Origin of the sequence: Thermococcus sp. CX2 (assembly GCF_012027555.1) — an archaeon.
Taxonomy (GTDB): Archaea; Methanobacteriota_B; Thermococci; order Thermococcales; family Thermococcaceae; genus Thermococcus.
Genome location: NZ_SNUQ01000007.1, coordinates 1 through 42,461 on the forward strand (window position 1 = coordinate 1; position 42,461 = coordinate 42,461).

Annotated in this window: 49 protein-coding genes and 2 tRNA genes; 24 read left to right on the forward strand and 27 right to left on the reverse strand. The window is 53.5% G+C overall.

Translation table 11 applies throughout. The features are described from left to right. The 5 genes from E3E23_RS09470 to E3E23_RS09490 all read left to right on the forward strand — a co-directional run. The coding region (locus E3E23_RS09470; RefSeq protein WP_167908039.1) for a biotin/lipoyl-containing protein at nucleotides 1-127 on the forward strand (127 nt) is incomplete at its 5' end. A 6-nt stretch (nucleotides 128-133) separates the two neighbouring features. Next, nucleotides 134-1,261: a sodium ion-translocating decarboxylase subunit beta gene (locus E3E23_RS09475; protein ID WP_167908287.1), complete on the forward strand. Its 1,128-nt coding sequence runs from the start codon at nucleotides 134-136 to the stop codon at nucleotides 1,259-1,261. A gap of 82 nt (nucleotides 1,262-1,343) precedes the next feature. After that, a complete protein-coding gene (locus tag E3E23_RS09480; RefSeq protein ID WP_167908289.1) occupies nucleotides 1,344-2,189 on the forward strand; it encodes a CBS domain-containing protein in 846 nt (281 codons plus the stop codon). 37 nt (nucleotides 2,190-2,226) lie between these two features. Further along, nucleotides 2,227-3,225, forward strand: a complete 999-nt coding sequence (locus E3E23_RS09485; RefSeq protein WP_167908291.1) for a homoserine dehydrogenase — start codon at nucleotides 2,227-2,229, stop codon at nucleotides 3,223-3,225. 78 nt (nucleotides 3,226-3,303) lie between these two features. Beyond that, nucleotides 3,304-3,828 carry an ASCH domain-containing protein gene (locus E3E23_RS09490; protein ID WP_167908293.1) on the forward strand — a complete coding sequence of 175 codons (525 nt, stop codon included), beginning with the start codon at nucleotides 3,304-3,306 and terminating at the stop codon, nucleotides 3,826-3,828. Between the two features lie 9 nt (nucleotides 3,829-3,837). On the opposite strand, the gene E3E23_RS09495 is transcribed toward E3E23_RS09490, so the two are convergent. From E3E23_RS09495 to E3E23_RS09535, 9 genes are all read right to left on the reverse strand, one after another. Beyond that, the gene (locus E3E23_RS09495) at nucleotides 3,838-4,473 is read right to left on the reverse strand and encodes a ZPR1 zinc finger domain-containing protein (protein ID WP_167908295.1); all 636 of its coding nucleotides are present in this window, start codon (nucleotides 4,471-4,473) and stop codon (nucleotides 3,838-3,840) included. A 69-nt stretch (nucleotides 4,474-4,542) separates the two neighbouring features. Continuing rightward, entirely contained in the window at nucleotides 4,543-4,941 is a 399-nt protein-coding gene (locus E3E23_RS09500; protein ID WP_167908297.1) for a cell division protein SepF, read from the reverse strand. Nucleotides 4,942-5,088: 147 nt separating this feature from the next. Beyond that, nucleotides 5,089-5,289 (reverse strand): hypothetical protein, encoded by a 201-nt coding sequence (locus tag E3E23_RS09505; RefSeq protein WP_167908299.1) that lies wholly within the window; start codon nucleotides 5,287-5,289, stop codon nucleotides 5,089-5,091. Nucleotides 5,290-5,527: 238 nt separating this feature from the next. Further along, complete coding sequence (gene rrp42, locus E3E23_RS09510; RefSeq protein ID WP_167908301.1) at nucleotides 5,528-6,337, reverse strand: exosome complex protein Rrp42; 810 nt, start codon at nucleotides 6,335-6,337, stop codon at nucleotides 5,528-5,530. 1 nt (nucleotide 6,338) lies between these two features. After that, nucleotides 6,339-7,088 carry an exosome complex exonuclease Rrp41 gene (rrp41, locus tag E3E23_RS09515; protein ID WP_167908302.1) on the reverse strand — a complete coding sequence of 250 codons (750 nt, stop codon included), beginning with the start codon at nucleotides 7,086-7,088 and terminating at the stop codon, nucleotides 6,339-6,341. After that, a complete protein-coding gene (gene rrp4, locus E3E23_RS09520; RefSeq protein WP_167908304.1) occupies nucleotides 7,085-7,855 on the reverse strand; it encodes an exosome complex RNA-binding protein Rrp4 in 771 nt (256 codons plus the stop codon). The genes rrp41 and rrp4 overlap by 4 nt, the downstream gene beginning before the upstream one ends. Continuing rightward, nucleotides 7,852-8,562, reverse strand: a complete 711-nt coding sequence (locus tag E3E23_RS09525) for a ribosome assembly factor SBDS (RefSeq protein ID WP_167908305.1) — start codon at nucleotides 8,560-8,562, stop codon at nucleotides 7,852-7,854. Before E3E23_RS09525 ends, rrp4 begins: the two co-directional genes overlap by 4 nt. 10 nt (nucleotides 8,563-8,572) lie before the next feature. Beyond that, entirely contained in the window at nucleotides 8,573-9,355 is a 783-nt protein-coding gene (gene psmA / locus E3E23_RS09530; protein ID WP_167908306.1) for an archaeal proteasome endopeptidase complex subunit alpha, read from the reverse strand. A 77-nt stretch (nucleotides 9,356-9,432) separates the two neighbouring features. Next, entirely contained in the window at nucleotides 9,433-9,654 is a 222-nt protein-coding gene (locus tag E3E23_RS09535; protein ID WP_167908350.1) for a hypothetical protein, read from the reverse strand. 55 nt (nucleotides 9,655-9,709) lie between these two features. Here E3E23_RS09535 and E3E23_RS09540 point away from each other — a divergent pair, with 55 nt between their 5' ends. Beyond that, complete coding sequence (locus E3E23_RS09540) at nucleotides 9,710-10,162, forward strand: HIT family protein (protein ID WP_167908352.1); 453 nt, start codon at nucleotides 9,710-9,712, stop codon at nucleotides 10,160-10,162. Here E3E23_RS09540 and E3E23_RS09545 read toward each other — a convergent pair. Both E3E23_RS09545 and E3E23_RS09550 read right to left on the reverse strand, forming a co-directional pair. Further along, the gene (locus E3E23_RS09545) at nucleotides 10,149-10,469 is read right to left on the reverse strand and encodes a nucleotide pyrophosphohydrolase (protein ID WP_167908307.1); all 321 of its coding nucleotides are present in this window, start codon (nucleotides 10,467-10,469) and stop codon (nucleotides 10,149-10,151) included. The genes E3E23_RS09540 and E3E23_RS09545 overlap by 14 nt on opposite strands. 16 nt (nucleotides 10,470-10,485) lie before the next feature. Then, the gene (locus tag E3E23_RS09550; protein ID WP_167908308.1) at nucleotides 10,486-10,773 is read right to left on the reverse strand and encodes a hypothetical protein; all 288 of its coding nucleotides are present in this window, start codon (nucleotides 10,771-10,773) and stop codon (nucleotides 10,486-10,488) included. Between the two features lie 95 nt (nucleotides 10,774-10,868). Here E3E23_RS09550 and E3E23_RS09555 point away from each other — a divergent pair, with 95 nt between their 5' ends. Both E3E23_RS09555 and iorA read left to right on the forward strand, forming a co-directional pair. Continuing rightward, nucleotides 10,869-11,120 carry a hypothetical protein gene (locus tag E3E23_RS09555; protein WP_167908353.1) on the forward strand — a complete coding sequence of 84 codons (252 nt, stop codon included), beginning with the start codon at nucleotides 10,869-10,871 and terminating at the stop codon, nucleotides 11,118-11,120. A 155-nt stretch (nucleotides 11,121-11,275) separates the two neighbouring features. After that, nucleotides 11,276-13,183, forward strand: a complete 1,908-nt coding sequence (gene iorA / locus E3E23_RS09560; protein ID WP_167908309.1) for an indolepyruvate ferredoxin oxidoreductase subunit alpha — start codon at nucleotides 11,276-11,278, stop codon at nucleotides 13,181-13,183. 28 nt (nucleotides 13,184-13,211) lie between these two features. Here iorA and E3E23_RS09565 read toward each other — a convergent pair whose 3' ends face one another. Next, nucleotides 13,212-13,895, reverse strand: coding sequence for a DUF4152 family protein (locus E3E23_RS09565; protein WP_167908310.1), 684 nt, complete (start codon nucleotides 13,893-13,895; stop codon nucleotides 13,212-13,214). Nucleotides 13,896-13,961: 66 nt separating this feature from the next. Here E3E23_RS09565 and E3E23_RS09570 point away from each other — a divergent pair, with 66 nt between their 5' ends. Then, on the forward strand, nucleotides 13,962-14,411 hold the full coding sequence (locus tag E3E23_RS09570; protein WP_206205710.1) for a hypothetical protein: 450 nt from the start codon (nucleotides 13,962-13,964) through the stop codon (nucleotides 14,409-14,411). A gap of 6 nt (nucleotides 14,412-14,417) precedes the next feature. Here the strand turns inward: E3E23_RS09570 and E3E23_RS10160 are convergent, their stop codons facing one another. Then, nucleotides 14,418-14,741 carry a hypothetical protein gene (locus tag E3E23_RS10160; protein WP_167908311.1) on the reverse strand — a complete coding sequence of 108 codons (324 nt, stop codon included), beginning with the start codon at nucleotides 14,739-14,741 and terminating at the stop codon, nucleotides 14,418-14,420. Between the two features lie 55 nt (nucleotides 14,742-14,796). Here E3E23_RS10160 and E3E23_RS09580 point away from each other — a divergent pair, with 55 nt between their 5' ends. After that, entirely contained in the window at nucleotides 14,797-15,843 is a 1,047-nt protein-coding gene (locus E3E23_RS09580) for an AI-2E family transporter (protein ID WP_167908313.1), read from the forward strand. Here the strand turns inward: E3E23_RS09580 and E3E23_RS09585 are convergent. Both E3E23_RS09585 and E3E23_RS09590 read right to left on the reverse strand, forming a co-directional pair. After that, nucleotides 15,770-16,315 (reverse strand): nicotinamidase, encoded by a 546-nt coding sequence (locus E3E23_RS09585; protein ID WP_167908315.1) that lies wholly within the window; start codon nucleotides 16,313-16,315, stop codon nucleotides 15,770-15,772. The two genes, E3E23_RS09580 and E3E23_RS09585, sit on opposite strands and share 74 nt — an antisense overlap. Nucleotides 16,316-16,379: 64 nt before the next feature. Further along, nucleotides 16,380-16,778: a DUF2240 family protein gene (locus E3E23_RS09590; protein WP_167908316.1), complete on the reverse strand. Its 399-nt coding sequence runs from the start codon at nucleotides 16,776-16,778 to the stop codon at nucleotides 16,380-16,382. 107 nt (nucleotides 16,779-16,885) lie between these two features. Here E3E23_RS09590 and E3E23_RS09595 point away from each other — a divergent pair, with 107 nt between their 5' ends. From E3E23_RS09595 to E3E23_RS09605, 3 genes are read left to right on the forward strand one after another with little or no spacing between them, the layout of a single operon-like run. Next, nucleotides 16,886-17,272: a PaaI family thioesterase gene (locus tag E3E23_RS09595; RefSeq protein WP_167908317.1), complete on the forward strand. Its 387-nt coding sequence runs from the start codon at nucleotides 16,886-16,888 to the stop codon at nucleotides 17,270-17,272. 48 nt (nucleotides 17,273-17,320) lie between these two features. Further along, nucleotides 17,321-17,611, forward strand: a complete 291-nt coding sequence (locus E3E23_RS09600; RefSeq protein WP_167908354.1) for a PadR family transcriptional regulator — start codon at nucleotides 17,321-17,323, stop codon at nucleotides 17,609-17,611. Between the two features lie 3 nt (nucleotides 17,612-17,614). Further along, nucleotides 17,615-18,793 carry an MFS transporter gene (locus E3E23_RS09605; RefSeq protein ID WP_167908319.1) on the forward strand — a complete coding sequence of 393 codons (1,179 nt, stop codon included), beginning with the start codon at nucleotides 17,615-17,617 and terminating at the stop codon, nucleotides 18,791-18,793. Nucleotides 18,794-18,842: 49 nt separating this feature from the next. Here E3E23_RS09605 and E3E23_RS09610 read toward each other — a convergent pair whose 3' ends face one another. From E3E23_RS09610 to E3E23_RS09630, 5 genes are all read right to left on the reverse strand, one after another. Then, complete coding sequence (locus E3E23_RS09610) at nucleotides 18,843-19,058, reverse strand: hypothetical protein (RefSeq protein WP_167731026.1); 216 nt, start codon at nucleotides 19,056-19,058, stop codon at nucleotides 18,843-18,845. 46 nt (nucleotides 19,059-19,104) lie between these two features. Continuing rightward, a complete protein-coding gene (locus E3E23_RS09615; RefSeq protein ID WP_167908321.1) occupies nucleotides 19,105-19,359 on the reverse strand; it encodes a hypothetical protein in 255 nt (84 codons plus the stop codon). Nucleotides 19,360-19,428: 69 nt separating this feature from the next. After that, nucleotides 19,429-21,654 (reverse strand): DHH family phosphoesterase, encoded by a 2,226-nt coding sequence (locus tag E3E23_RS09620; RefSeq protein ID WP_167908322.1) that lies wholly within the window; start codon nucleotides 21,652-21,654, stop codon nucleotides 19,429-19,431. A 38-nt stretch (nucleotides 21,655-21,692) separates the two neighbouring features. Beyond that, nucleotides 21,693-22,871 (reverse strand): MFS transporter, encoded by a 1,179-nt coding sequence (locus E3E23_RS09625; protein WP_167908324.1) that lies wholly within the window; start codon nucleotides 22,869-22,871, stop codon nucleotides 21,693-21,695. 162 nt (nucleotides 22,872-23,033) lie between these two features. After that, on the reverse strand, nucleotides 23,034-24,503 hold the full coding sequence (locus E3E23_RS09630; protein WP_167908326.1) for an S-layer protein: 1,470 nt from the start codon (nucleotides 24,501-24,503) through the stop codon (nucleotides 23,034-23,036). Between the two features lie 143 nt (nucleotides 24,504-24,646). Here E3E23_RS09630 and E3E23_RS09635 point away from each other — a divergent pair, with 143 nt between their 5' ends. The 3 genes from E3E23_RS09635 to E3E23_RS09645 are packed head-to-tail and all read left to right on the forward strand — an operon-like array spanning nucleotide 24,647 to nucleotide 26,861. Beyond that, nucleotides 24,647-25,108 (forward strand): DUF2391 family protein, encoded by a 462-nt coding sequence (locus tag E3E23_RS09635; RefSeq protein WP_240920793.1) that lies wholly within the window; start codon nucleotides 24,647-24,649, stop codon nucleotides 25,106-25,108. Beyond that, a complete protein-coding gene (locus E3E23_RS09640) occupies nucleotides 25,109-26,125 on the forward strand; it encodes a DUF3226 domain-containing protein (protein ID WP_167908330.1) in 1,017 nt (338 codons plus the stop codon). Between the two features lie 40 nt (nucleotides 26,126-26,165). Next, nucleotides 26,166-26,861: an HAD family hydrolase gene (locus tag E3E23_RS09645; protein WP_167908332.1), complete on the forward strand. Its 696-nt coding sequence runs from the start codon at nucleotides 26,166-26,168 to the stop codon at nucleotides 26,859-26,861. Between the two features lie 150 nt (nucleotides 26,862-27,011). Here E3E23_RS09645 and E3E23_RS09650 read toward each other — a convergent pair whose 3' ends face one another. Then, on the reverse strand, nucleotides 27,012-29,333 hold the full coding sequence (locus tag E3E23_RS09650) for a DNA polymerase (protein WP_167908355.1): 2,322 nt from the start codon (nucleotides 29,331-29,333) through the stop codon (nucleotides 27,012-27,014). 88 nt (nucleotides 29,334-29,421) lie between these two features. On the opposite strand from E3E23_RS09650, the gene E3E23_RS09655 reads away from it, so the two are divergent. After that, nucleotides 29,422-30,783 (forward strand): RsmB/NOP family class I SAM-dependent RNA methyltransferase, encoded by a 1,362-nt coding sequence (locus E3E23_RS09655; protein ID WP_167908334.1) that lies wholly within the window; start codon nucleotides 29,422-29,424, stop codon nucleotides 30,781-30,783. On the opposite strand, the gene E3E23_RS09660 is transcribed toward E3E23_RS09655, so the two are convergent. Continuing rightward, nucleotides 30,780-31,865, reverse strand: coding sequence for a hypothetical protein (locus tag E3E23_RS09660; RefSeq protein WP_167908336.1), 1,086 nt, complete (start codon nucleotides 31,863-31,865; stop codon nucleotides 30,780-30,782). The two genes, E3E23_RS09655 and E3E23_RS09660, sit on opposite strands and share 4 nt — an antisense overlap. Nucleotides 31,866-31,965: 100 nt before the next feature. Beyond that, nucleotides 31,966-32,580, reverse strand: coding sequence for a TIGR00296 family protein (locus E3E23_RS09665; protein ID WP_167908338.1), 615 nt, complete (start codon nucleotides 32,578-32,580; stop codon nucleotides 31,966-31,968). Between the two features lie 94 nt (nucleotides 32,581-32,674). On the opposite strand from E3E23_RS09665, the gene E3E23_RS09670 reads away from it, so the two are divergent. From E3E23_RS09670 to E3E23_RS09685, 4 genes are read left to right on the forward strand one after another with little or no spacing between them, the layout of a single operon-like run. Further along, a complete protein-coding gene (locus tag E3E23_RS09670; protein ID WP_167908357.1) occupies nucleotides 32,675-32,977 on the forward strand; it encodes an MTH1187 family thiamine-binding protein in 303 nt (100 codons plus the stop codon). Beyond that, a complete protein-coding gene (locus E3E23_RS09675) occupies nucleotides 32,970-34,103 on the forward strand; it encodes a DUF373 family protein (protein WP_371807541.1) in 1,134 nt (377 codons plus the stop codon). The genes E3E23_RS09670 and E3E23_RS09675 overlap by 8 nt, the downstream gene beginning before the upstream one ends. Continuing rightward, nucleotides 34,081-35,142 (forward strand): hypothetical protein, encoded by a 1,062-nt coding sequence (locus tag E3E23_RS09680; RefSeq protein WP_167908340.1) that lies wholly within the window; start codon nucleotides 34,081-34,083, stop codon nucleotides 35,140-35,142. Before E3E23_RS09675 ends, E3E23_RS09680 begins: the two co-directional genes overlap by 23 nt. Before the next feature lie 42 nt (nucleotides 35,143-35,184). Continuing rightward, nucleotides 35,185-36,030 carry a deoxyribonuclease IV gene (locus tag E3E23_RS09685; RefSeq protein ID WP_167908361.1) on the forward strand — a complete coding sequence of 282 codons (846 nt, stop codon included), beginning with the start codon at nucleotides 35,185-35,187 and terminating at the stop codon, nucleotides 36,028-36,030. Here E3E23_RS09685 and E3E23_RS09690 read toward each other — a convergent pair. After that, nucleotides 36,020-37,072 (reverse strand): P1 family peptidase, encoded by a 1,053-nt coding sequence (locus E3E23_RS09690; RefSeq protein ID WP_167908342.1) that lies wholly within the window; start codon nucleotides 37,070-37,072, stop codon nucleotides 36,020-36,022. The genes E3E23_RS09685 and E3E23_RS09690 overlap by 11 nt on opposite strands. Nucleotides 37,073-37,157: 85 nt before the next feature. Between E3E23_RS09690 and E3E23_RS09695 the strand changes: the two genes are divergently transcribed. From E3E23_RS09695 to E3E23_RS09705, 3 genes are all read left to right on the forward strand, one after another. Next, nucleotides 37,158-38,777, forward strand: a complete 1,620-nt coding sequence (locus E3E23_RS09695) for an iron ABC transporter permease (RefSeq protein WP_167908344.1) — start codon at nucleotides 37,158-37,160, stop codon at nucleotides 38,775-38,777. Continuing rightward, nucleotides 38,771-39,775: an ABC transporter ATP-binding protein gene (locus E3E23_RS09700; protein ID WP_167908346.1), complete on the forward strand. Its 1,005-nt coding sequence runs from the start codon at nucleotides 38,771-38,773 to the stop codon at nucleotides 39,773-39,775. Before E3E23_RS09695 ends, E3E23_RS09700 begins: the two co-directional genes overlap by 7 nt. A 131-nt stretch (nucleotides 39,776-39,906) precedes the next feature. Next, nucleotides 39,907-41,241: an NCS2 family permease gene (locus E3E23_RS09705; protein WP_167908348.1), complete on the forward strand. Its 1,335-nt coding sequence runs from the start codon at nucleotides 39,907-39,909 to the stop codon at nucleotides 41,239-41,241. Between the two features lie 37 nt (nucleotides 41,242-41,278). Here E3E23_RS09705 and E3E23_RS09710 read toward each other — a convergent pair whose 3' ends face one another. From E3E23_RS09710 to E3E23_RS09720, 3 genes are all read right to left on the reverse strand, one after another. Next, nucleotides 41,279-41,716 carry a metal-dependent transcriptional regulator gene (locus tag E3E23_RS09710; RefSeq protein WP_068665734.1) on the reverse strand — a complete coding sequence of 146 codons (438 nt, stop codon included), beginning with the start codon at nucleotides 41,714-41,716 and terminating at the stop codon, nucleotides 41,279-41,281. A gap of 386 nt (nucleotides 41,717-42,102) precedes the next feature. Then, nucleotides 42,103-42,180, reverse strand: a tRNA-Lys gene (locus tag E3E23_RS09715). A 106-nt stretch (nucleotides 42,181-42,286) separates the two neighbouring features. Continuing rightward, a tRNA-Asp gene (locus E3E23_RS09720) sits at nucleotides 42,287-42,364 on the reverse strand. Nucleotides 42,365-42,461 lie beyond the last annotated feature (97 nt).

Sequence of the window (42,461 nt, forward strand, 5' to 3'; positions counted from 1 at the left end):
ACTCGTCCTCGAGGCCATGAAAATGGAAAATGAAATCCCCGCGCCAAAGGACGGCGTAGTAAAGAAAATCCTCGTCAAAGAAGGCCAAACCGTCGACACAGGACAAGCACTCATAGAAATAGGGTGATGTGCAATGAGTGGACTGGAGCAGGCGATAATCGAGTTCATAGAGAGCATGGGGCTCTTCCACCTGACAATCGGGAACGTGATAATGATACTCGTCGGTCTCACCCTCGTGTATCTTGCCATACGCTACGAGATGGAGCCGCTGCTTCTCCTGCCGATAGGCATAAGCGCAGTCATTGTCAACCTGCCGCTCACTGGAATAGCTGAGGAACCTCACGGGCTGTTATATCTCATTCACCATTACCTCATAAGCACCGAGATAGTCCCGCTCCTGATATTCTTCGGGCTGGGAGCGATGACCGACTTCGGACCGATGATAGCAGACCCCAAGACGGCTCTGCTCGGTGCTGCTGCTCAGATAGGTGTGTTCATAGCGATGCTCAGTGCAGTTCTCCTCGGGTTCACCCTCCCTGAGGCGGCATCGATAGGAATCATCGGCGGTGCCGACGGGCCCACGACCATATACCTCACCACAAAGCTCGCACCACACCTCCTCGGTGCCACAGCTGTGGCTGCCTACTCCTACATGAGCCTGGTTCCGCTCATCCAGCCGCCGATAATCAAGGCCCTGACGAATAAGGAGGAAAGAAGAATCAGAATGGAGCAGCTCAGGCCGGTTTCAAAGAGAGAGAAGATAATGTTCCCCATTATCACAGCCATCGTCATCAGCCTCCTCGTCCCGAGCGCCGGGCCGCTGATAGGCATGCTCATGATAGGCAACCTCTTCAGGGAGAGCGGTGTCGTAGAGAGGCTCAGCAAAGCCGCCCAGGAGGAGCTGATGAACATAGTCACCATATTCCTCGGACTCGGCGTCGGTTCCACCATGAAGGCTGAGAGCTTCCTGACGATGCAGACCCTCATGATACTCGGCCTCGGTGTGGTTGCCTTCGCCTCAGCAACCGCAGGGGGAGTGCTCCTCGGAAAGCTCATGATGAAGCTCTCCGGCGGAAAGATAAACCCGATGATTGGAGCGGCTGGGGTTTCAGCAGTTCCGATGAGCGCAAGGGTCGTTCAGCGCTTGGCGAGCGAAGAGGACCCCGGTAACTTCATCCTCATGCATGCCATGGGTCCGAACGTTGCCGGAGTCATAGGCACGGCCGTTGCCGCAGGAGTTCTGCTCTCTGTCCTCGGATGACCTTTTCTTCAAATTTTTGACCGTCCTAATGAAAACCTTAAATAGTAGAAGGGTGCTTTAACTTAAAGCGGTGGTGAAGAAAATGCGCGTAAAAACTTTGATGACTCCTGACCCGGTGGTGATAGAACTTCCCGCAACGAGGGAATACGCTATTGATCTGTTTAGAAAGCATAAGGTCAGATCTTTTCCAGTCATTAACAAAAACACAAAGGCTCTTGTTGGAATAATAAGCATAAAGAGGGTTCTCCTCCACCCTGACGAGGAACAGTTAGCGATGCTCGTTAAGAGGGACGTGCCTACTGTCAAGCCAAACGACGACCTAAAGAAAGCAGTTCGCCTAATGGTCGAGTATGACTACAGGCGTGTCATAGTGGTCGACGAGGAGAACCATGTCCTCGGAATACTCACCGTTGGCGACATAGTGCGCAGATACCTCTCCAAGAACGAGAAGCTCAAGGAAACCACCATAGAGGACTACTACCAGAAGAACGTCGGCGTTGTCTGGCGTGGAACACCGCTCAAGGCAGCCCTCAAGGCACTCTTGCTATGCAACGCCATGGCTATACCAGTCATAGACGACGATGGCAACCTCGTGGGAATGGTTGACGAGACCGACCTCCTCAAGGACAGCGAGGTTGTAAGGGTCATGAAGAGCACGGCCCTGGCCGCTTCCAGCGAGGAGGACTGGATACTTGAGAGCCACCCCACGCTCCTCTTCGAGAAAGCCGAGCTCCAGCTGCCGAAGAAACCCGTTGAGGACATAATGAACCGCGAGGTGGTCATAGCGACGCCCCACATGAGCGTCTACGAAGTCGCCCAGAAGATGGTCCAGTACCACATCGAGCAGCTGCCCGTCATAAGAGGCGAGGGCGAGCTCGTTGGAATCGTCAGGGACATGGACATAATCAAGGTCATCCTCAACAAGTGAGCTCTTCTCTTTTCCCAACATCTTAGCGGGTGTTTCTATGGAAGTAAAGCTCTCCCTCTTCGGTTTTGGCAACGTTGGAAAGGCCGTCGCGAGGGTTCTTCTTGAGAAGGAAGCCTTCTTCCGCGAGCGCTATGGAGTCGAGTTCAAGGTGGTGAGCATAGCCGACACGAGCGGAACGGTGTGGCTCCCGGAGGGCATCGACCTGAGGGAAGCGCTCACCGTGAAGGAGACCTTCGGAAAGCTCTCGGCATGGACTAACGACTACGAGGTTTACAACTTCACACCGAAGGAGGCGGTTCAGGAGATAGACGCAGACATCGTTATCGACGTGACGAACGACAAGAACGCCCACGAGTGGCATCTAACCGCTTTAAGGGACGGAAAGGCCATCGTTACAAGCAACAAGCCGCCGCTGGCCTTCCACTACGCCGAGCTTAGGGAGGAGGCCGAAAAGAGGAACATCCCCTACCTCTTTGAGGCGACGGTGATGGCAGGAACGCCGATAATAACGCTCCTCCGCGAGGGACTGAGAGGAGACACCATTGAGAGAATTGAAGCCGTCCTCAACGCCATAACAACCTTCATCCTGAGCGAGATGGAGCACGGCCTTGACTTCGAGGATGCGCTCAGAAAGGCCCAGAAGCTGGGCATAGCGGAGCGTGATCCGAGCGGCGATATATTGGGCATCGACGCCGGCTATAAGGCGACCATCCTTCACTGCCTCTCCTTCGAGCCGATAACGTTTGATAGGGCGAGCGTTAAGGGCATCGTGGAGGTAACGCCCGGGGAGATCGAGAGGGCAGTGAAAAAGGGCAAGACTATAAGGCTCGTCGCGACTGTGGAAGAAGGAAAAGTTACCGTAGAGCCGAAGGAGGTGCCGAAGGCCTCGCCACTCGCAGTTGAGAGCCACGAGAACGCTGCGGTGATAAAAACTGATCTCCTCGGCGAGCTGGTGATAAAAGGCGCTGGAGCCGGACTGAAGGAAACCGCCAGCGGCGTGGTGAGCGATATAATCACCGCCGCACTGAGGCTTTAGGGGAGCTTTCAATCTTATGCTCAACCTCCCAACCCAAAGGGTTTTAACTCTTTTCTCCCCCACAATCTCGGTGAGCCCATGGAGCACGTGATAGCGCTCCACCAGGTCTACGCGGAGCTTATATTCAGGGGGCTTAAGACGGTCGAGCTGAGGAAGAGCAGAGCCTTCCAAGAAGGGGACCTGGTTTTCCTCTACGTGGCCAGGGGCAACCCCTATGAGCTTCGCGATACCCTCAGAAGGCTCGGCCTCCACGAGGAGCAGACGCTGACGAAGAGAGGCACTATAGCTGGAGGCTTCGAAGTGGGAGAGGTCATAAAGGCCGACCTCGATACGCTCTGGGAGATGACGAAAGACACAAGCGGCCTAACCCTCGTCCACGGCGAGAACGGGAAGAAGTGGCTCGGTGAATACATCAAGGACTACGGCTACGCCTTCACCATAGAGAGGCCATTCCTCTTCAAGGAGCCGATGAGCAGAGAAGAAATGAAGGAGCGCTACGGCATTCACGTGGAGGGCATAATCCACCTCTCCAGGAAAACGAGAAAGCCATGGGTAAAAGCCCTAATCGAGGACCTCCTGGCGAGGGAGGCGGTTTATCTGTAAAATGGAAAATCACTCGGGGTTTTCCTCGCCCCCTTCCGCCGTGGGATCATAGACAATGTATGGCCCGGTGCTGAGCTTCTTAATTTCCTCCTGGGTCAAAAGCCTGCTCTTGACCTTTTCCCCTATGAGCGCGCTGTTCCCAAAGGGATCCATGATCTTGACGGTGAGAGGCTTTTTACCGTTCTTGACTTCCTCAATGTACTGGAGTATCTCGTCGGCCCTCTTCACCGCCTCCTCGTCACCTTCCTGCTTCCTGAAGTCCCTCGCCATGAGGAGGGTCTCCCTCACCCTCTCAAGGACGCCCTCGACGTTGCTGACAAAGCCTTCCGCGGCCGGGCCGGGCTCTATCTTGACGCCTATCTCGTCGAGCTCTATGGTCCCGCTCTTGCTCCTGACGACGCGCGTGAAGAGGTCCTTCTCGTTCTCCACCTTCACAGTGTAGAGCTTCGGCGGCCTGTCCTCGAGTATCATAACGTCGGCGTTTCTGTAGCCGCAGCGCTCGCAGATTATCGTCGACTCCATGACCTTGCCGAAGTAAGGGATCTCATGAACGTACTGCAGGGCCTTGAGGGTGCCCTTGCCCCCACAGATCGGGCAATCTCCGAGACGAATCTCCTGAATCTCTCCCTCAGGCTTCTCACTCATCTCACACCACCGAAGAATAGAACCCCTAAGCCCTTTATAAAATCATGGTATGGGAAAAAGAAAACCCCGTCACTTGGCTATCTTTATGTCTGCAGGGGTTAAAATGAGCTTTATCTCGTGCTTGCAGATTTTAGCAGCCTGACCGCCGAGGGCACTCACCATGCCCTTTATCTGCTCCGCGACCTTTTCGAGAACCTCCGGCTTGACCTCAAGTGGGGTGAGGTCAACGAGGATTATGTTGCCGTTCTGGAGCTCCTCTGAAATCCTCTCAAGGTCGGCGTAGCTGGTGACGACTATCTTCTTGAGGTACCTTATCTGTGGCTTGACTATCTCCTTAGCAAGAACATCCTCCTCAAGAGGTACGACATCTATGTCACGCCTAACGCCAGCAACCTCCTTCTTGACCGCGACGGGCGGCTTCCTCTTGACCTTTTCGTCCTTCTTTTTAATGCTGTCAAACAAACCCATAACCGTTCCCCCCAGTTAATCATAAGGCTGGATTAATTTGGGACATTGGTGTTTATATCTCTTTCTGAAACTCGCCTGACCCCCCTCTTGCCGCAGGCGATAGAGGCCAAAGCTACGAGGGAAAAACTTTCACAAGAAAAAAGCAATCTAAACTAAGAGAAAATCTTTTCGGATCCTAAAGAGCAGTGAATTCATGAAGCAGGCCACATTTTTCACCCTCCTCTGCGTTGGCAGGTTCTTTTTCCCGCACTCGGAAATAGATGGGGATTTTCCAGCCAGTTTTACCAGTTGCTTACAGCCTATTTCATCATAACACTCGGGATAGTTTTCAGTTATGAGCTCCTCCATGACTTATTCTCATCTAGGAGAGACGAATTTTCGAGGGCGACTCAAAAGGAGAAATGGGAACTGAATATCAGGCTACTTTGCGTTCCTCTTGGCAACCCCTCGGGATGAAAAACTGACGCTCATAATTGCGCGGATACTCGGGATAATGTCTGCATACATATTCACAAAGCTTAGGATGAGGGAATTCCAGTAGGCAAAAGTAAGCACCAACGGGCACCAAAGGACAAAAGAAAAAGGCTCACTCGGCCTTAACGGCCTCGAGAACCTTCTCCCTTATCTCGGCGGCCTTCTTGAGGGCAACATCTACGGCATACATTACCTCCTCGAGCTTAAAGGAACCGCCCTCGCTCTTCTGCACGGAGGAAATCATGCCGTTCTCGTCGGTGGTTATGGTTATCCTGCCATCCATGACGCGCTCCTCGTCGAGGTTCGGGTCAACGAGGATGTTCTGCCCTATCTTGGCGAGGGTTACTGGAATCGGTATCTTGCTGACGGGCAGGGGCTCGTACTCGTCGAGTATCTGCACCTCCCCACTCTCCTCGTCATAGACGACCTTTGGCATCTTGGCGCTGAGCAGGGCGGCGATGGCACCGATGCCGCTCGCGTCCAGCAAGTTGCCGTCGTGGTCGAGCACGTGCACGTCTATGAAGACGACGCGGACGAGCTTGCCAGGAACTATGACGAGCTTTTCGAGTTCAACCGCTCCGCTCTCCCTTATGCCCCTGTCGACAACCCTTGCGAGCTCGATGGCTCTCTCGTCTGGCGGGCCGGGCTCGAAGCTCGGCGAAGCGAGTGGAACGAGCTCGACGTTGGTGGTTATGACTCCCTTTTCAGGGAGGTCAGGGAACGGTTCGCCCATGTCTATCTTGATTCCGACGAGAACCTGGGTGTTGCCCAGCTTTACCCAGGCGGAGCCTTCCGCCTTCTCGATGACGTTTACCTTTATCTCAAGGTCACGGTAGTCCTCCAGCGAGCGGCCGTCGACGCGCTTGCCCTCCTTGAGGAGCGCTAAGATGTGGTCCCTCATTATCGAGGCCATGACTTCCATCTCACTCACCTCCACCGACCTCCTCTGCTATCCTGAGATACTTCTCCTTCAGTGCCTCCCTCTGCTTCTGGTAGACGGCCTTTGCACCCTTTATGGCCAGCCTTACCGCTTCCACAAACTCGTCCTTGGTAAGGTAGCCGTCCATCTGGAGGAGTGTTATGTCGTTCTTGAGGGGCATTATGGCCACTGGCACATCTGCCTCACCGTAGTTGTCCTCCTCCTTGTTGAGGTCGAGCACTATCTCACCCTCTATCTTTCCGGCAGCACAGGCGGCGACGAGGTCCCTCATTGGTATGCCTGCATCGGCGAGGGCAAGAGAAGCGGCGGTAATTCCAGCCACCCTAGTTCCCGCATCCGCCTGGAGAACCTCGATGAATATATCCACCGCAGTCCTCGGGAACATCTCGAGGATTAAAGCCGGCTCAAGGGCTCCGCGTATGACCTTGCTTATCTCGACGCTCCTCCTGTCAGGCCCGGGCTTCTTCCTCTCCTCGACGCTGAAGGGAGCCATGTTGTAGCGGACGCGAAGAATAGCCCTGTCCGGCCTCTGGAGGTGCTTTGGATGAATCTCTCTCGGACCGTACACGGCAGCAAGAATCTTGTTCTTACCCCATTCAACGTAGGCCGAACCGTCGGCGTTCTTAAGCACGCCGACCTCCATCTTAATCGGTCTGAGTTCGTACTTCTTTCTTCCGTCTACCCTTCTGCCGTTTTCATCTATGAGCTTCAAATCCTCAGGCTTGCCCATCATTCTTCTTCACCCTCTCCTGTCTTGAGTTCCTCAATCTGGGGTATCTCCTCAATAACACCCTGCTCCTTTAGCTCCATGAGCCTCGACTGGAGGAACTCCTTGACCCTGTCGGTGAGCCCCTGGGTGTGGCTCTCCCTGTCCACCTTGAGGATGGCCTCTATGGCGAGCTTTTCGAGCTCCTCGTTCCTTCCGCTGACCCACACCCATCCGTTCTGACCGACGATTATCCTCGTACCTGTCAGCTTCTTGATGAGGTTTATCATCGAACCGCCCTTTCCTATAAGCCTCGGAACCTTAGAGGGCGTTATCTCGACTATCTGGCCGCCCCTAAGCGGCCCACCCTTGAAGGGCATTCCCTTTGTGGTTAGGTCTATCTGGTTTATCTCGTTGTAGGCCTTTATTTTGGCGTAGATTATGTCGCCTATATCGAATATCTTCCTGAGATCCGTCTTGAGGATGTCGATTCTCTCCTCCACGGCATCCTGAACGCGGAGGCTCGCCTGATACGGCGCACCAATATCAACCGTCCAGTTGGAGAACTTCACGTCTATTATCTTGCCGATGACGTTGTCGCCGACTTCTGGAATGTAGGGCCCCTCGAGTGGGATTACCCTTATGGAGTCGTTCCTTATCTCAACGAGTCCTACAACAGTCGAGTAAATCCTGTTTCCTTCCCTGAAGGTTCCTCTACCGCTCTTAAACGGCCCCTGTGCCAAGAGCGTTCCTGGAACCACTAATTCCCTATTTTTTACAAAAATCCTCCTCATAGTCCCTTCCTCTCTATAAGTTTAGTTATAGCATTGCCCTTTGTAAGGGCGTTCAGCTTTTCATAAAATTCCTCCTCAACCCCACCGGGAATCTCAATGAGGAACATCCACGAACCGTCGCTGGCCCACTCCTCGCGCTTTATGGTTCCGAACTTCCTGACTTCACCGTAGGCCTTGCCGACGTAGTCCCCTGGTATCTTAACCGCGATGACCTTCATCTCCATCTTGAGCGGCAGAATCGGTCTTATTGCCTTGATGATGTTGGGAACCTGAGCCTCTGCGTCCTTGAAGAGGTCCACGTGGACACCGGCTTCCTCCATCGCACGTAGAATCCTGTCTACGGGATGGGGAAAACCAGTCCTTGGATCAACGGCATGCCTGTGGATTATCGTCGCTATATAGCGCCTCTTCTCTTCGAGCATCTGGCGCCTCTGCTCAGCGGTGAGCTGGACATCCCCTTTACGGAGGATTACCTTGGCTACCTCGTAGGGGTCGCTGGTGCCGAATATCTTCTCCATCTCGTGCTCACTCGCTTTGTCGCCCTTGTGGGCGTCCTTAAAAACGTAGGGTGTGGCAAGGATTTCCTCTATGGGAACGTCCTTGCCTTCCTTGAAGTCCCTCGCTAAGTAGGGGTCGACGAGTATCTCGAAGATCTCGCCGTGGGTCTTCAATCGCGCTATCACTGCCTTGTCAACGCTGATGGGCATCGCCCTCACCTCAGTAGTTGCTGTCGAGCTCCGAGTAATCCTCTTCCTTTTCCTCGACTTCCTCCTCCTTGATCTCCTCAAGGATTTCGTCGAGGTACTTGGAGACTTCGTCCTTGTCGAGCTTCTTCCAGCGCTTGTCTTCCATGGTTATGTAAGCAACCTCTATGCTGTCTGGGGTTGGCTCCTCGAGGGTCTTCGCGAGGGCGAGGATGGCGAGCTTTACCGCTCCTTCCATGTCGAGGTCGTCGCTGTAGTGCTCCTCGAAGATGGCCATTGCCGTGTTCCTGCCGCTGCCTATGGCAACGGCCTTCCACTCGAAGTAGGCACCACTCGGATCGGTTTCAAAAAGCTCGGGCTTTTCATTAACCCCCGCCATAAGGAGGGCGGCACCGAATGGCCTCACACCGCCGTACTGGGTGTGGGCCTGCTTGAGGTCACATATCTTCTTCACCAGAACGGTAAGCGGGACTGGTTCGCCGTACGTCAGTCTGTAGACCTGAGCCTCCACGCGAGCCCTATCAACGAGAACCCTCGCGTCAGCTATTATACCGCTAGGAGCTGCCGCGATGTGGTCGTCTATCTGGAATATCTTCTCGTAGCTGCTCGGCTCTATGAGCTTGCTGGTAATCCTTTTTTCAACGGCCAGAACGACACCATCCTTCCACTTGACACCGACCGCGGTGGCTCCTCTCTTAACTGCCTCCCTCGCATAGTTCACCTGGAAAAGCCTTCCGTCAGGGCTGAAAACGGTAATAGCCCTGTCGTAGCCTGCCTGCGGTGGCACAAACGCCATTTTACATCACCTCTATGGATTATCGCAATACCTTCCACTCTCTTGGGATAATTCTCGAACCGCCTAATTAAGCTTTTCTATTCTCCCCTAAGAGCCATAACCGCCATCTTTCTGGCGATCCTCTTTGCCATCTCCAGCGGGATGAAGGCAAACAGGAAGACAACGACTGCCAAGGCCAACGAAGCCGACCTGCCGAGGGGCTGGAGTATCATGAGCGCGAACGCCACGAGCATCAGCCCGAGTCCCGTGGCGAGGAACTTTTGATATGTCTTCTTTAAAGCATCGAGCCTCTCGTCCATCTCATCCACCGAGGGGTTTTTATTCCAAGGTGGTTTTAAGCCTTTGGTGTTAGGCATGGACTGTCCCTTCTGCAACCCCCAGGAGGAATTGATACTCTACGAAGACGGGCTAATCAGAATCCTGATTGACTCGTATCCAGCAAACAGGGGGCATCTCCTAGTGGTTCCAAGGAGGCACGTCGAGCGCTGGGAAGACCTGACAGAAGAAGAGAAGGCCGCACTGGTCAGGGGCATAGACCTCGCGATGGAGAGGCTGAAGAAGGCACTCAAGCCTGATGCGTTCAACATTGGCATTAACCTTGGGAGGGCAGCGGGGCAGACGGTTCCCCACCTTCACATGCACGTGATTCCAAGATGGGAGGGCGACTGCAACTTCCCGAGGGGCGGAGTGAGAAAAGCAGTCCTGGATCTGAAGGACGAGAATCTCAGCCTGAAGGAACGCTGGGAGAGGAACAGACTGAGCAGGGAAGAATTAGGAAAGCTTAGGGAAGCCTTCAATCACCCCTAACCGGATACTTCTCCTCGTTCTTTCTTAGCTTTCTCTCAACTGCCTCGTCGAGGTCTATCTCAAGCTCGTGGGCAAGAAGGGTAAGGTAGATTATCACATCGGCTATCTCGTCCGCGACGGCTTCCTTTGCCTCCTGGTCTTTCACGTAGTTCATAATATCCTCGTCGGTCTCCCACTGGAAGTGCTCCAAAAGTTCGCCGAGCTCAACCGCTGCCGAGATGGCGAGGTTTTTCGGGGTGTGGTACCTTTTCCAGTCCCTTGCATCTCTGAAAGCCACAACCTTTCTCTCCAGCTCCCTGAAGTCCATAAAACCCACCACGAGGTCAATACAGATGCGCGTCCACCTTCTGCAGGAGCTCAAGCAGCTCGACGAGCCTCTCGATTTCCTCCTTTGAGAAGTGCTCCTCGGCCTCGTCCTCCGGGTCGAATTTGCTCAGATACTCCCTGACCTTCTCAAGGTCCCCCAAATCCTCCTCAAGCTCCAGGGCGCGCTGAGTGAACTCATAGCTCGTGTGCGGGCTCTCAAAGGATCTCTGCTGGTTCGCTACGAGGGCTATCTTGACGTTGGCAATGGTCTCATCAAGCAGTTCGATAAGTTCGCGTATCTTCATGATTCATCCCAAGGTTAATTGGCTTGAGAGTATTTAAACCCCTATCGGCGAAAGATTTTTATCCTTGGACGTAAAAAGTGTTTCTGGTGGTGATAATGGACTTCGACCTCTTCATGGAAAGGTACGGCTACAAAATCCTCTTCGCCCTCTTCGGTCTGGTTCTGCTGGCAATCTTCGGAACCCTCGGCCTCTACGCCTACACAGTCTTTAAACTGTTCGGCTTCTTTGCTGGGGGACTGCTGCTACTCTTAGGGATTGTCTACGCATTCACCGCCGGCAGAAGGATACTTGACGCCCAGGCCAAGGCGCACGCAAAGTACTTCTATGACGACAGGAGGAGGCGCTAAGGAGGGAAATAGATCCCGACCTTTTCATGGAGAAGTACTGATACAAACTTCCGACGGGCAAAACGCCAGAAATTCCGAAAATCCTTCGGTTTTATCCCTTCCTTTTCTGAGCATAGAGTTTTAACCATCTTCACCAATGACCTACGGTGATTACCGTGGAACAAGTTAAAGCTTACCCTTCTGATTCCGCTAAGTTTAACGTTCCAAGGCGCGAGAAAAAGCTTCTCATGGGCAATGAAGCCATAGCATATGGGGCTTTGGAGAGCGGAGTAAGCTTTGCCACCGGTTATCCTGGAACACCCTCTACCGAGGTCATAGAGACCATAGCCAGGCTAAAGCCGGAGGTCTTCGCCGAGTGGGCGCCCAACGAGAAGGTCGCCCTGGAGGAGGCCGCCGGGGTTGCGTACACCGGCCTAAGGGCGCTCGTAACTATGAAGTGCGTTGGCCTAAACGTCGCCGCCGACCCGCTGATGAGCCTGGCCTATTCGGGCGTTGAAGGTGGCTTAGTTATTCTCGTCGCGGACGACCCGGGACCGCATACCAGCCAGACGGAGCAGGATGACCGGTATTACGGAAAGCTCTCGCTTCTCCCGGTTCTTGAGCCTGCCGATCCTCAAGAGGCCCACGATTTAATCATCTACGCCTACGAGCTGAGTGAGCGCTATAAAGTCCCTGTCATCTTCAGAACGACCACGAGGGTGAACCACACGACGGCCAATGTCGAGGTTGGAGAATTTGTGGAGCTGAACAGGGAGCCCAAGTTCAAGAAGGACATAGAACGCTATGTAAGGGCAAGCATGGATGGCAACAGGAGGAGGCACAAGTGGCTCAACGAGACGCTGAGAAAGATTGAGGAGGAATTCAACTCGATGCCCTTCAACTGGGTCGAGGGCGAGGGAAGGATTGGAATAATCGTCGAAGGAGCGCCCTACAACTACGTGAGGGAGGTTCTCCCAAAGCTCGACGGCGACTTCAAGGTTCTAAAGCTCTCCACTCCCCACCCGCTGCCGAGGAAGCTCGTGGTTGATTTCCTCAAGACGGTTGATTTCGCCATAGTCATAGAGGACGGCGCTCCCTTCCTCGAGGAGGGGGTCAAAATAGCGGCCTACGAAGCTGGTCTCAACGTTCCCATCTACGGCAAGAGGACCGGCCACTTACCCCTTGAAGGTGAGCTCAACCCAAGCCTCGTCAGAAACGCTCTGCTAAGGCTCCTGGGCAGGGAAGCTGAGGAATACACCAAGCCCGAGGAAGTGGCCTACGCGGAAAGCCTCGCCCCCAAGAGGCCACCGGTGATGTGCCCTGGCTGTCCTCACAGGGGCTCATACAGGGCAGCTTTAGACGCTCTAAGGGACCTCAAGCTGGGCCGCTACTCGGTTCCAATACATGGTGACATAGGCTGCTACGCCCTCTCGCTCCTCCCGCCGCTCGAGGCCATCTGGACAGAGTTCGTGATGGGTGCGAGCATAAGCTTAGCCAACGGCCAGAGCATAGCCATGAAGAAAAAGATAATCGCCACGATAGGAGACTCGACCTTCTTCCACAACGGAATCCAGCCGCTGGTTGATGCTGTCTACAAGAACCTAGACGTCCTGGTCATGATACTCGACAACAGGACAACGGCAATGACCGGCCACCAGCCGCATCCGGGAACGGGGGGAAGCGAGACTGGGAGGAAGTTCAAAGAGGTAGACATAGAAGCCCTTGTCAAGGCGCTTGGAGTCCAGTACGTTAAGACCGTAGATCCCTACGACCTGAAGGCAACGAGAGAGGCCATAAAGGAGGCCATGCAGGTTAAAGGGCCGGCCGTGATAATAGCCAGGCGGGAGTGCGTCATCCCTGTGATAAGGCGCGGTGAGATAGGCGAAATTCCCGTAGTTGTGGAGGACAAGTGCACTGGCTGCAAGGCATGCATACTCCTGACGGGCTGTCCAGCTCTGGTCTACGACCCAGAGACTAACAAGGTGGAAATCGACGAGCTCCTCTGTACCGGCTGTGGAGTCTGCAACCAGCTCTGTCCGTTCGACGCGATAAAGTTCCCGAGTGAGCTGGAGAGAAAAAGTTGAAACCTCTCTAATCCCTTTGTTTTCTTCTCTACTCCCTCCACACCTCGAGCACCATAAACCTCCTCACAAGAGGGTTCGGGTAGAGCTCCCAGCCGATACCCTCTGTATCCGCCTCAATCTCCCCGTACAGCCCGCCTTCCCTCGGGTCAAGGCTCTCACCGTAGATCTTCCCAGGGCGAATTTCGACCTTCATGTATCTCGGCAGGCCAACGATAGCTTTTCCGTTCTCCCTCGCGTATTCCAGCGCCCACTTGGTTGAGTAGAGGCCCGAGAAGATCTCCGCTATCCTAACCGGAACGCTCTCCTTACCAACCGCGAGTATCTCTATTCCAGTGTCCTCCCAGAAACGCCTTGCTAAAGGCTGGAGGTCCTTCCTGAGCTCGTGCCATATCGCCTTTCCCCTGTCCGAAATCCTGAGGGCATCGATGGTCACATCATCGAGCTTCCTGATCTCGATTCCTCCGAGCGTTGAGTCTAGGTGGACAACGTCGGGCTTGACCTTTCTGGCGAGCTTCACCGCAAGTAAGGCCTCGTCCCTTATCGCCTGCCTCCCGCCGAGGTCGTAGTTGAACGGGTTGGCGTACTTAACGATGCTCAGCGTTGCGGTTCTGTAGGGCTTCTCGACGAGCACAGCGGCGGTTGCTATAAGCCCCACCGGATTGTACTCCTCATCGAGCACTGCTCCGCCAGTGTCGGCAGCCACTATCCTCATACCCATCACCGGTAAGTTCCAATTACCAATATATGGCGAGACTCTAAATAAGATTAGGTGGTTGTGTTGAGTGAATCGATCGACATAGTTTATGAAGCTTTGGGGCGCTATATCGACGGCCTCTGCGGCTCCACATACATCGGAACCGCGAGGGGAATGGTGGTCCTCTATAGAGGGGCAGAAATCCACCATCTAACGCCCCTCAAAGAGCCGCTACCGTTCCTGAACCTGTTCTACCGTAAGGGCACGGTGGAGATAGTTGGCGTATGGCGGGAGGAAAAGAGCGAGGCCTTCTTCCTGAGAGCGGCCGCGGCGGATGTCAGACTTTTCGAAGATGAAAGAACGATAAGCATCATCACATACCCCCGCACCGGGGACATGCAGGAGAGGGGAATGCTGATAATAACGCTCCACGCCAACATGGGTATGGCCAAAACCCTAAAGAGCATAATACAAGAGGAGACCCGCTTCATAAAGAAGGAAGAGGTGGTGATTTCATCGAGGGTCAGCATCTGAAGCTCATCACTCCTCAGAACTCGGCAAACTCATCATCCCACGAAGCCTTTCAAGGTCATCCCTTAAAGCACTTACCGTCTCTTCGTCGAAAAGGGTCATTCCGGAGTATCGCTTTATGACATCATAGACCTCCGGATGTCTGCTCTCGAGCATTCCCATAAGCTCCCTCGCCGGCAGGAGCAGACCTGTGTCGCGGTAAACGAGGTATGCCCCGATGGTGTAGAGGGCATCCATGTAGGAGTTATAGGCCATATCAAAGCGCCTCTCCTTCAGATAGTACTCTGCACGTCTTATATAAGACAGGGCCTTCTCAATGAGCTCCTCTTCCATTTTCCACACCGCGTATAGTTTATAAGGATAGCCCTAATAAATCTGTCGAGGAAAAATGCGAGCCGAAGTAGCTGCCTGGACCGTGACGATCCTCCTCATACTGTACACCTCATGGAGGGTAGTCAGCCCTCTGATCACGCCTATATTCTTCGGCCTTGTCTTGGCCTATGCAGTTTATCCGATCCACAGGAGGCTCATCCCAAGGTTCGGAGAGGCTAGATCAGCCCTCCTCCTGACGATCGGAATGGTGGGCCTCGGTGGAGTCATAACGGCCGACCTGATAATGATTTCCGCCCAAGTGGCATCTTCCTTCTACTACAACGTCGTGGACTTCTTCAACTGGCTCATGACCCAGCCCCTTCCGACTGGGGTTTCGGACTTCATCCAGAGCTTTTCCGAGCAGTTCGTGCCGAAGCTCTCTGAATACCTATCAACACAGGCGTTCTCACTTCCCACGTACATCCTCCAGCTTGTTACGTTCCTGTTCGTGTTCTACTACGCGCTGGCCAACTCAACGAGTATAAGGGAGCAGATCAGGCTTTCCCTGCCAGAAAAAAACAGACGCCTGGGTGAGGAGATACTGGAGAGCGTGAGCAGAACCCTGAGCGCGCTGGTCAGGGCGTGGCTCCTGCTCAACGTTGTGAAAGGCGTACTCATGACGCTCGGCTTCATAATCTTCCGCGTCTCTGACATGTACACTGCCATAGTTGCCGGCTTTCTAACGTTCTTCTTCAGCTTCGTGCCACTCTTCGAGGGCTGGATGATATGGCTGATAGCTGCAGCCTACTTCGCCAAGGAGGGCATGTACCTCCACGCAGTTGGCATCTCCATCTATGGGGCAGCCTTGGTGTCGCCGCTGCCAGACTACACCATAAGGCCGCGCCTCGTGGCGAAGGACGCAGACCTCGACGAGACGCTGGTCTTCATCGGAATGGTGGGCGGAACGTGGGCGATGGGGATCAAGGGACTCATAATAGGGCCTATAGTGCTGAACCTCCTGCTGACGCTCCTAAAAGAGTGGAAGAGACTTATAGAGAGGGAAGAAGCTTCACGCCAGCTCTCTCAAGCTCCTTCAGAGCCAGCTCCTCGTCCTCAGGCTTAATTCCCTTAACCGCGTCGAGGAGTAGGCAAGTCTCAAAGCCGTTCTTGACGGCATCCAATGCGGTAGCTTTAACGCAGTACTCAGTTGCGACGCCGCAGACGTAGACTCTCTTTACCCCCTTCTCCCTCAGAATTTCTGCCAGGTTCGTCCCCTCGAAGCCCGAATAGGCTTCCTTGTCTGGCTCGGTTGCCTTTGAGATTATCACCGCATCCTGCGGCAGCTCAACGACGAACTCTGCCCCCGGAGTGTCCTGAACGCAGTGCCTCGGCCACGGCCCACCCTGTTCCTTAAAGCTCATGTGGTTCTCAGGGTGCCAGTCCCTTGTGGCGACTATAAGGGCGCCCCTCTCCTTGAACTTCTTGATGTACTCGTTGCACTTGGAGATAATCTTATCCCCATCGGGGACTGGCAGTGTCCCACCGGGCATGAAATCCCTCTGCATGTCCACAACGATAAGCGCCTCCTCGGGCATCTCCAATCACCATAACGAAATTGGGAAGAAAGGTTAAAACCGTTTATTGGGCGACTCCGTCCATTCATACCTCAAGTCTATCCTTAAACTTCGACATGTCAACGCCCTTGTCGAGGCCAAAGAGATAAGCTAAAAGCCTCTCGTCGAGGTCGCCGTAGCGCTCGCGCATAGCTTTTATCCCCTCAAGGACATCATTCTCGTCCCAGCCAAGGGAACGGGCGAGGTACTCCACCATGGCATTGAAGAGATCCTCGCTCTCCTCCTCGCTCTCGAGCAGGGCCTCATTGATGACCAGAATTCCGTCTTTTTCCACGAGGAGGCCGCTCTCGATCGACCTTTCAATCAGCTCTTTGGCCGACCTGACGTCCATTAATCTGAGCTTGAAGGCCAGTATTCCAACCAGCTCACTCCTCGTGAACTCAGTAGAGCCTTTGTATGTTATCGCACTTTTCAGAGGGTGCACACGACCACCTAACGTTTTTAGGGTGGCGGAATAAATAAACCTTTGCATCTGGGCCTTCGGCCGATAGTGGTTTAAGCTCTTAGAGAGTAGAAAAAGCGGTGGTGGTTATGGAGCAGAGAACTCACAGGCTAACCTCTGAAAGGCTCGTTGGAAAGCCCATGAAGATTGAAGACGGCTACGCTGAGGTGGTTCTTGAGACGACGGAAGAGATGGCCGTCGATGAGTACGGCCTCGTTCACGGAGGCTTCACCTTCGGGCTTGCCGATTACGCCGCTATGTTGGCGGTGAACGAGCCGACCGTCGTCCTTGGAAAGGCAGAGGTAAAGTTCCTCAAGCCGGTCAAGGCAGGCGAAAGACTACTCGCAAAGGCGAAGGTTGAGGAAGACCTGGGTAGAAAGAAGCTGGTGAAAGCCGAAGTGTTCAACGAGAAGAACGAGAAGGTCTTTGAGGGAACCTTCCACTGCTACGTCCTTGAGAAGCACGTCCTCGAGTGACCAAAATTTTTTAAATCCCAATATCGGATTTCGATATCGGTGTTCGATATGAAGTACCGCGACTTCCTGACTCTGCACGTCCTCCACCACGCAGAAAGGGGGCCGATAACCGGTTCTTTCATGATGGAAGAGCTCAAAAGACATGGCTATCACATCAGTCCGGGCACGATATACCCACTCCTGCACAGCATGGAAAAAAGCGGACTCTTAAAGAGCCGCTGGGAGGTCAGGGAAGGGAGGCGCGTCAGGGTCTATGAAATAACCGATCTTGGAAGAAAAGCACTGGAGGAAGGTAAGGCAAGGGTTAGAGAGCTCTGCCGAGAGCTGCTGGAGGAATGAGGGATGGAGAAGAAAGAACAGAAAATTCTGGGAGTGAGCTGGAACGTCTTCCTGCTCGGGATTGTCAGTTTCCTCAACGACATGAGCAGCGAGATGATAGCCCCCGTTGTGCCCACCTATCTAACGGATGTGCTCGGAATAGGCAAGGCCGCGAGCGGTTCAATTATGGGGTTGATAGAGAGCCTCAGCTCGCTCTTCAAGGTGCTCTTCGGCTACTTCAGCGACCGCTTTAGAAAAAGGAAGCTCTTCGTGGCCTTCGGCTACCTCTTCTCAACCATAGCGAAGGCAGCGCTCGCCTTCGTTCACTCCTGGTGGGAGTTCATAACGCTCAGGATTCTCGACAGGGTTGGGAAGGGGATAAGGACCGCCCCGAGGGACGCACTGATAGCTGAATCGAGCGAGAAGGGAAAGACGGGCAAGTCCTTCGGCTTCCACAGGATGATGGACACCCTTGGAGCGGTGGCCGGACCGCTCACGGCGATAGCCATCCTCAAACTGCTGAAAGACATCCCAATGGAGACCGCCTACCGCTACGTTTTCCTGCTCTCGGCAGTCCCGGGAATAATCGGCGTGGTCATCGTGGTTCTCCTTGTAAAGGACAAGGGAGGGGACGTAAAAAGGAAGATAAAGGGAATATCGGCCCTCAAATCCAAGAACCTGCGCCTTTTCCTGCTTGTGGTTGCCATCGGCGCGCTCGGGAGGTACAGCTACGCCTTCACCCTCTGGAAGGCGGAAGAGCTCGGCTTCTCCGTCGTTCAGGGACTGGGCTTTTACGCGCTCTTCAACCTAATCTACGCCCTATCAGCCTATCCTCTCGGGGCTTACTCGGACACATTCGGAAAGAAGAAGATGATAACCATCGGGTTTGGCCTGGCAGCACTCGCTTCCCTCACCTTCGCCTACGCCAGGGACATATACACGCTCATAGCGGCCTTCGTCCTCTACGGCCTCTACATAGCCATTGAGGACACTATCCCGAGGGCCTACATGGCCGACTTAGCGAAGGAATTCGAGAAGGGCACGGTAATAGGAGCATACCACACCGTCTTCGGAGTTTTCGTCTTCCCAGCGTCCGTCATAGCGGGCTGGCTCTGGCAGAGCTATTCACTGACCTACTCGTTCACCTTCGCGGCGCTGATGAACATGCTGGCGATGGGGCTGATGGTTTTCGTGAGGGAATGACTCCCCTTTCCTATTTTACGAATCGTGACGCTCAGAGAAGAAAAGGGAATTAGGCACCGAGCTTCTCAAGCTCTTCCTTTCCTATGAGTAGAGGCCTCTCAGCCTCTATAACGTAGCTTAGCTCCCAGAGGACTTCACCTTTGTTCATGGCCTTGGCGTAGCGCTCGGCCATCTCCTCGGCCTCTTCAAGTGAGTTAGCCTCGATTATCCTCCTGACGTACCATTTCCTATCTCCAAAGCGAAGCTTGAACTCCGCCATGTACATGGGCACCACCGTAGGGAGTTCGGTCGGAAGTATAAAAACCTAAGGCTCACGGTTCCTCCGCGTAGTAAGCCCCGTTCCTCTCAACGGTCCCGAAGATCTTGCCCCCTTCCTTCGTGCGGAGCTCCACGAGGACCTTAGCGGGCTCGCGCTCAACTTCATCCTCCACAACTCTCTTGCTTAGAACCTGGATAAAGGCATCCCCCAGCCTCTCGAACTCGAAGACGAGAACGTCATCCTCCCATCTGTGGCCGCGGTAAGAAACGCCGCCCATTCTAAAAGTAACCTCAACCTTAACCTTCATTCGGACTCCTCCAAAAACTTGTACCATAAAAACCTTCAGCTTTCACCTTTAAAAAGGTTGGGAAAAGGGTCAAGAGCTCTTCTTCAGCTTGAGCACCTGCTTGGCGAACTCCTCAAGCACTTCCTTGCGCATACCCTCGAAGAACTTTATTGAGCCGGCGTAGCCGTGGCCGCCGCCCTCGATGCCAGCGCTCGGGAGGGCCTCCTGGAGCTTGGGTATTATCTCGTTGAGGTCGAAGTTGTAGGCCGCCATGCCGTCTGAAGCCCTCACCACCGCGAAGTCTGGGCCGTAGGCCAAGGTTAGTATCGGGCTGTCTTCGCCGTACTTCTCCTTGAAGTGGTCGTGGATCAGGCCGCTCAGCTTGCCGGGACTCGGGTAGCTGAACTTCGGTGCATAGAGCTCTATGTCTATGGTGTTGAACCTTATGCCGTTCGGCAGGACGACGCTCTTAACGTGCGGCAGTGAAGCCCTAAGGGCCTTCTCCTGCTTCTCCTTGACCTCTGGATAAATTGCGTCGATAAGCATCCTGTGCCTCTGCAGGTTGCCCGTCAGGAGGAGTATCTCGTCAATTATGCCGTGCCCGTCCATGAACTTCCAGAAGTAGGCCTCGTGGTCTATAACCTCGGCTATCTTCTTGAGATCCTCCTCGGTTAGACCCTTCGCCTTCTTGGCGATCTCAAGGTACTGGTAGAACTCCGGTGCTTTACTCCTGTCGCCGGTTCCGGCTATGGCTGGCAGGTGCTTTATCTTGTCCTCCACTGCCGGGTTTATGTAGCGGGCCACTTCAGTTGCCAGCATTCCGGCGGTCAGTTCGTAGTAGCCGCGCTTGATGTGGTGGGGGTTGACGTGGACGTCGACGTACTCATCGACGGCGGCTTTGTCCTCGCTTATCCACTCCCTCGGGTCGTGGTGGTCGATGACGACTATCGGAACGCCGTAGGCCTTGATGCGCTTGTAGGCAGGAATGTCCTCGCTCGTTCCGCCGTTGTCCACTATAACGACGAGCGGTAATGGATCGCCGAACTTCTCGTGGTCCTCGACCATGAAGATTATGTCCTTGAGGACATCCTCAAGCTCGTAGAACGGTGCTCTGCTCGGTCTGCGCTTGAAGAGCTTCCACCTCGCGCCGGGGTCCGGGGAAACTTCCTCGATGAGCGGGACTATTGCATATTCGAGCGCCAGACCAGAGGTATAGCCGTCGGCATCGGCGTGGTGCCTCAGCAGTATCGGCCTTCCCTCGTAGATGGCACGCCTTATCATGAAGGCGGCCTTCATTATCTTTGGCTTGAGCTTCTCCAGAACCTCGCTCTCCACGAGGAAGCCAACGTCCTCGGGCTGGGCCTTCCTGTCAAGCTCCTCCTCGATTTTCTTCTTTACCGCAGCTGCTTCCGGACCCCAGAGGCGGGCCATGTCGCTGACTTCTATCTGTATCTCGCCGGAGTGGAAGGCTATCTTTCCGATTATCTCAACGATGTCGCCGACGTTTATGTTAGGATAGGCCCTAACGCCCGGTGCCTCAAAGGCGGCCGCCCATGTTATGCCCGTTCCGTCGGTTATCGTGAAGACCGTCGGGCCGCCGGTGACCTGTATCTGAGTGACCCTACCGCGTATCCTCACGGTTTTCCCGGCCATGTCCTTCCTGAGTTCACCGATCGGCGTAACCGGAAGCTCTTTTCTAACGACGACCTCCTTGTAGTGCTTGAGGGCCGACTCTATGAGGTCAACCTCGCGCTTGTCAGGCCTCACATCGAGAACCTGAACGAGTATCTCCTGACCCGGAACGTAATCCCTGCCGCCGAGGAGGTCTTTCCTCTTGATGAGGCCCGTTACATGGGGATTGAGCTTGACAAAGACTCCGAAGCGCTCCACCCTGTCGATGGTTCCCTTATAGACGTTGCCGACCTCAACATCTTCGTAGTCGCAGGTCTTGTCGAGGATGTAGACGACCTTGTACTTCCTCATACAGTCTGGACAGACCCAGGTAGTTTCCATGCCAGGCTCCCAGGGCTCCTTCACTTTTCCGCAGATGTCGCAGGCGAGAACCCTTCCAGTTCCGCCACAGGTGGGGCAGGTGTCGTAGACGGGAACGACGCCCTTACCATGACACTCTGGACAGGGAATCTCATCGACCTCATCATCAACACCGAGGTAATCCAAATTCCTGTAGCCTTTGAGCTGCTTGTCGAGCTTAAAATCAGCCGGAACGTAGCCCCAGCCGTTGCACACCTCACACTCCTTCTCGCCGACCTTGACTTTACCCGTTCCGTGACACTCGGGACAGTCTCTAACGACCATGGCTCGCACTCTCCAGAAGTTTTCTCACTACGTCCCCCTTAGGCCGATGGAGACTTATAACCTTTTGTCTCTGCCCCATGAAAGAATCCCCAGAAGACCGCCATGGAGAGTGCGTAGAGGAGGGCCGTTATCAGGAATGGCCAGGTGAGGGAGAAGTCGAAGATCATACCGCCGATATACTGCCCCAGCCCGAAGGTTGCCGTCCAAGAGAGGTTGTTGAGTGCCATCACCGTTGAGCGCTCCTCCTTGGAGAAGAAGCCCATCATGAAGGAGTTCCATATCGGGTTGACTATGTTCATGAGGATTGTCCTCACTGTGTAGATGACCGCCGCTATGGGGAAGGTTGGGGAGAAGGGCATGACCGCTATCAGGAAGCTGGCGCTCCCGTTGAAGGAAACTATGGTCTTAACGCTGCCGAGCCTGTCGGCTATCATTGGAAGGACGAACATTCCAATGCCCATTATGAACTGCTGGAGGGCAAAGAGCCAGCCGATGCTTTCCAAGCTAGTGCCAAAGCGCTGGTTGAAATAGAGACCCATGTATGGGATGGTAACACCCGCACCAAGGCCGATGAGGGCACTTGGCAATGCAAAGCGGCCGATTTTAAGGAGCAGTTTCCTGTTGAGGTCGAGCCTCTTCTCGGTGTTCGCCAACACGGACTTTACGAAGAGCACGAGCAGGAACCTTATCGGGATTATAAAGAGCACGAGGGCAAAGACCTCTCGATAACTCATGTACCTTGACAGGAAGCCAGCTAAGAGGAGACCGACTGCGGAACCAATGGTTCCCATCGCGGAGGAAAGGCTGAAGAGGTAGTGCCTCTTTTCATCACTCACCTCACCACTCAGCAGGGCCATGTAGGAGGGGCTCTCAAAGGCGAGGCCGATTCCTATGAGTACTCCACCTAACGTGAGCATTGCAATCGTCGGGTAGAAGACCTGAAAGGCTCTCCCCAGGAACATTAGTGAGACACCAAGGAGAACGGCCTTCTTATATCCTATCCTCGCCCCCAGTGGCCCCGAAAACAGTAGAACGCTCGCCTGGGCCAGCGTCGAGAGCGAGAAGACGATACCTATGTCGGCGTAATTGAAACCGAGCGATTTGAGGTAGAAGGGGAATATGAACCACGCTATGTTGCCACCCAACCAGGATATGAACGAATACGCGACGAGCAGCCAAGCGTCCCTGCTAAAGCCCCTGTAATTCTGCAGCGACATGAACGTTTAGATGAAGGTTTGAGTATATAAACTTACCCCACGCACTACCGAAAAACTTATTAATTAAAAGAAGCATTACTCAGCGTTTAAATCGAAAAATATGACGATTTCCGGGCTCAAATAAAAGATGGTAAAATTAGAGAAACGGGGTAAAATAAGATGTTAATTTTCTTCCATGAACTTTTCCACAGCAAGTCTAGTTTCTTCATAGGTCTTTCCGGCGAGTATTATCACCTTGTACTGAGGATTCTCCGGGTTGTCCAGCTCCTTTATCACGTAACCATTCTGCTCTATCTCGGCCTTGATGGCGTCAATAGCCGCCTTACCGTAGACATCCTCGAGTAAAATCCAAGCCTTGTTGCTAACCCATCCACCGATGATGATGACGTTCTTGTCCGATGGCAGGCTTGTAAGGTCGGTGTCCTCGATGATGAAGTCGTAGACGTTCCCAGTCGCTTCAACCTTCGGGGCGGTTATTGAGATCGTCCGGGTAACGGTGGCAACGCGGACAAAGCGGTAGCCTTCAACCCCGGTTATGGCGCCGTTCTCATCCCTCGTGAAAACGGCCGTTAGTTCAAGACCCCAGTCAGTGGGCAGCTTTATAGAATCTCCCTCCCCAATAAAGACCCTCGGGAAGCTCGCGAGGCTCTCGTTCACGTGGAGGTACAGGGTGTAGAGCCCGTTGGCCGGGTCTATATCCCACACCCACTGTCCCTTGTAGACCTCGCCGTCCGAGTACTGCTTGACCTTCTCGTAGTACCAGTAGTCGTAGGTAACCATCTGCACGTTGTTTATCCCCACAAAGAAGTCCGTCGGGGTGAAGAGGAAGACGTTCCTTGCCCCAGCTTCGAGAAGCTCGTTTATTCTGGCCGATGGATAGGTATCGTACTCCTCGAAATCCTCCGCACCGTTGGCATCGACGTACATAACGTAGTACTTGTCCTCAGTCATCGTTTTGGTCTTGATGAGGCCGCTGGGGTAGGTCAGTTCGATGAGCATCTTGGAAACGTCGAGATTTATATCCAGCATTTTTATCTTCCATCCCCCAACGATGATAGAATCTCCAAGGCCTTTGGATTCCGAATCGGCCTCTGTGTAAAAGTAGAAGTACATAGTGTCCCTGCCGTCCACGGTCGTTGGGACGACCTTGTAGTCTCCTCCAATGTCAAGGGGGGTGGTGTTCTCGTTGAATATTATTTCGATGCTCCTGTCGAGGAACTCCACCATCCCCTTGGTAGAGTTGAAACTAACCCGAGAGAAGTTGACCTGAACGACAACCGCATGACCAACCGGCTGGTCACTGACGTTTATCCCAACGTCGGGCATGTCAATGGGATTGAGCTTGTATGTCTGGTTGTTATCGGGAATTATAACACTGTGATACTCAACCGGGACAGAAACGGTGGCGGTGTAAGTTCCCTGAGATATGCCATTGAGAACCAGAAAAGCCCCAAGCCTCGAGCCGGTTATCGCATCTTCACCGATGTGGAGCGGCACGCCGTTCACTATCTTGGTTGTGGGAAGAACTATTACGGAATTAGCGGAGTTAATGCCCGCAACGGCTCCCTGAACTGGCATGAAAAGTGAGCTCAGAATCGCAAGGCTCACAAACATTGCTAAAGCCTTTTTCATTGTTCGTCACCGAATTAAAGTGAATCTCAAGGTTTATAACTTTTCCCGAGAAGAATACTCCTGCGATGATGAGTGAATCCAATGCTGACGGGATGATGAAACCCCGACCTGAGCACTTACCAACGGGCGAAAGGGGAAAGGAAATGGAAGATAAGCTCGACGAGATATACACCAGCCTTGAGGAGCTCCGCAGGGAGGTCGAAGAAAAGAAGGCACCCGACAGGCTCGGGTGGGACGACATAGCCCAGGAGATCATCGGAGCGGTAACCTTCGCCCTTCCATTCCTCTTCACTGGCGAACTTTGGGAAATCGCCAAGGACATATCCGTGGAGCGCTCCCTGGTAATCCTCATCATGACCCTGGCCGTTGCGTATCTCTTCATTGCGAAGTCCCGGATAGGTAACCTCAAAAAGGAAGAGCTCTTCCACGTCCCAAAAAGACTTCTCACGGTGACCCTGATAGCGTATCTGATTTCCGCCGGGCTGATATACCTCTACGGCATCAACGGGATAGCCGACTTTACAACGGAGCAGTACCTCAACGCGACCATACTTATAAGCACCTTTGCAGTCATCGGAGCGATAACTGTTGACATGGTGAAGTGAATGAAAATCGTCACTGGAAAGAGGTTTGAAGCCTTTGCGGATGAGAACGCACTGATTTTCCCGGAGTATGGGAAGAATAGAAGAGAGCTCGTTGAGATTGCTGGATCGCTCACAGGCGAGGAGACCGTGGTAACAGCGAGCCTCGAGCTCATGGACCTGATACTCAGCAGGTTCAAGGGCGAGGGACATTTCCTTATTTACTCCGACACTGGAAAGACCCTAACCACAAGGGAGGCCTATGAGCTGAGGAAATACCTCGACTTCGATCTCCGGGGTGGCTTTACCGGAGAACCCTCCCGGGCGAGCGTCCTTTTCGTCGAGGGCAAAACCGACGCGAAGTTCTTCAAGGCCGTTTTTAAGAAGCTGTACGAGTTCAAGGAGAGCAGAGAAGTTCCAGCGAATCTAAAATTCATTGAGAGGGTCTTCGAGCGCGAGAACTTCGAGCTGTTGAGAAACGAAAATGGCTTTTTGGCAGTGATTCCGAGCGAGGGCAACTCGGGAGTCATCCGAAACCTGGGCAACTTTATCAGAGCGATGGAAGTCTTTGAATTCAGTGTTGACAAAATAGGAGTCGCCATAGATGTTGATGACAACAGAGAGAGTGCGATGGCCTCGATAACCGGGAAGCTCTCCCGGTTCCATCCGGAAAAAACGGCCGCAGGTTTTAGGGTTGGGAAGACAGAGGTGATTCCCCTAATCATAGGCCTCCCCTTCGAGGACGAGCTAATCGAGTGGAAGAAGCCCACCGTTGAAGATTTAATGCTCCACCTCATAGCGCGGGAGGGACTTCTGGAGAGAATCAGACCGGCATTAAGAACCCTAAACGAGAGCCTGGGAAGGACGCTAAAGCCCAAAGAGGTCATGTATCTGGCCCTCTCGGCCTACGGACACTGGGGCAACCTGGAAGGCTTTTACGAGCTCTTTGTCATGCGCTCCCGCTTCAGAAACCTCAAGGCCGTCCTGAGGGAGGCGGGGCTTATGGAAGGGCTTTTCACCCTCTCAGGCAAGAACCGTTGAATTTTTATTTCCAACCATCAACCTGGCGTCGGTGATACGTATGAAGCTCGTCTCATTTGACGTCTGGAACACCTTGCTGGACATAAACGTCATGTTTGACGCGATGGCAGTGGAGCTCTCGAAGCTAATGGGCGCCTGTATAATCGATGTGGCTGAAGGGATGCTCCTCACGAGGGAAAGAATAAAGCTGATTCGCGCGGAACAGAGGGGAAATCCACAGAGGGCCTTAGAGGAGAGCCAGGAACTTCTGGCGGAGCTCCTCGGAACAGAGGTCGAGGTCGTAAGGAGGGCAGCCGCGAGGGCCGTTCTGAAAGTTGACGATGAGATAGTCCTGCCTGGGGCCAAAGATGCCCTCAAAGGCGTGAAGAAGAAAGGCTTGAAGACCGTTGTCCTCGGCAACGTGATGTTCTGGCCGGGCTCATACACGAGGTTCCTGCTGGAGCGCTTTGGGCTAATGGAGTTCATAGACAGAACCTTCTTCTCGGATGAGGTTCTGGCGTACAAGCCAATGCCCGAGATGTTCGAAAAGCCCCTTAGGGCCTTCGGAGTTGAGCCGAGTGAAGCGATACACGTAGGGGATACCTACACGGAGGACTTCAAAGGCGCGCTGAACGCTGGAATGTGGGCGGTCTGGATTAATCCCGAGGCAGAGGAAGTGAAGAAAATCCATGAGAGGGGCTTTGAGGTGCCGGATGTTGAGGGAATCCTGGAGGTGCTGGAGGAGTTGGGAGGTTAAATTGGCTTTTTTAACAGTCTTATCCACCAAATCAACGCATTTGGGTTGATACAGTGAAACATCATGGAAGTCAAAGAGCTGGAGAAACAGGGCAAAGGAAGAAAGGGCCATTCGGTTGAAATAATAGACAGGAAACACGAATCCCAGAACTCATTTCTTCGGCTTCAACCACGCCCCAAGGCCGACCTGCTTTGTCTTCTGATATCTCAGGTCCTCCTTACGGTAGCCGAACGCCTCCAAAATCCTCATCACAGCCGGGAGAACCTGGTTCTCGATGTAGTAGTCAGCGTCGTACTTGTGCCTTGCTGGGTCGAACTCGTCGAAGGGTATGGCCCTGTCGCCTATCCTTCCAGAGCCTTTAAGCACGATGTAGCTTATTATCGTGCCGGGGCGGACTTTTATCCCCCTCGCAGCGAGGCGCTTGGCTATCGCTACGTGCGGGCCGGTTGCCTTGTAGTCCTTCAGCTCGCGCGTTATCTGCTCGTGGATGACGAGCTTCTCCGAGGGCACCTCGTACTTGCTCAGCTTTTCGGTTACTTCTTTAACTATCTTAACTGCCCCCTCAACGTTACCGTTCCTAAGGAGTGTCTCAAGAACCCTCGCCTGGGTCTCCTTGGCTATCTCGCTCCAGTCACGCCTCACTATCTCGAGGCCCCTCGTTATTATCTTGCCATCGTCATCGATGAGCGCGTATTTCTTCTTGGTGACGAAGAAGCCCCTCTTATAGAAGCCCTCGTACTCAAGCTCCAGGAGGCCGGGCAGCTTGGCGTTTATGTACTTGAGGAACTCCTTGGCTTTTTTCTTGACGGTTTCGGCATCTTTTCCTGGAATCGTGGCAAAAAGGCCGTCCGTGTCAGCGTAGAGCACTTTAAAGCCGAACTTCTCCTCTATCTCCCTTATCGTCATCTCGATGTAGCTCCTACCCCAGGCGGTGATGCTCTCGGCGCACTCCTTGCAGTACCAGCGGGCCCTTGCGTAGCCGTAGTAGCCGTAATAGCTGTTCGCCAGAATCTTAATTGCCTTCTGCCTGTAATCGAGCATTCTCCTCTCCACAGGATCAACTGAAGCCTTCATGCGCCTCTTTATGGCCTGCCTCTCCTCGAGAAGAGCTCCGAGAAGACTCGGTATGAAGCCTGGGAAATCCTTGCAGAACCTGTGTCCAACCTCAGGGGCAGTGTCGTACTCCTTACAGCCCTCCTTGTTGAGGGTGTCGGGTGAAACGTTGTGGGTGATGATGATGGAGGGGTACAGAGAGCGGAAGTCGAGGTAGACTATGTTCTCCCACAGCCCCCTCTCTGGCTCCTTGACGTAGCCGCCAGCGTAGCTGTTCCTTCTTCTAATGAGCTCCCTCTCATCGGGCTTGTTTGGAGCCAGCTCGTTCCTCTCGTAGGCCGCCCTCAGCAGGAACCATTCAACCAGGTTGCCCGTGCTTGAACGCGACACATCCCAGAGGCTCTGGCCTATCAGCCTCGAAAGCTGGGCCTCCATCGGGAAGAACTCCCTTCCGAGCTCATAGGTTGCCTTTGCATCTTCCATAGAGTAGCGCGCAACACGCTCGAGCCCCTCGTCGCTCTCCCAGGCCAGGGTTATCTCCTCCGCGTATACCTTCTCCTTGGGTTTGCCAAAGACCGCCTCATAAACAACCTCAAGGGTGTAGGTCGGCAGGTTGATGGTGCGCCTTATGACAGGATAGAGGTCAAAGTGAATCCTCCCCTTAACCTCCACGGCGAAGCGGTCGCCCATGCGGTGTATCTTCGGCTCGCTTCCGTCCCGCCCGAGGGTGAAGCTTATCCCAAGCTTCTCGCAGCGTTTTTTCAGGTAAGCAAAGTCAAAGTTGTCGCCGTTGTAGGTAATGAGAACATCAGGATCCTTCTCCTTAACAACCCTCAAAAAGCGCTTTATCATCTCCTTCTCGGTTGAGACGACATCAACGTAGGGCAGGTCGATCTTTTTCCAGGTTATAACCCTCGCCTCGTTCTCATCCGCGTAGCTTATCATGAGTATGGGCCCGCTCCCGAACTCGTCGCCCTCGTGGTAGAGCGTCTCGATGTCAAAGGCGAGCATCTTCAGTTCTTCATCGCCCTCCATGGGGACGAGGCCCTTGTCTATGAGGTAGCGCTTGGCGAAGGGGATGTCATACTCATAGATGTCCACCACAGCGGGATGCTTCCTTATCTCATCCCTTATGGCCGGGACATCCTGCGGGTGCTCGAAGTAGAGCTTCCAGACCTCAACAGGTCGACCGAGGAACTTCTTCTTCACCTTCTTGGCACGCTTGACCTTGACAACCTTTCCGTGGCGCTCCGCGGTTATCTTCTTGACCTCCTCGATGGCAGAATCGTCCTTGAGGAGCACATAGATGTAAGGCTCGAAGTCTCTGTCGTACTCGATTTTAAACTCTCCCTTCTCTTTCTTGAAGATTCTGATGACAGGCTTTCCGTCCTCTGTGATGTAGTCGACGTCAAGGATCATAACCAACACCTGAAGGATAATCCACTCCAAAGCTAATAAACTTCACCGAACCAGACAACTTTTTAAACTTCCCTGCGAAGGCCCGAGCATGGAGCTGTTTTACAGGGTGAGCTTTCAGGAAGTGGTGGCCGACGCCCTCATGCTCGTTGAGGAGCGCGAGCTGTCCTCAAAGCACGCCCTTGAGAGGGTCTTTAAGAAGGTCGCCGGTAAAGACCGCGAGAAGGCGCGCGGCTTAGCTCACGCATACGTCTTTGAAATCGAGAAGTGGAGGGCCAAAATTGACTTCATAATCAATTCCGTGCTCAAAGGTTCAAAGATCGAAGACCTCGACCCCTATCTGGCTAATCTCCTCCGCATAGGCACTTTTGAAATCCACTTCAGAAAGGTTCCCCCGGCAATAGCCACCGACTCTATAATCCGCGTCGTCAAGGAGCGCTTTGATTTTTCCCGCGCCAAGTTCGTTAACGCGCTGATGCACGAGATAGAGAAGTTCGACGTCGAGAGGGCCCTAAAGAGGCTCAAAGAGAGAGATAGAATCGAGTGGCTCTCCGTCCGCTTCTCGCACCCTAGGTGGTATGTGGAGTACGCAGTCGAGCTCTTCGGCTACGAGGAGGCCGTTCGCCTGCTCCTCAGCAACAACAAGGCGCAGCGTTATTACGTCAGAGCTAACACTCTCAAGACTGACGTTGATTCCCTGAGGGATTATCTCGAAGAGAACGGCGTGAGAACTGCCTTAACGCCCCTTCCCGACGTGCTCAAGATTCTTGAGTATAAAACGCCTGTCACAAGGCTCAACTGGTACAAAGAGGGTAAGTTCGTAATTCAGGATTTGGCGAGTGCCTACGTCGCCCACGTTTTAGCTCCCGAGCCGGGGGAGAGGGTTCTCGACCTGGCGGCGGCACCGGGGAGCAAGACCTTCCACGCAGCGGCGCTGATGGAGAACAAAGGGGAGATTGTAGCGGTTGACTACTCCTACGACAGGCTCATGCGCATGAAGGAGAAGATGAAATTGCTCGGAATCAAAAACGTTAAGCTCGTCCACGCGGACGGCCAGAGCTTTAGGGATAAGGAGAAGTTTGATAAAATAATCCTCGACGCCCCCTGTTCAAGCTCGGGAACCTACAGGCAGTTCCCGGAAGTCAAGTGGCGCTTCGACGAGAAGAAGATAAAGCGCATCATAAACGTCCAGAGGAACATGCTGAGGAACGCCTATGAGAACCTGAGAGACGGCGGCGAGATGACGTATTCGACGTGCTCTATAAGGGTTGACGAGGACGAGGAAAATGTTCTCTTCGCGATAAACCGGGTCGGGCTTGAGCTTATCGACTATCCCTTCAGCTGGGGCGATAGGGGCTTCCTTGAGATAGGGGAGAAAGTCTTCAGAGCGTGGACGCACAGGCACGACTGCAACAGCTTCTTCATTGCAAAATTAAGAAGAGAACAGGGCTAAGAGCCCTGGATGGACTTTATAGCCTCCTGGAGCATGTGGACGGCGTCTCTTTCCACTAGGTAGGCCTTTCTTACCAGATGCATCTTCGGGAACGTGGGTATCCATCCCCAAGCGCGGAGCTTGATGTCGTTGAGGTTGTCAGTGTGCCAAGCGTCCAGCATCATCTGGGTCGCGTTCTGGTGCATCTCCATAGCTAATGCGAGCGTTTCATTGTCAACGCCTAAGGCAGTTGCGTTGGCGTAGACCTCATCGAACTCGTCGTGGAAGTTGAGGAAGTACATCGTCCAGATCCGCATTATGGCCATCATCCTGGTGTATATGAAAGTGACGGGAACATCGAACTTTAAGTCGTCTATGAGCACTGCGGTGTCTACTATATCATCATCTGCATCGCCCACCTCAAGGACAAGGGTTATCTGCTCACCCTGATACTGGGAGACGTCCACACTGGCGGTGTAGATTGGACTCATGTCCTCTAAGACAACACCGTCCTCACCGTTGATGGGGGTGAGATAGGGATCAATGGCAGTGATGTAGGGTATAGTGCCGTTGGGAAGGGTGGCGGCGATTTTCTTTGTCCCATCGGGAAAGACAACGTAGGCGTAGAAGAAGTCGTTGTAATCTGGGTAATCGTCCGTGACCATCCTCCACTTGAACGAGAGGACCTTTGCACCATATGGGACTCTCAGGGTTATCGTCAGTTTTGCGACGTCATAGATATCCTGACCCGTAGCAGGCTGTCCCCCCGCTATGGAAACTCCCCCAACGCTCTCAACATCGTAGGTTTCATTCCCTGTTACCACGTACCTTGCATCTCCCGAGCTGAGTATCACATACGAGTCACCCTCAATCGGAAAGCCGAGGATCGGCTTTTTGGCTATGAGAATCTGCTCCTCCACCCCAGTAAACTGGGCACTGATGAGCGAACCGTGGAATTCAGAATTCAGGATAGCGATGGCCTCATCCGCAGCATCCCGGGTGATAACACTCCCATAAGTGGCCGCAACAGAGCCTAGAGAAATAAGGCTCCCAACAATCAAAAGGATTGTAAAAAATATGGTCATTTTTCTTGGTCTAGACATAAGCTCACCCATATTGATATTTGAAATACAATTATTTAAATATTGTCAACAGTCACGATGAAGAACTTAAAATAGAGACCTAAACATAGAGAAATCCAACTTACAGTGGCTTCCTCCTCACGGGCCCCCTCGGGTACTCCTCCTCGAATATCTCTGCTGTGAAGCGGTAGACTTTGGTGTCCTCGTCGAGCCAGCAGTCGGGGGGCAATCCAGCCTTCCAGCAGGTCTGAGCTAAAAACTCCTCCTCATCCCAGCCCCACTCTACAGGCACCTGCGGAAGGAGAAGGCCTGAATGTATCCCCTTCTCGATTATCAGGCCGTCCTGGCCCACCTTTATCTCCCTCGGCCTCTCCTCTGGCGGGCCTTCTATGGGCTCGGGCGGAGTTAGGACGCTGACCTCCACTGTAAGCTCATCAAGTTCTTCCGGCCCGACTGGCGGAAAGCGTGGGTCATCGACGGCAGCGTAGATGGCCGCTTTTATCGTCGCCTCCACTAGGGGATAAATCGGCAATGGAAAGCCTATGCATCCCCTCAGCGCCGCCTGCAGCGGGACGTTGTGGCGGTTGAGGGTAACAAAGACTCCCATTTTCTCCCAGAGCTCTTCTGGAGTGTCTTCAGGAGGCTTTATAGTCTTCCCGTGCCTCACGTACTCCTCAATGGCCCTCCTCGCGAGCCTGACCAGAAACTCTCCCCACTCATCCTTTATTTTGTACATCATCCCACCCCTGTAGAACGTAGGCATTAGAGGTTATTTAGCTTTCCCGCAAAGTTTAAAAAATTGCCGAATTAAACTTAGCCAGGTGTCGAAGATGGTCATCGTGGAATTCGTGATAGTACCCCTTGGTGAGAAGAGCCTGAGCAGATACGTGGCCGCGGTGGTAAAGCTTTTAGATAAGAAAGGTGTTAAGTATCAACTGACACCGATGGCAACTATCATCGAAGTTCCGACCGTGAAGGAGGCTTTCGATATAATCGGAGAAGCCCACGAGCTCATGTTCAAGCTCGGGGCAGATAGGGTTTCAACAATGGTGAGAATCGATGACAGAAGGGATAAGCATGTTCACATGGAGGATAAGGTGAAATCAGTCCTCGAGAAGGCAAGGGGTGGTTGATATTAGGGCTCTGATTTTGGCGATAGATAGGGATGACGATTTTGGACAGAAGGCCGGTGTAGAGGGCCCGGTCATCGGGAGAGACGCCTGCATAGATGCGGCCTTAAAGCTCAGCCTGGCCGATCCAGAGGACAGTGACGCCAACGTTGTCTACGCCGCTGTCAAGCTCTATGACGAGCTCAATGGGGGTGACGAGTTCGAGGAAGTTGAGGTCGCGCTTATAACCGGCCACCCCAAAGTCGGCGTTAAGAGCGACCTGGAGCTGAGCAGACAGCTGGACGAGGTTCTCGAAAGGTTCCAGGCCGATGGAGTCATAACGGTAACTGATGGTGCCGAAGACGAGCAGATCTTCCCTATTATAACCTCAAAGGTACCCATAATAAGCTCCCACAGGGTCGTCATCAAGCAGAGCGAGGGAATCGAGACGACCTACTACATCATATACAGATATTTGAGGGAGATACTTAGCGACCCCGAGGTGGCCAAGGTAGTCCTCGGGATACCCGGAATGATACTTCTCCTGTACGGCATCTCCAGACTCATCTCGGTTTGGTATCCCGAGAGCATCAAGATAGTCTCCGCAACGGTCACCGGGACGATCCTCCTTTTCATTGGAGGATACTTCTTCACAAAGGGCTTTAGGCTCAACGTCAGGGAAACTCTAGCGAGGCAGTTTATATTCGTGATCTCGGTAATCGCGGGCCTGCTTATTATAAGCGGCGGGGCCATAAACGCTTATCTAAGCCTGGAGGAGTACTCAAAGGAGCTGATAGGGGGCTGGCCAGGCACATCGCTACTGGCAACTCTCATTTACCTAAACGCCCTCAACTCCTCGCTTATCCTCGGAGTCTCAGTCATGATAATGGGCCGCGTTATCCAGGCTTACTTGAGGAGGGACTACCACATCTGGTACTACATCTCAACACTACTCATAATGCCGGCCTTGTGGGTCACCATTGACCTGACGACGAGGTACGCGATGGCGATACTGACGATATCCGACATAGAGGTCTTCACGAAGCTCATATTGGCCGTCATTGACGTTGGGATTGCCGTTCTCGTTGGAATCTACCTTAGGGGAAAAGTAAGGGGATGGGAGAGAGTTGAAGCTGGAGCAGGCACTTAGGGAATATGAAAAACGTAGAAAGAAGGCAGAGAGAGAAGTCGAGAAAGTCGAAAAAAAGTACAATACGCGCTTGGAAAAGAAGGTCAGGGAGATTCTAAAGAGAATAGATGCCCTCGAAAGAAAAGAGGTGCCCAAGGACGTCGATGACAGGATTAAGAAAATCGTCACGGCGGAGAAAAAGAACTATGTTATCTCCCTCAGGCGTGCCCTCGAGAGCCTTGAGACAATGGACGACCTCGGAAAGAGGCTTCCGGATCTGGCGAAGCTCCACGTGGGGCACGGAAAGTACCTCCTTCTGATATTCGAGAAGGACGTTTACGCCATCAACCGCCTCCTCAAGGAGCTGAACGAGGACTACGTGAGGTATTACGAAGAGGTGTCAAAAAAGAGCCTCGGGGAGCTGAACATAGAGGAGCTTATCGAGAACGAGAGGGAGACGAGAAGGAAGATAGAGCTCGCCGAGAGAGAACGGGACGAGCTCAGAGAAAAAGTTGAAGAGAAAAAGAAGGAGCTTGAAGAATTCCACAGGGAGCATGGTCTTGATGAGCTCGAGAAACACATCAAAGAACTCTCATCGAAAGTCAGAAGTGAGGAGCTGGAGGTAAGATCAAAGGCTTCCAAGCTCCAGAAGCCGATAAAGAGGATGAGGCTCCACGAGGAGATAGCTTCCAATTTCGTGGGGGACAGCTCCTACGCCCTGAAAAAGCCAGACGAGTTCATCTCACTTCTCCAGAGGATTTACCCGCGATTGGAGGGTAAACACAAGAAAACCGCTCAGTGGCTGATTGAGAACCTCAAGGGGAGGGCTGAGGCAATAGCAGAGGAAAGACGTCTCCTCAGAGAGCTGGAGGAAAAGAAGGACGAAATACTCGATCAGGCCAGCTCGAAGGAAAAGGAAATCTGGGAGCTCGAGAGGTTAATTGAGGAAAAGGAGTCGGAGATAAGAAAGCTAAAGCGTCAGCTAGAGCACCTCGAGAAGGAGCTGGAGAAGAGCATTAAGCGGCTCGAGGAGATACTAGGCGAAAAAATCGAACGGTAGGCTTATAAGTTAGGTTCCCCTAATTCTCTTTGGGTGGTGAGAATGTTCAGGGTGAACAAGTTGCGCTTCGGAACAGCCGGAATACCGCTCTCCACTCCAAAGCGCTCAACGATAGACGGCATAATCCATGTGAGAAACCTTGGTTTAGACGCTATGGAGCTCGAATTCGTCCGCGGGATCAATCTCAAGCCCGAGCTGGCGAAGAAGATAAAGTACGTCGCCAAGAAGCACGACGTCCTTCTGACGGCCCACGCGCCTTACTACATCAACCTCAACGCGAGCGAGAAGGCCAAGATCGAGGCAAGCAAAAGGAGGATAATCCAGAGTGCAGAGAGGCTCTACGATGCTGGCGGCTGGAGCGTTGTTTTTCACGCTGGCTACTACCTCAAGCAACACCCCGAAAGGGTCTACGAGCGCATTAAAAACGAGCTGAAAGACGTAGAGCGCGAGCTGATGGACAAAGGAGTTAGAGTCTGGCTCAGGCCAGAGCTTACAGGAAAGCCCACCCAGTTCGGAGATTTGAAGGAGATAGTCAAGTTGAGCGAGGAGCTCGAGACGGTTCTCCCGACGATAGACTTCGCCCACGCCCACGCGAGGAACGCAGGAAAGTGCAACTCAATAGATGAGTGGCACGAGATGCTGAGCTTCATCGAGGACCGCTTAGGCAGGGAAGCCCTCGACAACATGCACATCCACATGAGCGGTATAACCTACACGGAGAGGGGCGAGAGGCACCACCTCCCGCTCCAGAAGAGCGACATGAAGTGGGAGGATTTGCTCAGAGTTCTAAAGGAGTTCCGCGTCAAGGGCGTCGTGATAAGCGAGAGTCCGAATATCGAAGAGGATGCAATCCTTATGAAGAAAAAGTACGAGGAAATCAAGATTTAGCCCTTTCAAGCCTTCCGTATCTCTCCATTATCTCAAGGACCTCTTCCTTTGGCAGTGCGTACCTCACGTGGCCGTTTCTCCCCGCCGTCGTTTTCGCCTGAAGGAGGGAGTTGATTATCGCTTCCTCGGTTGCCTCCGCCGCCCCAACGAAGAGCCGGCTCAAAGCGTCGTCCGGAAGGAAGCCTATCGCATGAGTCTCCTTTCCGCGCGGAACCGTCTGTGCCGTCGAGAATGCCAGAACGATATCACCACTGCCGTTGTATGCGTAGCCGCCGGTTCTGGCGAGACCGACCACTGCCCTCCTGGCGAGTCTTCCAAGCTGCCTCGACGTTAGCGGAGCATCTGTCGCGATAACCATCGATATGCTCCCGCCGAGCGAGAGGCCCCTTCCAGGGTAATCTCTCAGCTCAAGCCCAACGGGAACGCCAGCGATGGTTAAGTCCTCTCTCTTGCCGAAATTGCTGAGAACCAGGGCAGCAACGGTGTATTCCTCGTTCCCTATCTCAACGACCCTCGATGACGAGCCTATTCCGCCCTTGAACTCGAAGGCGCTCATTCCAGTGCCCGCTCCGACGGAACCTTCCTCGAAGTCTAGGGATGCCCTCTTTACCGCCTCGAAGACATGCTCCTTCCTCACGGCGCGCCTCTTGATGTCGTTTAGGTAGCCATCGTTGCACTCCATAACGACTGGATTAACCGAGATGGCCTTGGGATTCTCCTCGGCCCAGAGGTCTATGAGAGCATCAGCCACAGTGTAAACGCTCAGCGTATTGGTCAGGGCTATCGGTGTCTCGATGTAGCCCAGCTCGTCCACCTGGATGAAGCCTATGGGCTTCGAGTAGCCGTTCATGACGAAGGTCGCCGCGAAGAGCTTCTCCTCGTAGGGGTTCTTCACAGGCGGCAGGAGCACGGTAACGCCCGTCCTGATGTCCTCCCCCTCGATTATTGTGACGTGACCGACCCTAACGCCCAAATCGGCAATGGAGTTCCTCTTCCCGTGAGCGTAGGAGCCAATCTTTATCCCCAGCTCGGGAGCCTTCATGGTACCACCCCGTAAAGATTCTCGTGAGGAGTTTAACAACTTTGTCCAATCAAAGCTTATAAACGGCCAAAACCGAGTTGTGAGCATGAGGCTCTCGAAGCTCGCAGTGCTGATTCCTATAGCCTTCCTCGTGTTCTTCTTCTACGTTCCCCTAATCAGCATAATAAAGACGGGCCTGTGGGACAACGGCCCGACGCTCAAATATATAGCCTCCGTTCTTTCGAACGCATACCACAGACGGGTCATACTCTTCACGATAGCTCAGGCCGTTGCCTCCACGCTCCTCACCCTCATCCTCGGCCTCCCTGGGGCGTACATCTTCGCCAAATATGACTTCCCCGGAAAGGGCCTGCTGAAGGCCGTCTTAACGGTTCCCTTCGTCATGCCGAGCGTCATGGTGGCCCTGGGTTACATCCTCCTCTTCGGAAAGAGCGGCTTCATAACCCAACTCATAGGCAGGGACTTGGGAATCCTTTACTCGTGGAAGGCCATACTTCTCGCCCACGCCTTCTACAACTTCCCCATAGTTATCAGGATGGTCTCATCACTGTGGCAGCGCGTTAATCCCCACTACGAAGAGATGGCCATGGCCCTCGGGGCCAAAGGCTGGAGGCTCTTCTGGAGGGTCACCCTTCCGCTGATTTCCCCCGCTATCTTTGCCTCTGCCATGCTCACATTCGTTTTCTGCTTCCTGAGCTTCTCCATACCCCTCATCCTCGGTGGCTACCAGTACGCCACCATAGAGGTGGACATCTTCACGTCAATAATGGTGCTCCTCGACTTCAAGACCGGGTCGGCACTGGCCATAATCCAGATAGCCCTCAGCATGCTCTTCATGTACTTCTACCTGAAAAGCCTCGACGCCTACGCGAAGCGCGAGGAGCAAAGGATTCTCCAGAAGCCGAGAAAGTTCACGAAAAAGGACATCCTCAGCGTTAAGGGCCTTCTCATCGGGCTCTACTCCATCCTCGTCCTGCTCCTGATCATCGCCCCCCTAATAGCTGTTATCTACGACTCGCTCCAGTTCAATGGCGAGTGGAGCCTGGAGTGGTACAGGAGAATATTCTCGGCGGAGTTCAACCCGATGTTCGGTGCAACGACTCTCGATGCCATAAGGAACTCCCTCCTCTTCGGCTTTTCCACGGTGGCGCTGTCGGTTGTCATCGCCCTTCCTATCGCATACGCCCTCCACCGCTGGAACTTCCGCGGGAAGAGACTCTTCGACGTCCTCGTGATGCTTCCGCTGGCGAGCTCTGCAATAACCCTCGGACTGGGATACATCAGGGTCTTCCACAATACTGAGCTGTACTACACAGCATACCTCATCATAGCGGCGCACACCGTCATAGCTTACCCCTTTGTTCTCCGCGCCGTTTCGACGTCCCTCAAGAAGATAAGGCCCAACCTCTGGGAGGCCGCGATGAGCCTCGGGGCCAAGGAGTGGAAGGCTTTCCTGAAGGTGGAGCTGCCCCTCGCCCTTGGCGGGATAATCGTTGGCTCGATATTTGCATTCGCAATAAGCATAGCCGAGCTTGGAGCGACCTACATGCTGGCGGCACCGGAATACACCACTATGACGGTGGCAATATACCGCTTCCTTGGAGCGAGGCAGTTCGGCTCGGCTTCCGCCCTGTCGGTTCTCCTGATGGCCATCTCGACAGCGAGCTTCATAGTGATAGAGAGGGTAGGTGAGGAAATATGGTGAGAGTTGAACTGAAGAATATCATCAAAGCTTGGGAAAACTTCAGGCTGGAGATTGGTTACCTCGAGGCAAAGGATGGGGAGTTTCTCACGCTCCTGGGGCCGAGCGGCTGTGGAAAGACGACCACGTTGAGGATGATAGCGGGCTTCGAAAAGCCGGATAAGGGAGAGATACTCTTCGATGGGAATGTCGTGAACGAGCTGCCGCCTTACGAGAGGAACATAGGCATAGTCTTCCAGGATTACGCGCTGTTTCCCCACCTGACGGTCTTCGATAACATCGCTTTTGGCTTGGAGATGAAGAGACTTCCAAGGAATGAAATCGAGAGGAAGGTTAGGTGGGCCCTTGAGCTTGTAGGCTTGGAAGGACTCGAAAACCGCTATCCGGAGCAGCTAAGCGGCGGTCAGCAGCAGCGCGTGGCTTTGGCAAGGGCGCTGGTCATAGAGCCAGAGGTTCTCCTCCTCGATGAACCACTCAGCAACCTCGACGCAAAGATAAGGGAACGCCTGAGGGGGGAGATCAAGAGAATCCAGCGTGAGCTTGGGATAACGACCATCTACGTCACCCACGACCAGGAGGAGGCAATGGCGATAAGCGACCGGATAGCCGTCATGAACGTCGGCCACGTGGAGCAGGTTGGAAAGCCGCTGGAGCTTTACTACAGGCCCAAGACCGAGTTCGTGGCGCGCTTTCTGGGGCTGAGCAACATCCTTGAGCTGAAGGCCAAGGACGGGAAGGCCTGCATCGATGGCTTCTGCTTCGATGTTGGAAGAGATGGAAAGGTCCGGGTCTTTTTCAGGCCGGAGAGCGTTTACGTGAAGCCCGGGGAGATGGCGGAGGTAGTGGACTACGAACTCCTTCCAGGGAGGATAAGGCTCAGGCTTAAAATCGGAGACGAGCTTATCTTGGCCGAGCGCTTCCTTGACGAGCTTCCATTCTCGGTGGAAGACCTGCCAGAAAGGGTCGATTTGGAGGTTCGCTCGTTTTCTATTCTCGAATGAACCCTCTTTTTGGTATCCTTCTAGAGTCCCCCAGAGTAAAAAGCTGCACTTCTTATTTACAAATTTTTGTCAAAAAAAGCTTTAAAAAACTAAATTATTAGCAAAAATCAGCTAATCAAGGGGGTGCGCTCATGGGATGGTTCGAGAGGTACTTTGAGTTTGATAAGTACGGCACAGACATGAGGACTGAGATATTGGCGGGCGTTACGACCTTCATGACCATGGCCTACATCCTCTTCGTTAATCCAGCGATCCTCAGCGATGCCATGGGTAAGGAGGCCTTCGACTCCCTCGTCGCCGTCACGGCTTTAGCTGCTGGCTTTGCGACGATTCTCATGGGCCTCTACGCCAAGAAGCCTTTCGCCTTGGCCCCAGGAATGGGCCTCAACGCTTACTTCGCCTACAGCGTTGTTTTGGGCATGGGCTACGACTGGAAGGTGGCTTTAGCTGCCGTCTTCGTCGAGGGCATAATCTTCATCATCCTGAGCGTCACGAAAGTTAGGAGCGCGATCATCCACGCCATCCCACTCAGCCAGAAGTACGCCGTTGGTGCTGGAATAGGCCTCTTCCTTACGCTCATAGGCCTCAACGACGTCGGACTTCTCACAGCTTTCGTCCAGGATGGGGTGCTCAAATTCACAGGCCTGAACGCCACCGCACTGGCGAGCAAGCAGATCCTGCTGTTCTTCTTCGGCCTATTCCTCACCGCGGTTCTTATTGCTCGCCGCATCAAGGGCGCTCTGCTCATCTCCATCATAACCACCAGCATCCTCGGCTGGATTACTGGAGCCGCGCCGTGGCCGGACCAGATTTTCTCAACCCCGGACATAAGCTACACCTTCATGAAGATGGACCTCCAGGGACTGCTCAACGTTGGTGCCCTCGGCGTGATCTTTGCCTTCTTCATGGTGGACTTCTTTGATACCCTCGGAACGGTGACTGGCCTGAGCGCCAAAGCTGGCTTCATAACCAGAGACGGAAAGATACCCGATGCAGAAAAGATACTTCTCACCGATGCCGTCGGCACAACTGTTGGTGCGGTCCTCGGAACCTCAACTGTTACAACCTACATCGAGAGTGCAGCGGGAATAGAAGAAGGCGGCAGAACTGGAATGACTGCCCTGGTTACGGGCTTCCTGTTCTTAGCCATAGGCCTCTTCATTGCCCCGCTGGCCCAGGCCATTCCAGCCTTCGCCACCGCTCCAGCGCTGGTCATAGTGGGTTACTACATGCTCAGCGCCATAAAGGAGGTTGACTTCAGCGACCCAACAGAGGCAATCCCAGCGTTCCTCGTGCTCATAACTATACCCTACACCTACTCAATAGCGGACGGCATAGGAATGGGCTTCATAAGCTACACACTGCTCAAGGTCTTCAGCGGCCGCTGGAAGGAGATCCACCCGCTTATGTACGTCCTCGCCCTGGTGTTCATAGCCTACTTCGCATACCTCGGTGGGGTCATCTAATCCCCACACAATATTTTTTGAAAAGTACGCAGAAGAATCACTCAAGAGCCTCATTCTCTGCCAGCTTTTCTTTAATGAACTGCTTGAGCACGTACGGGCACTGCTCCTGTATGAACTGGGCGAACTCCCTTATCCTCTGCACGGTTATCTCGCTCACATAGTGCTCGAACTGGCAGGCGTCGTGCTCCGCTATCTCAGGGGGTATGCCGAGGATGTCTATGAAGAACTTGGTCAGGAGGAGATGCTTTGAATAGGTCTGTTCGGCAACTTCTTTGCCCTTCTCGGTCAGAAGAATCCTGTCGTACTTCTCATATTCGACCAGACCCTTCTCGCTGAGCTTTTTGAGGGCATCGACGACGCTTGGGGGCTTGACCCTCATCATTTTAGCGATGTCCTTGACGCGTATAACACCCTTGTTCTTGTGGAGGATGTACATGGTCTCGAGGTATTCCTCTTCCCTCTTGCTTATCTCCAACGTCCTCACCGCGTTAGGTTGCCCAAAAATGTTTAAGTAGTTTTCGCTCCTCACAAACTTCGCAAAGGCAAAGTTTGGCCAAAATTAGTCAACTGTTATAAAGTTGGTCTTTAACGTCGCATTCCTAGTTAAGCTACAGGTTTATTTTGGGGTCCTCATTGAAAGGACTATTGAAAGAGTTCCTCCAAAACTGACGCCCTACGGGCGTCATCTTAACTCCGAACCAGCAGGGGATGAACAGTCAAACAAGGAACCCACAAAAACATAACCAACAATTAATGAACGCTCTCTCAAAACTCAGTCATATAAAGCATTCAAAAACTTTCTGCTATCCGTCAAGGGCGCCTGAACGAAGTGAAAGCGGCGCTTTTGTCAGAAAGGGCTGATGGCGGGCCGGACGGGATTCGAACCCGCGGCCACGGGGTTAAAAGCCCCGCGCTCTAACCAGGCTGAGCTACCGGCCCATCCCGATGGGATAACAGGGGGACATCTTAAAAACTTTACCCCGGCGAGCTTAGGTTTCAAACCCAGTACCGACTGCCACAGAATTTGATGCTTAGAAACTTGGGATGGCGCCCGGGTCGGGATTTGAACCCGAGTCACGGGAGTGACAGTCCCGTATGATGGGCCTGGCTACACCACCCGGGCATGTGAATAGTGGCCGGCGGCGTCCCCGGTTTCCCGCCCCCTCTCGGAGGGCAGTACACCCGGGATCGCTGGCGGGCTTAACTTCCGGGGTCGAAAC

Bases quoted from the DNA above. Each gene is read 5' to 3' on its own strand.
- E3E23_RS09475 (WP_167908287.1), top strand. From the start codon at position 134: ATGAGTGGACTGGAGCAGGCGATAATCGAGTTCATAGAGAGCATGGGG.
- E3E23_RS09480 (WP_167908289.1), top strand. From the start codon at position 1,344: ATGCGCGTAAAAACTTTGATGACTCCTGACCCGGTGGTGATAGAACTT.
- E3E23_RS09485 (WP_167908291.1), top strand. From the start codon at position 2,227: ATGGAAGTAAAGCTCTCCCTCTTCGGTTTTGGCAACGTTGGAAAGGCC.
- E3E23_RS09490 (WP_167908293.1), top strand. From the start codon at position 3,304: ATGGAGCACGTGATAGCGCTCCACCAGGTCTACGCGGAGCTTATATTC.
- E3E23_RS09495 (WP_167908295.1), bottom strand. From the start codon at position 4,473: ATGAGTGAGAAGCCTGAGGGAGAGATTCAGGAGATTCGTCTCGGAGAT.
- E3E23_RS09500 (WP_167908297.1), bottom strand. From the start codon at position 4,941: ATGGGTTTGTTTGACAGCATTAAAAAGAAGGACGAAAAGGTCAAGAGG.
- E3E23_RS09505 (WP_167908299.1), bottom strand. From the start codon at position 5,289: ATGGAGGAGCTCATAACTGAAAACTATCCCGAGTGTTATGATGAAATA.
- rrp42 (WP_167908301.1), bottom strand. From the start codon at position 6,337: ATGGAAGTCATGGCCTCGATAATGAGGGACCACATCTTAGCGCTCCTC.
- rrp41 (WP_167908302.1), bottom strand. From the start codon at position 7,088: ATGATGGGCAAGCCTGAGGATTTGAAGCTCATAGATGAAAACGGCAGA.
- rrp4 (WP_167908304.1), bottom strand. From the start codon at position 7,855: ATGAGGAGGATTTTTGTAAAAAATAGGGAATTAGTGGTTCCAGGAACG.
- E3E23_RS09525 (WP_167908305.1), bottom strand. From the start codon at position 8,562: ATGCCCATCAGCGTTGACAAGGCAGTGATAGCGCGATTGAAGACCCAC.
- psmA (WP_167908306.1), bottom strand. From the start codon at position 9,355: ATGGCGTTTGTGCCACCGCAGGCAGGCTACGACAGGGCTATTACCGTT.
- E3E23_RS09535 (WP_167908350.1), bottom strand. From the start codon at position 9,654: ATGGACGAGAGGCTCGATGCTTTAAAGAAGACATATCAAAAGTTCCTC.
- E3E23_RS09540 (WP_167908352.1), top strand. From the start codon at position 9,710: ATGGACTGTCCCTTCTGCAACCCCCAGGAGGAATTGATACTCTACGAA.
- E3E23_RS09545 (WP_167908307.1), bottom strand. From the start codon at position 10,469: ATGGACTTCAGGGAGCTGGAGAGAAAGGTTGTGGCTTTCAGAGATGCA.
- E3E23_RS09550 (WP_167908308.1), bottom strand. From the start codon at position 10,773: ATGAAGATACGCGAACTTATCGAACTGCTTGATGAGACCATTGCCAAC.
- E3E23_RS09555 (WP_167908353.1), top strand. From the start codon at position 10,869: ATGGACTTCGACCTCTTCATGGAAAGGTACGGCTACAAAATCCTCTTC.
- E3E23_RS09565 (WP_167908310.1), bottom strand. From the start codon at position 13,895: ATGAGGATAGTGGCTGCCGACACTGGCGGAGCAGTGCTCGATGAGGAG.
- E3E23_RS10160 (WP_167908311.1), bottom strand. From the start codon at position 14,741: ATGGAAGAGGAGCTCATTGAGAAGGCCCTGTCTTATATAAGACGTGCA.
- E3E23_RS09580 (WP_167908313.1), top strand. From the start codon at position 14,797: ATGCGAGCCGAAGTAGCTGCCTGGACCGTGACGATCCTCCTCATACTG.
- E3E23_RS09585 (WP_167908315.1), bottom strand. From the start codon at position 16,315: ATGCCCGAGGAGGCGCTTATCGTTGTGGACATGCAGAGGGATTTCATG.
- E3E23_RS09595 (WP_167908317.1), top strand. From the start codon at position 16,886: ATGGAGCAGAGAACTCACAGGCTAACCTCTGAAAGGCTCGTTGGAAAG.
- E3E23_RS09600 (WP_167908354.1), top strand. From the start codon at position 17,321: ATGAAGTACCGCGACTTCCTGACTCTGCACGTCCTCCACCACGCAGAA.
- E3E23_RS09605 (WP_167908319.1), top strand. From the start codon at position 17,615: ATGGAGAAGAAAGAACAGAAAATTCTGGGAGTGAGCTGGAACGTCTTC.
- E3E23_RS09610 (WP_167731026.1), bottom strand. From the start codon at position 19,058: ATGTACATGGCGGAGTTCAAGCTTCGCTTTGGAGATAGGAAATGGTAC.
- E3E23_RS09615 (WP_167908321.1), bottom strand. From the start codon at position 19,359: ATGAAGGTTAAGGTTGAGGTTACTTTTAGAATGGGCGGCGTTTCTTAC.
- E3E23_RS09620 (WP_167908322.1), bottom strand. From the start codon at position 21,654: ATGGTCGTTAGAGACTGTCCCGAGTGTCACGGAACGGGTAAAGTCAAG.
- E3E23_RS09625 (WP_167908324.1), bottom strand. From the start codon at position 22,871: ATGTCGCTGCAGAATTACAGGGGCTTTAGCAGGGACGCTTGGCTGCTC.
- E3E23_RS09630 (WP_167908326.1), bottom strand. From the start codon at position 24,503: ATGAAAAAGGCTTTAGCAATGTTTGTGAGCCTTGCGATTCTGAGCTCA.
- E3E23_RS09635 (WP_240920793.1), top strand. From the start codon at position 24,647: ATGGAAGATAAGCTCGACGAGATATACACCAGCCTTGAGGAGCTCCGC.
- E3E23_RS09640 (WP_167908330.1), top strand. From the start codon at position 25,109: ATGAAAATCGTCACTGGAAAGAGGTTTGAAGCCTTTGCGGATGAGAAC.
- E3E23_RS09645 (WP_167908332.1), top strand. From the start codon at position 26,166: ATGAAGCTCGTCTCATTTGACGTCTGGAACACCTTGCTGGACATAAAC.
- E3E23_RS09650 (WP_167908355.1), bottom strand. From the start codon at position 29,333: ATGATCCTTGACGTCGACTACATCACAGAGGACGGAAAGCCTGTCATC.
- E3E23_RS09655 (WP_167908334.1), top strand. From the start codon at position 29,422: ATGGAGCTGTTTTACAGGGTGAGCTTTCAGGAAGTGGTGGCCGACGCC.
- E3E23_RS09660 (WP_167908336.1), bottom strand. From the start codon at position 31,865: ATGTCTAGACCAAGAAAAATGACCATATTTTTTACAATCCTTTTGATT.
- E3E23_RS09665 (WP_167908338.1), bottom strand. From the start codon at position 32,580: ATGTACAAAATAAAGGATGAGTGGGGAGAGTTTCTGGTCAGGCTCGCG.
- E3E23_RS09670 (WP_167908357.1), top strand. From the start codon at position 32,675: ATGGTCATCGTGGAATTCGTGATAGTACCCCTTGGTGAGAAGAGCCTG.
- E3E23_RS09685 (WP_167908361.1), top strand. From the start codon at position 35,185: ATGTTCAGGGTGAACAAGTTGCGCTTCGGAACAGCCGGAATACCGCTC.
- E3E23_RS09690 (WP_167908342.1), bottom strand. From the start codon at position 37,072: ATGAAGGCTCCCGAGCTGGGGATAAAGATTGGCTCCTACGCTCACGGG.
- E3E23_RS09695 (WP_167908344.1), top strand. From the start codon at position 37,158: ATGAGGCTCTCGAAGCTCGCAGTGCTGATTCCTATAGCCTTCCTCGTG.
- E3E23_RS09700 (WP_167908346.1), top strand. From the start codon at position 38,771: ATGGTGAGAGTTGAACTGAAGAATATCATCAAAGCTTGGGAAAACTTC.
- E3E23_RS09705 (WP_167908348.1), top strand. From the start codon at position 39,907: ATGGGATGGTTCGAGAGGTACTTTGAGTTTGATAAGTACGGCACAGAC.